General features: G+C 52.7%; 51 protein-coding genes, 1 tRNA gene and 1 pseudogene (1 of these 53 running past the window's edge). 25 read left to right on the plus strand and 28 right to left on the minus strand.

Annotation, left to right across the window (positions count from 1 at the left end):
• The 3 genes and pseudogenes from ACHHZ7_RS02475 to ACHHZ7_RS02485 all read left to right on the plus strand — a co-directional run.
• On the plus strand, positions 1-112 hold a 112-nt coding region (locus ACHHZ7_RS02475; RefSeq protein WP_001691633.1), incomplete at its 5' end, for an IS1 family transposase.
• Positions 113-121: 9 nt separating this feature from the next.
• Positions 122-1309, plus strand: a pseudogene (locus ACHHZ7_RS02480) (MFS transporter); the annotation flags it as partial.
• A gap of 334 nt (positions 1310-1643) precedes the next feature.
• Positions 1644-3629 carry a ligand-gated channel protein gene (locus ACHHZ7_RS02485; RefSeq protein ID WP_060683533.1) on the plus strand — a complete coding sequence of 662 codons (1986 nt, stop codon included), beginning with the start codon at positions 1644-1646 and terminating at the stop codon, positions 3627-3629.
• 65 nt (positions 3630-3694) lie between these two features.
• Here ACHHZ7_RS02485 and lysP read toward each other — a convergent pair whose 3' ends face one another.
• Positions 3695-5164: a lysine-specific permease gene (gene lysP, locus ACHHZ7_RS02490; RefSeq protein WP_003834517.1), complete on the minus strand. Its 1470-nt coding sequence runs from the start codon at positions 5162-5164 to the stop codon at positions 3695-3697.
• A 195-nt stretch (positions 5165-5359) separates the two neighbouring features.
• Positions 5360-6241, minus strand: a complete 882-nt coding sequence (gene yieE, locus ACHHZ7_RS02495; RefSeq protein ID WP_003834519.1) for a DNA-binding transcriptional regulator YeiE — start codon at positions 6239-6241, stop codon at positions 5360-5362.
• A gap of 315 nt (positions 6242-6556) precedes the next feature.
• Here yieE and ACHHZ7_RS02500 point away from each other — a divergent pair, with 315 nt between their 5' ends.
• Positions 6557-7606, plus strand: coding sequence for a YeiH family protein (locus ACHHZ7_RS02500; RefSeq protein WP_008785269.1), 1050 nt, complete (start codon positions 6557-6559; stop codon positions 7604-7606).
• 71 nt (positions 7607-7677) lie between these two features.
• Positions 7678-8535: a deoxyribonuclease IV gene (nfo, locus tag ACHHZ7_RS02505; RefSeq protein WP_032944004.1), complete on the plus strand. Its 858-nt coding sequence runs from the start codon at positions 7678-7680 to the stop codon at positions 8533-8535.
• 32 nt (positions 8536-8567) lie between these two features.
• Here nfo and hypT read toward each other — a convergent pair whose 3' ends face one another.
• Complete coding sequence (gene hypT / locus ACHHZ7_RS02510) at positions 8568-9479, minus strand: hypochlorite stress DNA-binding transcriptional regulator HypT (RefSeq protein WP_020996669.1); 912 nt, start codon at positions 9477-9479, stop codon at positions 8568-8570.
• A 352-nt stretch (positions 9480-9831) separates the two neighbouring features.
• Between hypT and ACHHZ7_RS02515 the strand changes: the two genes are divergently transcribed.
• Both ACHHZ7_RS02515 and ACHHZ7_RS02520 read left to right on the plus strand, forming a co-directional pair.
• Positions 9832-10551, plus strand: a complete 720-nt coding sequence (locus tag ACHHZ7_RS02515) for an aspartate/glutamate racemase family protein (protein WP_060683532.1) — start codon at positions 9832-9834, stop codon at positions 10549-10551.
• Between the two features lie 75 nt (positions 10552-10626).
• On the plus strand, positions 10627-11925 hold the full coding sequence (locus ACHHZ7_RS02520) for an anaerobic C4-dicarboxylate transporter (protein ID WP_008785273.1): 1299 nt from the start codon (positions 10627-10629) through the stop codon (positions 11923-11925).
• A gap of 106 nt (positions 11926-12031) precedes the next feature.
• Here ACHHZ7_RS02520 and fruA read toward each other — a convergent pair whose 3' ends face one another.
• From fruA to fruB, 3 genes are read right to left on the minus strand one after another with little or no spacing between them, the layout of a single operon-like run.
• Positions 12032-13720 carry a PTS fructose transporter subunit IIBC gene (fruA, locus tag ACHHZ7_RS02525; RefSeq protein ID WP_060683531.1) on the minus strand — a complete coding sequence of 563 codons (1689 nt, stop codon included), beginning with the start codon at positions 13718-13720 and terminating at the stop codon, positions 12032-12034.
• A gap of 16 nt (positions 13721-13736) precedes the next feature.
• Positions 13737-14675 carry a 1-phosphofructokinase gene (fruK, locus tag ACHHZ7_RS02530; RefSeq protein ID WP_003834544.1) on the minus strand — a complete coding sequence of 313 codons (939 nt, stop codon included), beginning with the start codon at positions 14673-14675 and terminating at the stop codon, positions 13737-13739.
• On the minus strand, positions 14675-15805 hold the full coding sequence (gene fruB, locus ACHHZ7_RS02535) for a fused PTS fructose transporter subunit IIA/HPr protein (RefSeq protein WP_060683530.1): 1131 nt from the start codon (positions 15803-15805) through the stop codon (positions 14675-14677). Before fruB ends, fruK begins: the two co-directional genes overlap by 1 nt.
• 368 nt (positions 15806-16173) lie before the next feature.
• On the opposite strand from fruB, the gene setB reads away from it, so the two are divergent.
• Positions 16174-17355, plus strand: coding sequence for a sugar efflux transporter SetB (gene setB / locus ACHHZ7_RS02540; protein ID WP_060683529.1), 1182 nt, complete (start codon positions 16174-16176; stop codon positions 17353-17355).
• On the opposite strand, the gene ACHHZ7_RS02545 is transcribed toward setB, so the two are convergent.
• Complete coding sequence (locus ACHHZ7_RS02545; RefSeq protein ID WP_008785278.1) at positions 17352-17606, minus strand: YkgJ family cysteine cluster protein; 255 nt, start codon at positions 17604-17606, stop codon at positions 17352-17354. The genes setB and ACHHZ7_RS02545 overlap by 4 nt on opposite strands.
• Before the next feature lie 157 nt (positions 17607-17763).
• On the opposite strand from ACHHZ7_RS02545, the gene yeiP reads away from it, so the two are divergent.
• On the plus strand, positions 17764-18336 hold the full coding sequence (gene yeiP, locus ACHHZ7_RS02550; RefSeq protein WP_003027452.1) for an elongation factor P-like protein YeiP: 573 nt from the start codon (positions 17764-17766) through the stop codon (positions 18334-18336).
• Positions 18337-19051: 715 nt separating this feature from the next.
• On the opposite strand, the gene torD is transcribed toward yeiP, so the two are convergent.
• The 3 genes from torD to torC are packed head-to-tail and all read right to left on the minus strand — an operon-like array spanning position 19052 to position 23315.
• The gene (gene torD, locus ACHHZ7_RS02555; protein WP_060683528.1) at positions 19052-19684 is read right to left on the minus strand and encodes a molecular chaperone TorD; all 633 of its coding nucleotides are present in this window, start codon (positions 19682-19684) and stop codon (positions 19052-19054) included.
• A complete protein-coding gene (gene torA, locus ACHHZ7_RS02560) occupies positions 19674-22172 on the minus strand; it encodes a trimethylamine-N-oxide reductase TorA (RefSeq protein WP_060683527.1) in 2499 nt (832 codons plus the stop codon). Before torA ends, torD begins: the two co-directional genes overlap by 11 nt.
• A gap of 9 nt (positions 22173-22181) precedes the next feature.
• Positions 22182-23315 (minus strand): pentaheme c-type cytochrome TorC, encoded by a 1134-nt coding sequence (torC, locus tag ACHHZ7_RS02565; RefSeq protein WP_060683526.1) that lies wholly within the window; start codon positions 23313-23315, stop codon positions 22182-22184.
• A gap of 165 nt (positions 23316-23480) precedes the next feature.
• On the opposite strand from torC, the gene ACHHZ7_RS02570 reads away from it, so the two are divergent.
• The gene (locus tag ACHHZ7_RS02570) at positions 23481-24953 is read left to right on the plus strand and encodes a PLP-dependent aminotransferase family protein (RefSeq protein ID WP_060683525.1); all 1473 of its coding nucleotides are present in this window, start codon (positions 23481-23483) and stop codon (positions 24951-24953) included.
• A gap of 45 nt (positions 24954-24998) precedes the next feature.
• Here ACHHZ7_RS02570 and uxuA read toward each other — a convergent pair whose 3' ends face one another.
• A complete protein-coding gene (uxuA, locus tag ACHHZ7_RS02575) occupies positions 24999-26189 on the minus strand; it encodes a mannonate dehydratase (protein ID WP_048215901.1) in 1191 nt (396 codons plus the stop codon).
• A 202-nt stretch (positions 26190-26391) separates the two neighbouring features.
• Here uxuA and ACHHZ7_RS02580 point away from each other — a divergent pair, with 202 nt between their 5' ends.
• The 9 genes from ACHHZ7_RS02580 to yejF all read left to right on the plus strand — a co-directional run bounded on the left by ACHHZ7_RS02580 (position 26392) and on the right by yejF (position 38047).
• A complete protein-coding gene (locus tag ACHHZ7_RS02580) occupies positions 26392-27858 on the plus strand; it encodes a mannitol dehydrogenase family protein (protein WP_008785284.1) in 1467 nt (488 codons plus the stop codon).
• A 119-nt stretch (positions 27859-27977) separates the two neighbouring features.
• Positions 27978-28964, plus strand: coding sequence for a GTP-binding protein (locus tag ACHHZ7_RS02585; protein ID WP_003834563.1), 987 nt, complete (start codon positions 27978-27980; stop codon positions 28962-28964).
• 33 nt (positions 28965-28997) lie between these two features.
• Positions 28998-29711, plus strand: coding sequence for a phosphatase PAP2 family protein (locus ACHHZ7_RS02590; RefSeq protein WP_191215549.1), 714 nt, complete (start codon positions 28998-29000; stop codon positions 29709-29711).
• A gap of 413 nt (positions 29712-30124) precedes the next feature.
• Entirely contained in the window at positions 30125-30694 is a 570-nt protein-coding gene (gene mepS / locus ACHHZ7_RS02595) for a bifunctional murein DD-endopeptidase/murein LD-carboxypeptidase (RefSeq protein WP_003834567.1), read from the plus strand.
• 167 nt (positions 30695-30861) lie between these two features.
• A complete protein-coding gene (locus ACHHZ7_RS02600) occupies positions 30862-32421 on the plus strand; it encodes a cyclic di-GMP phosphodiesterase (RefSeq protein ID WP_060683523.1) in 1560 nt (519 codons plus the stop codon).
• 100 nt (positions 32422-32521) lie between these two features.
• The gene (locus ACHHZ7_RS02605) at positions 32522-34336 is read left to right on the plus strand and encodes an extracellular solute-binding protein (RefSeq protein ID WP_032944024.1); all 1815 of its coding nucleotides are present in this window, start codon (positions 32522-32524) and stop codon (positions 34334-34336) included.
• The gene (locus tag ACHHZ7_RS02610; protein ID WP_003834575.1) at positions 34337-35431 is read left to right on the plus strand and encodes a microcin C ABC transporter permease YejB; all 1095 of its coding nucleotides are present in this window, start codon (positions 34337-34339) and stop codon (positions 35429-35431) included.
• Positions 35431-36456: an ABC transporter permease gene (locus ACHHZ7_RS02615; RefSeq protein ID WP_003834577.1), complete on the plus strand. Its 1026-nt coding sequence runs from the start codon at positions 35431-35433 to the stop codon at positions 36454-36456. The genes ACHHZ7_RS02610 and ACHHZ7_RS02615 overlap by 1 nt, the downstream gene beginning before the upstream one ends.
• A gap of 1 nt (position 36457) precedes the next feature.
• Positions 36458-38047, plus strand: a complete 1590-nt coding sequence (gene yejF, locus ACHHZ7_RS02620) for a microcin C ABC transporter ATP-binding protein YejF (protein WP_060683522.1) — start codon at positions 36458-36460, stop codon at positions 38045-38047.
• 3 nt (positions 38048-38050) lie between these two features.
• Here yejF and ACHHZ7_RS02625 read toward each other — a convergent pair whose 3' ends face one another.
• The 3 genes from ACHHZ7_RS02625 to rsuA all read right to left on the minus strand — a co-directional run bounded on the left by ACHHZ7_RS02625 (position 38051) and on the right by rsuA (position 40642).
• A complete protein-coding gene (locus tag ACHHZ7_RS02625) occupies positions 38051-38395 on the minus strand; it encodes a YejG family protein (RefSeq protein WP_085951589.1) in 345 nt (114 codons plus the stop codon).
• Between the two features lie 333 nt (positions 38396-38728).
• A complete protein-coding gene (locus ACHHZ7_RS02630) occupies positions 38729-39919 on the minus strand; it encodes a Bcr/CflA family multidrug efflux MFS transporter (protein ID WP_060683521.1) in 1191 nt (396 codons plus the stop codon).
• A gap of 15 nt (positions 39920-39934) precedes the next feature.
• The gene (rsuA, locus tag ACHHZ7_RS02635) at positions 39935-40642 is read right to left on the minus strand and encodes a 16S rRNA pseudouridine(516) synthase RsuA (protein ID WP_008785291.1); all 708 of its coding nucleotides are present in this window, start codon (positions 40640-40642) and stop codon (positions 39935-39937) included.
• Between the two features lie 151 nt (positions 40643-40793).
• Here rsuA and ACHHZ7_RS02640 point away from each other — a divergent pair, with 151 nt between their 5' ends.
• Positions 40794-42554, plus strand: a complete 1761-nt coding sequence (locus ACHHZ7_RS02640) for a DEAD/DEAH box helicase (protein ID WP_060683793.1) — start codon at positions 40794-40796, stop codon at positions 42552-42554.
• Positions 42555-42678: 124 nt separating this feature from the next.
• Complete coding sequence (gene rplY / locus ACHHZ7_RS02645; RefSeq protein WP_003027502.1) at positions 42679-42963, plus strand: 50S ribosomal protein L25; 285 nt, start codon at positions 42679-42681, stop codon at positions 42961-42963.
• 120 nt (positions 42964-43083) lie between these two features.
• On the opposite strand, the gene yejK is transcribed toward rplY, so the two are convergent.
• Positions 43084-44091: a nucleoid-associated protein YejK gene (gene yejK, locus ACHHZ7_RS02650; protein ID WP_395148587.1), complete on the minus strand. Its 1008-nt coding sequence runs from the start codon at positions 44089-44091 to the stop codon at positions 43084-43086.
• Positions 44092-44225: 134 nt separating this feature from the next.
• On the opposite strand from yejK, the gene ACHHZ7_RS02655 reads away from it, so the two are divergent.
• The 4 genes from ACHHZ7_RS02655 to narP all read left to right on the plus strand — a co-directional run bounded on the left by ACHHZ7_RS02655 (position 44226) and on the right by narP (position 47252).
• The gene (locus ACHHZ7_RS02655; RefSeq protein ID WP_003027506.1) at positions 44226-44453 is read left to right on the plus strand and encodes a YejL family protein; all 228 of its coding nucleotides are present in this window, start codon (positions 44226-44228) and stop codon (positions 44451-44453) included.
• Between the two features lie 31 nt (positions 44454-44484).
• Positions 44485-46245, plus strand: a complete 1761-nt coding sequence (gene yejM, locus ACHHZ7_RS02660) for an LPS biosynthesis-modulating metalloenzyme YejM (protein ID WP_003834595.1) — start codon at positions 44485-44487, stop codon at positions 46243-46245.
• Between the two features lie 74 nt (positions 46246-46319).
• Positions 46320-46396: transfer RNA gene (locus ACHHZ7_RS02665), tRNA-Pro, on the plus strand.
• Positions 46397-46604: 208 nt separating this feature from the next.
• Positions 46605-47252, plus strand: a complete 648-nt coding sequence (gene narP / locus ACHHZ7_RS02670; protein WP_003834605.1) for a nitrate/nitrite response regulator protein NarP — start codon at positions 46605-46607, stop codon at positions 47250-47252.
• 96 nt (positions 47253-47348) lie between these two features.
• Here narP and ACHHZ7_RS02675 read toward each other — a convergent pair whose 3' ends face one another.
• The 13 genes from ACHHZ7_RS02675 to napA all read right to left on the minus strand — a co-directional run.
• Positions 47349-48398 carry a cytochrome c-type biogenesis protein CcmH gene (locus ACHHZ7_RS02675; RefSeq protein WP_032944027.1) on the minus strand — a complete coding sequence of 350 codons (1050 nt, stop codon included), beginning with the start codon at positions 48396-48398 and terminating at the stop codon, positions 47349-47351.
• Positions 48395-48952, minus strand: a complete 558-nt coding sequence (gene dsbE / locus ACHHZ7_RS02680; RefSeq protein WP_003834613.1) for a thiol:disulfide interchange protein DsbE — start codon at positions 48950-48952, stop codon at positions 48395-48397. The genes ACHHZ7_RS02675 and dsbE overlap by 4 nt, the downstream gene beginning before the upstream one ends.
• A complete protein-coding gene (locus ACHHZ7_RS02685) occupies positions 48949-50904 on the minus strand; it encodes a heme lyase CcmF/NrfE family subunit (protein WP_008785295.1) in 1956 nt (651 codons plus the stop codon). The genes dsbE and ACHHZ7_RS02685 overlap by 4 nt, the downstream gene beginning before the upstream one ends.
• Complete coding sequence (gene ccmE / locus ACHHZ7_RS02690) at positions 50901-51380, minus strand: cytochrome c maturation protein CcmE (RefSeq protein WP_003834619.1); 480 nt, start codon at positions 51378-51380, stop codon at positions 50901-50903. The genes ACHHZ7_RS02685 and ccmE overlap by 4 nt, the downstream gene beginning before the upstream one ends.
• Positions 51377-51589: a heme exporter protein CcmD gene (ccmD, locus tag ACHHZ7_RS02695; RefSeq protein WP_020996676.1), complete on the minus strand. Its 213-nt coding sequence runs from the start codon at positions 51587-51589 to the stop codon at positions 51377-51379. The genes ccmE and ccmD overlap by 4 nt, the downstream gene beginning before the upstream one ends.
• The gene (locus ACHHZ7_RS02700) at positions 51586-52323 is read right to left on the minus strand and encodes a heme ABC transporter permease (protein WP_008785297.1); all 738 of its coding nucleotides are present in this window, start codon (positions 52321-52323) and stop codon (positions 51586-51588) included. The genes ccmD and ACHHZ7_RS02700 overlap by 4 nt, the downstream gene beginning before the upstream one ends.
• A 76-nt stretch (positions 52324-52399) precedes the next feature.
• Positions 52400-53059, minus strand: a complete 660-nt coding sequence (ccmB, locus tag ACHHZ7_RS02705) for a heme exporter protein CcmB (RefSeq protein WP_003027542.1) — start codon at positions 53057-53059, stop codon at positions 52400-52402.
• Positions 53056-53676 (minus strand): cytochrome c biogenesis heme-transporting ATPase CcmA, encoded by a 621-nt coding sequence (gene ccmA / locus ACHHZ7_RS02710; RefSeq protein WP_008785298.1) that lies wholly within the window; start codon positions 53674-53676, stop codon positions 53056-53058. The genes ccmB and ccmA overlap by 4 nt, the downstream gene beginning before the upstream one ends.
• A 20-nt stretch (positions 53677-53696) precedes the next feature.
• A complete protein-coding gene (napC, locus tag ACHHZ7_RS02715; RefSeq protein ID WP_003027548.1) occupies positions 53697-54299 on the minus strand; it encodes a cytochrome c-type protein NapC in 603 nt (200 codons plus the stop codon).
• A 9-nt stretch (positions 54300-54308) separates the two neighbouring features.
• Positions 54309-54758, minus strand: a complete 450-nt coding sequence (gene napB / locus ACHHZ7_RS02720; RefSeq protein ID WP_003834627.1) for a nitrate reductase cytochrome c-type subunit — start codon at positions 54756-54758, stop codon at positions 54309-54311.
• On the minus strand, positions 54755-55618 hold the full coding sequence (gene napH, locus ACHHZ7_RS02725; protein ID WP_003027552.1) for a quinol dehydrogenase ferredoxin subunit NapH: 864 nt from the start codon (positions 55616-55618) through the stop codon (positions 54755-54757). Before napH ends, napB begins: the two co-directional genes overlap by 4 nt.
• Positions 55605-56300 (minus strand): ferredoxin-type protein NapG, encoded by a 696-nt coding sequence (gene napG, locus ACHHZ7_RS02730; protein WP_003834629.1) that lies wholly within the window; start codon positions 56298-56300, stop codon positions 55605-55607. Before napG ends, napH begins: the two co-directional genes overlap by 14 nt.
• Before the next feature lie 6 nt (positions 56301-56306).
• Positions 56307-57671, minus strand: partial view of a nitrate reductase catalytic subunit NapA gene (gene napA / locus ACHHZ7_RS02735; RefSeq protein WP_008785300.1) — the 3' portion only. Its footprint extends 1122 nt past the window's final position; the window shows 1365 of its 2487 coding nt (coding positions 1123-2487); its start codon lies beyond the right edge, outside the window — the gene reads right to left on this strand; it ends in the stop codon at positions 56307-56309.

The following is a 57671-nucleotide window of genomic DNA, read 5'->3' on the forward strand; positions in this document are numbered from 1 at the left end:
TCTGAGGCAGCACCTGGCACGGCTGGGACGGAAGTCGCTGTCGTTCTCAAAATCGGTGGAGCTGCATGACAAAGTCATCGGGCATTATCTGAACATAAAACACTATCAATAAGTTGGAGTCATTACCCGTAAAAACTTCTCAGCCGCCATGCCGGCCATGCTGTCAGATACCGCTCTGACCGCAGAAGATTTTGCCATCATGTCTTCACTGTTTTACATCCTGTATGGCTCAATGAAGTTTGTTGGCGGCATGCTGGTTGATAAAATCAATCCGAAAGCCATGACCGGCCCGGTTCTCATTGGCGTGGGGATCGTTAATATTCTGTTTGGTTTTTCCGACAGCGTTGCCGCGTTTTATGTGTTGTACAGCCTCAATGCTATCCTCCAGGGCACCAGTTTTCCACCAATGGCAAAAATCATGGCATCCTGGTTTTCCAAAAATGAACGCGGGCGTTGGTGGGCGGTCGTTGAGGCGGCACATAATATTGGCGGCAGTCTCGCCCCACTATTGACCAGTTTTGCGATTGTCTGGAGCGGCAGTTGGAAAATGGGTTTTTATGTACCGGGCGCGATCTCCCTGCTGATGGGGATCATTGCGCTCTTTACGATTAAAGACCGTCCCGGGACCTTAGGTTTGCCTAACGTTGGCGAATGGCGCAAGGATCCGACAGAACTTGCCCAGGTTAAGGCCAGTCCGGTCAACCTCTCCTTTTGGCAGATTTTCGTTAAATATATCCTGATTAACCCGCTGGTGTGGATTATCATCATTGGTGATATGTCGGTTTATATTGCCCGCACTATTCTCAACGACTGGCCGCAAATTTACTATTCTCAGGTGCATGGCTGGAGCCTGATTAAAGCCAACTCCATTATCTCGTGGTTTGAAGCCGGTGGACTTGCCGGAGGTTTACTGGCAGGTTACTTATCGGACTTTATGTTTAAAAGTAATCGCTGGATGACAGGTTTAATATTCGCATTAATGTTGTGCGTATGTATTACCTTAATTCCACTGGTTCAGGATACTTCATATACCATTACGGCCATTCTCTTCACCATTATGGGTTTCGCCCTGTACGGCCCACATATGCTTTTTGCCGTAGGTTGTCTGGACGTCACTCACAAAGATGCGGCGGGATCGATAACCGGCTTCCGGGGATTGTTTAGCTATGTTGGTGCGGCGCTAGCGGGCGTACCGGTGATATTAGTGAAGAACAGTTGGGAGTGGTCTGGAGTCTATCTCTATGCCGTGATCGCTATCCTGTTAACCACCTTGTCACTGGCCTTACTCGCCAAATTCCATCGGTTATAAGTAAGCCATAACAGGACAGCGGTGCAATTGCCGCTGTCCTTGAGCCAGGTTCTTCCAGCATCAAAAATGATTCCCACCCTCTTCATTTCTCCATCATTCCTTCACTTTTTCTCCTTTTTTCTTCCCCCACTATCTTATTGATTAAAAAAGCATTTCACTCCAAATCATATCAAACACAAATGATTTCTATTATCATTTGTGTTTACAAATATTCATACTTTTGTACAATCCCCCCGCTTCTTTACTGAAAAGAGTCCTTAAAAGACAAATACATACAATTGTCATGGCCTTTCACATGACGCGCAGTTTGATTCATTTAAATGGAATGATACAAATGACTATACCTCACGTTAAGGCTGTAGCTGCCGCAGTATGCGTCGCCTGCCTCCCATCACTCGGCCATGCCGCTGAACAAGACACCGTGGTCGTTACCGCTACCGGTTTCGAGCAGAAAATTCAGGATGCCCCGGCTTCAATATCTGTTATTACCAAGCAGCAGATTGAGGACAAAGCCTATCGAGATGTCACCGATGCGCTAAAAGATGTCCCTGGCGTCGTCGTCACTGGCGGGGGGAGCAGTAGCGATATCAGTATTCGCGGTATGGCTTCGCAATACACACTCTTCCTGGTCAACGGTAAACGCATCAGCACCCGCGGTACACGTCCTAACAGCGACAACTCAGGTATTGAGCAAGGTTGGCTGCCGCCGCTGGAATCCATCGAGCGTATCGAGGTAATCCGCGGCCCGATGTCGTCCCTCTATGGCTCTGATGCGATGGGCGGCGTCATTAACGTCATCACCAAAAAAGTGTCGAATACTAAAGCCTGGACCGGCTCTTTGCACGGCGATGCCACTTTCCAGGAAGACAGAGACTCCGGCGATATTTACCAGACCAACGCCTATGCGTCTGGACCACTGATTGACGGATTACTTGGCGCGAAGGTGACCGGATTATTCTCCCACCGCGCAGAAGATGAAATCGTAAATGGCTACAATGAACAGCGTATGCGTAGCGGGGGATTAACCCTGAACTTTACGCCAGATGATAAAAACGACATCGATTTCGATTACGCACGTGAATTGCAGGATCGCGACAGTACGCCAGGCAAATCCATGGCAGAGGAAAACTGCCGTAACGGAAGCTGTAAGCCCAACAGTAAAAGCGAAAACAAGTATGTGCACACCACGTACTCAATAACCCACAGCGGTTATTACGACGACTTCAACTCCACCAGCTATGTCCAGCAGGAAGAGACCGATAACCCCGGTCGCCAGATGAAGTCTTACAACACGATTTTCAATAACCAGAACCAGGTCTTCCTTGGGGCACACACCCTGACGCTAGGCGGGCAATACCGTTATGAAAAACTGCGCGATAACGGTAACCAGCTGCAAGCGGCTGATGGGCTTAACAAACTAACTCGCTGGAGCTGGGCGCTGTTTGCTGAAGATGAATGGGCCGTAACCGATACCTTCACGCTGACCGGCGGTCTGCGTATGGATAAGGATGAAAACTACGGTGACAACTGGACGCCACGCGGCTATGGCGTATGGCATCTGAGCGATCAGTGGACCTTAAAAGGTGGCGTTTCCGCGGGCTATCGTGCACCGGATCTGCGCCAGTCTTCTGCCAGTTGGGGACAGGTTACCGGCGGTGGCCGTCTGAACGGAATCATTGTCGGCAACCCGGATCTGAAGCCAGAGAAAAGCCTCAGCGAAGAGATCGGTTTACTGTGGGATAACGGCAACGACCTCAACGCAGGCGTTACGTTGTTCAATACCGACTTTAAAAACAAAATCACCGAAGTTCGCCGTTGTAACAGCAGTTCCGATCCGGCCTGCACCATCGGCGGCACCCATTATGACTTCGTCAGCGATCGCGTTAACGTCGATAAAGCCAATATGCGCGGCGTAGAATCCACCTTCGGCTGGAAAATAACCTCCGAAGTCAACTGGACCGCGAACTACACCTACACGGAATCTGAGCAGAAAAGCGGTCAGTTCTCTGGCCAGCCGTTGAACAAAATGCCTAAGCATATGTTTAACACGACGCTGGACTGGCAGGCTACGCAGGATCTCGGTTTCTGGAGCCGTCTGAATCTGCGCGGGAAAACGTCTGAATACCTGAGCCGAACCTCTATGGCACAGGGCACCCCGTCCTATACTCAGGTCGACGTTGGTTTACGTTACTATGCTACCAAGGATCTGTTGATGACCGCTGGCGTGTATAACGTGCTGGATAAACAAATCGATTACGATACCTACGACACCGTCCTTGATGGACGTCGTTACACGGTTGGCATGACTTACAGCTTCTAAGTCTGACGCAATAAAAAACCCCGGTACTCATCATACCGGGGTTTTTGTTATGCTTTTTTATACTGTTACTTCTTCACGCGACCCGGGAATTTCATTTCGCTGTAGCGAACAAAACGGGTTCCTTTGGTCAGCTTATAGCCAAACCAGATAATCAGGAACAGCGGGATACCGATATAGGTAGCCATCACGCCGCCCCAGTCAATGCTGTCTTTCAGGAACGCTTCGTAGTTCTGACCCAGGGTGATAATCAGGCACAGCACAAAGGCGAAGATCGGCCCCAGCGGGAAGAAGCCAGAACGGTACGGCAGGTCCTTCACATCGTGACCCTGCAGCACATAACCGCGACGGAAGCGATAGTGGCTAATAGCAATCCCCAGCCAGGCGATAAAGCCCGTCATCCCGGAAGTATTCAGCAGCCACAGATACACGGTCTGGTTGCCAAACATTGAAGTCAGGAAGCACAGCCCCGCCACCACGGTGGTCGCATACAGCGCGTTACGCGGTACGCCGCCACGAGACAGTTTGCCGAAAATACGCGGCGCTTTACCGTCACATGCCAGGGTATAAAGCATACGCGTGGAGGCGTACATCCCGGAGTTACCTGCCGACAGCACCGCCGTCAGGATAACTGCGTTCATCACCGCTGCCGCAGACAGCAGACCCGCATGCTGGAATACCAGCGTGAACGGGCTAACGCTGATGTCTTTTACATCGTTACGCAGCAGGCTTGGATCGGTGTACGGAATGATCAGGCTGATAATCAAAATCGCGAACACATAGAACAGCAGGATTCGCCAGAATACCTGACGTACCGCACGTGGAATGTTCTTTTCAGGATCTTCAGATTCGCCAGCCGCGATACCGATAAGCTCTGTCCCCTGGAAGGAGAAGCCGACTATCATCGCCACGCCAATCATCGCAGCAAAACCACCGGCAAACGGTGCATCACCGGTCGTCCAGTTGCTCCAGCCCACCGGCTGAGCGCCTTTGAAGATACCGAAAATCATCATCACGCCAACCACGATGAAGATAATGACGGTGGTAACTTTGATCAGTGAGAACCAATATTCCGCTTCACCAAATCCGCGAACGGAAATGTAGTTCAGCAGGAAGATAACGCCGAGGAACAGCGCACTCCAGATCCAGCCCGGCGTGTCCGGGAACCACCAGCTCATCACCAGCTGTGCGGCCACCAGGTCAACGGCAATCGTTACCGCCCAGTTGTACCAGTAGTTCCAGCCCAGCGCGAAGCCAAAGCCCTCTTCTACGTAGTTCTGACCGTAGGTGGAAAACGAGCCGGAAACCGGCATATAGGCAGCCAGCTCACCGAGGCTGGTCATCAGGAAGTACACCATCAGACCGATCAGAATATAAGAGAACAACGCGCCGCCTGGACCCGCTGCAGAAATAGTTGCACCAGATGCAACGAAAAGACCTGTACCGATGGAGCCTCCAATGGCAATCATCGTCAGGTGACGCGCCTTCAGTTCACGACGTAGCGTGGGCGCTTCTGTGGTTTTAGTTTCGGAAACCATGTGAAAATGCTATCCATCCAAAAAATGAGGCGCGATTGTAGCAGACGAAATGGCATTCTTCCGGCACAAATACGCTGTTATAAGAGACCTTCATGACTGGCCGCGGATTATAAGTAAAGCAGAAAATTTGCGGCGCACAGCGGTTAAGATATAACCGCCGCTCTATAAAGAGATGACCTTACGACTGTAAGCGCCCTATTCGCCCAGCTCGACCTGGTCGCTGTAATGCAAAAATCGCGTAATGGCATTGGAGATGTGTTTTTGCCTGTGATGCACGCGCCAGAGAGTGCGGACTAAACGCGGCAGCGGCACGGGAACTTCGCTCAGCGTTCCCGCCTGCAGCTGCTCCGCAATGACCCGACGCGACAAGCAGCTGATCCCGAGACCATGGCGTACCGCATGCTTAATGGCCTCTGAGTTACCCAACTCCATTGCCATCTGAAATCTCGGCAGATGAGACAACAGCAGGTAATCCACCAGTTCACGCGTACCGGATCCTCGCTCACGCAGGATCCACGGCGAAGCCGCCAGCTGTTCCAGCGTAACAGGCCCCTTTGTGAGCGGTGACGACGGTGCGGCAAACACCACCAGCTCGTCTTCCAGCCACGGTTCAGAGATAATTTCAGTACTGTGACACGGCCCTTCGATCAGCCCAATGTCTACCCGAAAATCAAGCACAGCATTGATCACATCCTGACTGTTACCCACGCTCAGCTCGAGCGGCAAATCAGGAAAATCCTGCCGATAGCGGGCGATCATAGCAGGCAAGATATAGTTACCAATGGTGCTACTGGCATAGACCCGAATGGCACCATTATCTTCGCGAAAAAGCTGCTCGATTTCGGTCGTTTGCTCAAGTAACGCCAACGCTCGTGGGTAGAGCAAACGCCCGTGCTCATTGACCACTAGCCGTTTGCCGACGCGGTCAAACAGTTGCACGCCGAGTTGCCCTTCCAGATCGGTAAGTGCCGCACTCACCGCCGATTGCGACAATGCCAGCATGACAGACGCCTGGGTCGTTGAACCGCTTTTTAGTACCTCAGCAAACACTTCAAGTTGTCGCAAGGTGATATGCATAGTCGTTTTCCACCGGATATCCGTTACTTATACCCTAAAAAATTCGAGTTGCAGGAAGGCGGCAAGAGAGAGACAAATTCGTCAGGAACGAATTTGACCAGCCAAAGGCTGGCCTCTGGTGAGGGACATGGATGTCCCTCATTAATCCCCGGGAGCGTACTTAAGTACGTGACTGGGGTGAACGAGCGCAGCCAACGCACATGCAACTTGAAGTATGATGGGTATACCACTTATATAGATTAATTATAAATATATAATCAATTTTATTTTTAAACCACTTCGCCGTACTCTTTTACCCAGATAAAGGAGAAGGATATGACAGAACTCACCTTGCAGACTCATCGTCGTACAGCGTGGCATTTTATTCCGGGGCTTGCCCTGAGTGCAGTTATCACTGGGGTCGCCTTATGGGGTGGATCTATTCCCGCCGTCGCAGGTGCCGGGTTCAGCGCCCTCACCTTAGCAATCTTGTTGGGGATGGTCCTCGGCAACACCGTCTATCCGCACATCTGGAAAAGCTGTGACGGCGGCGTGCTGTTTGCTAAACAACATTTATTACGTTTGGGGATCATCCTCTACGGCTTCCGCCTCACCTTCGCGCAAATTGCTGACGTCGGCGTCAGCGGTATCGTGATTGATGTGTTAACGCTGAGCAGTACCTTTTTGATTGCCTGCTTCCTGGGGCAGAAAGTGTTTGGTCTGGACCGCCACACCAGTTGGCTGATTGGTGCGGGGAGCAGCATTTGTGGGGCCGCCGCCGTGCTGGCAACCGAGCCGGTAGTGAAAGCGGAAGCCAGTAAGGTAACCGTCGCTGTCGCCACCGTGGTGATCTTCGGTACCATCGCTATCTTCCTGTATCCGGCAATGTATCCGCTGCTGGCACACTGGTTTAGCCCAGAAACCTACGGCATTTACATTGGTTCCACCATGCATGAAGTAGCACAGGTAGTGGCTGCCGGGCACGCCATTAACCCGGATGCAGAAAACGCCGCGGTTATTGCCAAAATGCTGCGTGTCATGATGCTGGCACCGTTCCTCATCCTCCTGGCCGCACGCGTTAAACAGTTGTCTCCGGCTACGGGCGGTGAGAAAAGCAAAATCACTATTCCATGGTTTGCCATCCTGTTCATTGTGGTCGCGATTTTTAACTCGTTCCACCTGCTGCCGCAGTCGGTTGTGAACATGCTGGTAACGCTGGACACCATTTTGCTGGCAATGGCAATGGCTGCACTGGGGTTAACCACTCACGTTAGCGCACTGAAAAAAGCCGGTGCCAAACCGTTACTGATGGCCCTGCTGCTGTTTGTCTGGCTGATTGTCGGTGGTGGTGCGATTAACGTCGCTGTCCACGCCCTGATGGCATAAACGATCACGACTCACCTCCATTAACCCGCTATACTCTCCCTTTTTGTATTTGAGTATGGCGGGTTAAATTTATGAAATACATCGGAGCGCACGTAAGCGCCGCTGGCGGTCTGGCTAACGCCGCTATTCGAGCCGCAGAAATCGAAGCGACCGCATTCGCCCTGTTCACCAAGAATCAACGCCAGTGGCGTGCTGCGCCGCTAACCACCGAAATCATTGATGATTTCAAATCTGCCTGCGAGAAGTACCACTACACCTCCGCACAAATCCTGCCTCACGACAGTTACCTGATTAACCTCGGTCACCCGGTCAGCGATGCGCTGGAAAAATCGCGTGATGCGTTTCTTGATGAAATGCAACGCTGTGAACTGCTTGGCTTATCCCTGCTGAACTTTCACCCGGGCAGCCATTTGATGCAGATCCCGGAAGATGAATGTCTGGCGCGCATTGCCGAATCCATCAACATCGTCCTCGCTCAGACCCAGGGCGTAACGGCAGTTATCGAAAATACCGCCGGACAAGGTAGTAATCTGGGATTCAAGTTTGAGCACCTGGCCGCCATTATCGACGGCGTCGAAGATAAGTCCCGTGTTGGCGTTTGTATTGATACCTGCCACGCTTTCGCGGCGGGGTACGATTTGCGTTCCGCAGAAGAGTGCGAAAAGACGTTTGCGGAATTTGAACGTATTGTCGGTTTCAAGTATCTACGCGGTATGCACCTGAACGACGCCAAGAGCGCGTTTGGCAGTCGCGTTGACCGTCATCACAGCCTGGGTGAAGGCAATATTGGCCATGATGCCTTCCGTTGGATTATGCAGGATAATCGATTTGACGGTATTCCGCTGGTACTGGAAACCATTAATCCGGATATATGGGCCGAAGAGATCGCCTGGCTGAAAGCCCAGCAAACAGAAAAAGCAGTGGCGTAACGATCTCCGCGCGCCAGACAAGCTGGCGCGTATCAAGTGAGCGTAACCAGATCCTCTGGCATATGGTTGTACAAAATCCGCCAGAAATGCTCAGCCGTTTTATTCAAACGGGTATCCATTCGGTAAATATAGGCCTGAATTGGCACCATCAACTCCGGCGTGTCCAGACAAACCAGGCGCTTATCCCGTAGTTCGTTCACGATCGTCCACGCTGGCAGCCAGGCGATACCATGACCATCCAATGCCATATTTTTCAATAGCTCACTCATCGAAGACATAAACAGCGTACGCGCTGAAATACTGCCCACCTCCGCCAGGTGACGGTTAACCAATCTTCCCATGTAGGAAGTGCTGGTATAGTTCAGAATCGGCACCTGCGGCTGATAGATATCAAACAACGCCTTACCCTGTGCATCCGCAGCACAGACGGGATACAGCTCAGACTCAAAAACCTTCAAGCCGCAGAAAGGTGACTGCATTAAGTCTTCATCGCGAAAGGAGATAATAAAATCACTTTTCCCCTCGCGCAGCGTATTCACCGCCTGGACTACGTCAATCGCTTCGACGTGGTAAACAAATTCTTCCCCCCATGCCGACATTGAATGTACTAATCTGGGCAACATCGTCAGCGACAGAGAATGTGCCGCCGCTATTTTGATATTGGGAACGCCAAGCAGGTTGTGACCGCTTAACTCATCTAAATTGCATTCCAGCTGTTGTAGCAGGCTACGGGTCTGCGAATGGAATAACTTACCCTCCTCCGTCAGCTGCAGTGGACTTGTCGTACGGTCAAACAGCAGCACCCCAACAGCGGATTCGAGCGCCTTGATCCGCCGACTAAATGCCGGTTGGGATAGGTTGCGCTCCTCTGCGGCCTGAGAAAAATGACGACACGCTTCCAGCGTTAGAAAATCATATAACCATTTTGTCTCGATATTTTTCATGCCTGTCACGCGGATGTTTAAATATGTCGATTAGTCTTAAGCATCATGCCTGAATATTCCCGGAGATGATATTCAACATCAGCATCTGGTGATTCGTTTTTTGCATAATACCTTCGTTTTTGACATTAACATGTTTCTTTACCCATCGACTACGACCGCTCATTCACCGCTCAATGACGGGCCTCTGGCTGATTACCGGCCTGCTGAGGTGGTAAAAGACATCACGCTCATGCGTTTTTTGCATTGAACCAAACATTATTGCATTTCTCCTCACGACACTCTGCTGTTAAACATAAGCACCAGATAGACACCAGCTCTGAATATTAAAAATCGGTAAATAGAGGTATATATCGTGAAAGGTTTAATTGGCGTACTTGGTGGTATGGGGCCTGCTGCAACCGTCGATCTTTTTAATAAATTCGTCACCTTTACCGCAGCGCAACGCGATCAGGAACATATTCCATTAATTATTTCATCCATCCCTGATATTCCAGACCGAACTGATGCGTTAATGCATCATGGTCATTCCCCACTTCCGGCAATGCGTGATTATATGCACAAACTGGAAGATGCTGGTGCGGAGTGTATTGTGATCCCCTGTAATACCGCCCATTTTTGGTTTAATGAATTAAAAGAGTGCTGTCATACAGAGTTACTCAGTATCGTTGAAACAACCATGAATGAGGTCAAAAACTGCGGAAAATCACGTATCGGTTTACTTGCTACTAACGCCACCCTTTACATGGGACTCTACCAAAAAGGCATAGAATCTCTTGGTTTAACCTGCATCAGTCCTGATTCATCCGGTCAGGAAAAGGTCATGGAAAGTATTTATTGCTTAAAAGCTGGCGACCTTAAGCGGGCACAAACGCTGATGAATGAACAGGCTGAAGTGCTCTTCTCACGCGGCGCACAAATCATTGTACTGGGATGTACTGAAGTCCCCGTCATTCTTGCCGACGCAGTCAAAAAGTCTCCAGATAAATATATTGACTCAACCGGATCATTAGTTCGCGCCGGTATTAAATGGTACGAAAAACGAGTTGGCAAACATCATCTTCTGGCGCAATAACAGCCGTCACCAGATTAATAAAGCATTAAACAACCACTTATTTTAATAACAAATTATTCTCTGGCGGAGGCCATTATGGTTTGGTTAGAAATTATCGTCGTGTTGGGTGCAATATTTTTTGGTATCCGCCTCGGCGGAATAGGTATCGGTTTATGCGGTGGTCTGGGGCTGGCTATTTTAACGTTGGGATTTGATCTGCAAATTGGCTCGCCACCCGTTGACGTTATCCTCATTATTATGACAGTTGTCGTGGCAGCATCGGCGCTACAGGCCGCAGGAGGTATGGATTATCTGGTTCGCGTTGCCGGTAATTTCATGCGGCGTAACCCCAAATATATCAATATTATTGCACCGATTATCACCTGGTCGATGACCATTATGGCCGGAACAGGGTTCATTGTATTTTCTACCCTGCCAGTGATTGCCGAAGTCGCCAAAGAGTCCGGTATCCGCCCTTCTCGTACGCTCGCCGGATCCGTAGTCGCCTCCCAGGTGGCGATATCCGGTTCGCCGATCAGTGCCGCAATGGCGGCTATGCTGACCATTATGGAAGGCAACGGTATCACTTTTATTCAGGTCATGGCGGTATGTCTGCCAGCTTCGTTTGTCGCCGCGATGGTCGCCGCTTTTATCGCCTCACGTCAGGGATGCGAGCTACAGGATGATGAAGTCTATCTGGAACGCCTGCAAAAAGGATTAGTGCGTAAATATGAAGGGCAAAACAGCACTACGCCGGGTGCCAAACTCTCAGTCGCCCTGTTTATGCTGGCAACGGTCGTCATCGTTATTCTTGCCGCCTGCCCGCAGCTACGCCCTGGATTCGATGCAGGCAACCCAATGAATACCCGGGATATCATCATTATCTGTATGTTGGCTGCCGCTTGCCTGATGGTGGTGTTATGCAAAACATCAACCGATGCTATTGTCCTGACATCCACGTTTCGATCAGGGATGAGTTCACTGGCGGTCATTCTCGGGATTGTTACACTGGGAACGACCTTCATTGATGCCCACTTAGCGGAGATTAAGGATATCGCAGGCGATATTCTACGGGCTTATCCCATGCTGTTGGCACTGGTGCTGTTTGGTACCTGCGCGCTTCTCTACTCGCAAGGCGCCACCACGCCGCTGATCATCCCTCTGGCCGTTGCGCTCGGCGTGCCTACATGGGCAATTCTGGCCTCCTATGTGGCGGTAACCGGGGTGTTTGTTCTACCAACATACCCGACTTCTCTGGCGGCAATGGAGTTCGACACCACAGGGACAACGCGCGTGGGCAAGTATGTCTTAAACCATCCGTTTATGCTGCCAGGACTGGGTGGGATCATTGCTGGCGTTGCCTTTGGTTTTATCATCGCGCCAATGATTGCCTGACCCGTTTTATTAAGGCTGGATGGATTATTGTGGCGATGCTGCAACGGTATAGGTAAAAACATAAAAAAGGGGCAGAGAATTCTCTGCCCCTGGTATCGACGTTAAATCAGGCCGCCTTTGCCACAACCTCAGCTTCCGGGCGCTTCAGCACCGCGTAGGAGAGACCGGCTACCAGCGTACCGGCAATAATTGCCAGCAGGTATCCTAACACCGGCGTGATTGCGCCTGGGATTAACAGGACAAACAGCCCGCCGTGTGGCGCCATCAGCTTCGCACCCACCGCCATCGAGATAGCCCCGGTAATCGCACCACCAACGATACAGCAAGGCAGAACGCGCATTGGGTCACGGGCAGCGAACGGGATTGCCCCTTCGGTGATAAAGCACAGGCCCAGTACCAGAGCAGCTTTACCGCCTTCCTGCTGCGCTTTGTCGAACTTACGACGCGCAACCAGCGTCGCCAGACCCAGAGCCAGCGGAGGTACCATACCCGCAGCCATGATGGCTGCCATAGGCGCATAAGTTTGCGTACTCAGCAGACCCACACCGAAAGCATACGCCGCCTTGTTAACCGGACCACCCATGTCGGTACACATCATGCCGCCAAGAATCGCGCCAAGCAGCACCGCATTGGCCGTACCCATGGTTTGCAGCCAGTGAGTCAAACCTTCCAGAATACCCGCCACCGGTTTGCCGATCAGGTAAATCATGGCCAGACCAACCACCAGGCTTGAGAACAGCGGAATGATCAGGATCGGTTTCAGCGCTTCCATACTCTGTGGGAGTTTCAGCTTCGTGCTGATAAGCTTCGCCACATAACCGGCAAGGAAACCAGCAATAATCCCGCCAATAAAGCCGGAACCGGTGCTTACCGCCAGCATACCGCCGATAAGACCCGGCGTCAGACCCGGACGGTCAGCGATGGAAAACGCGATATAACCTGCCAGTACCGGCACCATCAGCGCGAAGGCTGAACCACCGCCAATCTGCATCAGCGCCGCCGCCAGCGTCCCCTGCTCTTTAAACGCTTCGATACCAAAAGCGAACGAGAGTGCAATACACAGACCGCCAGCAACCACCATCGGCAGCATGTAAGAGACGCCCGTCAGCAGGTGACGATACGCCCCCGCGCTCTCTTTCTTACTTTCGGTTGCTGAAGTCTGCGCTTTACCGGTTGGCTGGTACGGTGTTGCTTCTTCCAGCGCTTTGTCCAGCTCCAGCTTGGTTTTCTTCAACGCAAGACCGGTAGAGGTGCGGTACATCGGTTTGCCGGCAAACTTCGCCAGATCAACTTCAATGTCAGCGGCCACAATCACCAGATCAGCCTGAGCCACTTCTTCCGGCGTAATGGCATTACCTGCGCCAACAGAACCTCGGGTTTCAACCTTCACCCACCAGCCTCGTTTTTTCGCTTCTGTTTCAATCGCTTCAGCGGCCATAAACGTATGAGCAACACCGGTCGGACACGCCGTCACCGCCACCACGCGTTTTGGACCACTGCTGGCCACAGGTGCTGTTGCAACCGGGGCGCTGTAGGGCTTTGCATGGCCTTTAGCTTCGCTGAGGAAGAGTTCAGGATGCGCAACCGCACGACCAATGTCGCCCAGCCAGACTTTTTTGCCGTTCAGCGAACTGTCGGCAGGAAGCGTATCGCCCAGAACAATTGCCAGTTCGGCATCATTCGGATTATCAATAATTTCCAGATGTGCTTTCTGTGCCGCCGCTCCAAGCAGGGTTTTCGCCATGTAAGCGCGAGCCTGGCCGAGATTAGCGTCAATAATCAGCAGCGTTTTCATTATGCCTCTCCTGCTGTCAGTTAAACGGTTTTAAGTCGACACGCGCCATCATTGCGGCCAACTGAGGACGATCGGTAATGCCTACATTACTTTGGCTTACCGCCAGGGCGGCAACAGCCGTCGCCAGACGCAGGGTATGTTCGCTGGACTCACGCATCAGCAGACCGTAAATCAGACCGCCAACCATTGAATCACCCGCGCCGACGGTGCTGACCACCTCAACTGACGGCGGTTTAGCAATCCACTCACCTGAGGCGTTAACCCACAGCGCACCTTCTGCGCCGAGTGAAATCACCACATGGGCGATCCCCTGTTCACGGAGCGCATGCGCCGCTTCAATCACATCTTTCATTTCCGGCAGCTTGCGACCGGCCCAGATTTCCAGCTCGCGACGGTTTGGCTTCACCAGCCATGGTGCCGCTTTCAGACCTGCTACCAACGCTTCACGACTACTATCAAAGATAATGCAAGGACACTGACTACGCAGGCGCGTCATCCAGTCGGTAAAGGCTTCCGGGCTCACGCCGGTTGGCAAACTGCCGCTGACGCACACCATGTCGAATTGCCCCAGCCAGCTCAGCGAATCATTTACAAAGCGTTCCCAGTCAGCCGGGGTGACTTCAAAGCCGGAGAAGTTGAAGTCAGATACTTCACCATCTTTTTCGGTCAGCTTGACGTTAATACGGGTACGGCCCTGCACGACCTGAAAACGGTTGGCAATGCCCAGCTCGCTGAACAACTGCTGAAAACCATCCTGGTTGTCTTTACCCAGGAAGCCACCCACAGTGACATCGATACCTAAATCCTTCAAAACCTTAGCGACGTTGATCCCTTTCCCTGCCGCATGCAGACCGGTGGTTTTAACCAGGTTCACTTCACCGCGTTCAATTTCCGGGCAGAAGCCCACCAGGTCGTAGGCCGGGTTAAGGGTGATAGTAGCAACACGTCTGCTCATTACGCGCCCTCCCCAAGACCTGCCGCGATGGCTTCGCCAATCGCCTTCAGCGCCTGTTCAGCATCTTCACCCTGTGCAGTAAAGCGCAGGTGATGTCCTTTCTTCACGCCTAACGCCACAACTTTCATCAGACTGCGTCCATTCGCCGGCTTGCCGGTTCCATCAAGATTTGTCACGGTAATTTCACTGTTAAATTGTTTAATCGTATTCACCAGCATGGTGCCCGGGCGGGCATGTAAACCATGCTCATTGCGCACAATAAATTCGGCGCTCAGTACATCATCAGTTAAGGCGTCATCGCTGGCCAGCAGTGCCAGCACCGTTGCCGCATCAGCTTTCAACAAACGGTCAGCTTTATTATTCAGCAGCAGATCGCCAAGGCGCTTCAGCACCGCAACCGGTTGATCGTCATTCATGGCGACGGTCACCAGCAGGGCTGCCGCTTCACCTTGTACATCGAACGCTGTTGCTGCACGGCTGACCGCAACGGCGCTACGCACGTTACCTTCAGCACAGTCATTCAGCCAGATCCCCTGACCAAGATTCATCGGGTGCTCATTGATTGCTCTGGCCACAAAGGTGGCGTCAACCGCACCGACTTCTTTCAGCCGTGCCGCGTTGAGTGCCTGCAGCGTCACCAGCGAGTTGGCCACGACATCCAGCGACAGCGTTTCGTTATCAAGCTTCAGCTGCTCACTTTGCTTTTCACCCATCAGCAGCGCACGCAGTTCTTCCGCCGTGGTCACAGATTTCAGCTGTTCAGCGACGGAGTCGTCGCTCAGCACGTGTGTCAGCTGACGCAGTAAACCGAGGTGTTCATCAGAGCTTGCGGCGATGCCGATTGCCACATAAGCAACCTGCCCTTCGCCCCAGGTCACGCCTTGCGGAAACTGAAATACCTGCACACCGGTTTTCAGTACCTGATCGCGCGTGTCCGTCGTACCGTGAGGAATCGCAATACCGTTGCCGAGGAACGTGGACGTCTGTTGTTCGCGCGCCAGCATGCCATCGACGTAGCCTTCCGCGACGTTACCCGCCTGCACTAAGGCAGCGGCAACCTGGCGAATAGCCTCTTCTTTATTCCCGGCCTGTTCGCCCGGGTGAATATCCTGAACAGATAACTGGAACATGATTCTCCTCTCCCGCTGAATTGAAACGATTCAGCCAACATGAGAAAAAAGGCGTCACCCGACTCCATCAGTTAAGGCAAGATGACGCTGAAACGTTTCAAGAAGTCTTGCTCTTTTTTCTTCAGCACACAAGTAAAGTTGACAAATTACTTGCTGAATTTAGAGATAACGCACATTTTCTCTGCGGAGGAGAAAAAAATGCTGACGCAAAAACGCCGTCAGCTTGTCAGATTCAGCAACGTCAGCAAACAGCATTCTTTGACTGAAATGCTATTTTGATTTTTGATGCCGATTTTGATTTGGCTCCCTGTTTATTTTCTGACAAGCGGCGTAAACTCCGCGTCTCTTCACATCATTGATATCAAAACATGCATAACACCCCCGTAGCCGCCACACCCAAGGCGTTTGATTTAACGTCTTCGGCGTTCCTGCTTGTCGCATTTCTGACGGGTATCGCCGGTGCGTTGCAGACGCCAACGCTCAGCCTTTTTCTGACGGATGAAGTCCACGCCCGTCCCGGCATGGTCGGGTTCTTTTTTACCGGTAGCGCTGTGATCGGTATTCTGGTAAGTCAGTTTCTGGCCGGACGTTCAGATAGAAAAGGCGATCGCAAGAACCTGATTGTGTTTTGCTGCGTGCTGGGGATGCTGGCCTGCGTGCTGTTCGCCTGGAACCGTAATTATTTTATCTTGCTGTTTGTCGGGGTATTCCTCAGCAGCTTTGGATCGACCGCCAACCCGCAAATGTTTGCTCTCGCCCGTGAACACGCCGACCGCACAGGTCGGGAAGCCGTCATGTTCAGCTCAATATTACGTGCACAGGTTTCGCTGGCCTGGGTAATTGGCCCGCCGCTGGCCTACGCGCTGGCCATGGGATTCAGCTTTACGGTGATGTATCTCAGCGCGGCGGTGGCGTTTGTTGTCTGCGGCGTAATGGTCTGGCTGTTTTTACCCTCAATGAGTAAAAACGTGCCTCTCGCGACAGGCGCAGTTGAGGCCCCGCGCCGCAATCGACGCGACACGTTGCTGCTGTTTGTTATCTGCACATTAATGTGGGGAACCAATAGTCTCTATATCATTAATATGCCGCTGTTTATCATCAACGAACTGCATCTGCCGGAAAAACTGGCGGGCATCATGATGGGTACCGCAGCCGGACTGGAAATCCCAACCATGTTGATTGCTGGCTATTTTGCAAAGCGTCTGGGTAAACGTCTGTTGATGAGAATTGCCGTCGTTGCCGGATTCTTCTTTTATGCCGGTATGCTGCTGGCTCACTCTCCGGCGATATTGCTTGGCTTACAGCTGCTGAACGCGATTTACATCGGTATTCTCGGCGGGATTGGTATGCTCTATTTCCAGGACCTGATGCCGGGACAGGCGGGTTCAGCCACCACCCTCTATACGAATACCATTCGCGTGGGCTGGATTATTGCCGGATCGCTGGCGGGGATTGCCGCTGAAATTTGGAACTATCACGCGGTGTTCTGGTTTGCACTAGTGATGATCGTCGCCACCGTCGCGTGCCTGATGCGCATCAAGGACGTTTAAGGCGCGGTTAGCGCTTCAAGCTCAATGAGATAAACCATGGCCTGGTGCGTCGTCCGCCCACACATTTCCGCACTGGGCTGTAAACCGCCGCACACCTTTGGTCGTAGCGGCGACGCAAAAATTTTGCAACGCAGGGATTCATCCAACTGAACGCAGGGCGTATTAGCGGGCTTGCCATCAGGCATACCGGGGATGGGACTGGAGATTGAAGGCGCGGTGCAGCATGCACCACAATCCGGACGGCATTCCATACAGTACTCTCTTTATCGTAAACCATCGGATTGTGCGGGAAGGGCACAGTACCACCTTTTTTGCACCAGCAAAAGCATGAATTCCGCTTGCCTGAATGCCCCGGCGCGAGTAGTTTTACGCGATATTTTAGACACTCCTCACTACAGGATTTTTTCGATGCCAAGAGCGAACGAAATTAAAAAAGGTATGGTACTGAACTACAACGGCAAACTGCTGATTGTAAAAGATATCGATATTCAATCACCGTCTGCACGTGGTGCTGCCACGCTGTACAAAATGCGTTTTTCTGATGTGCGTACCGGTCTGAAAGTTGAAGAGCGCTTCAAAGGTGACGATATCGTGGATACCGTCACTCTGAGCCGTCGTGGCGTTGATTTCTCCTACGTCGATGGCAACGAATACATCTTTATGGATAAAGAAGACTATACCCCGTATACCTTCACCAAAGACCAGATTGAAGAAGAGCTGCTGTTCATGCCGGAAGGCGGGATGCCGGACATGCAGGTCCTGACCTGGGATGGCCAGCTACTGGCGCTTGAACTGCCGCAGACCGTAGACCTGGAAATCGTTGAAACCTCACCGGGGATTAAAGGTGCTTCAGCGAGTGCGCGCAACAAACCAGCAACCCTGAGCACCGGTCTGGTGATCCAGGTTCCTGAGTATCTGAGTGCGGGTGAAAAAATCCGTATTCATATCGAAGAACGTCGCTATATGGGCCGTGCAGATTAAGCTCCTGTCGTTACAGGTGAACCAAAGATAATGACATGTTGTCTCTGGCAAAATGTTCCGTTCACTTTAGTGATATCACTTATCTGAAACGATACTGCCTGTGAACGTGTTAAGGGTACTATCGCCGTACCCTTAACAATCCCGGCTCCCGGCGGGAAAATTGTTGCTACGCAATACCCTCCGCTTTTTCCTTCAGGCTATCGGGCCGGGCGCGAGGTAGCGTCCCTGCAAAGCGCGCCCTGAACCCGCATCCCTGCGGGTTCTCCCGGCCTTACGGAATCACGTCGGCAATTTTCAGCCGGACCAGCCCACACCTGACCATCTGCGTTTTTTGTTTAAACAGCAAAACGGGTTTCACTGGAAGTCAGAGCGTTGAAGCGATGACCCCGGTCCGGCTGAAAATCGATGAGTCGTTGACGGCTGACCGGGTCTGCCCGCATGGATGCGGGCAGAGGGGACGGCCTGCAGGGACGCAGGCTCGTCCCCGACCCGACAGGCAGACGGCATGAGCCGAATGAATCGCATCGCGACGATTTTCCCGCCGGGAGCCTGGGATGCAAGGGAGGCGGCGGTGAGCCTCCCTTGCACGTTCACGGGTATCTGCGCTTCAGAGAAATGACTCCGCTGAGGTGAACGGAACCCTATGCCGCAATAAAATATGCTCCATAATGCTTAACTGACTGGCATTACAACGCAGGCTGTCCCTTTGTCATATTCAGCGCTGGCTGCTGAGATAAAAATCATCCATCAGCAATGACTCCAGATACTGTTCATCCTCTTGCATAAAACGCACTATCAGATTTACCGCCTGAGGATAAAACGCCTCGTTATCCCGCACCAGACAAGCGTCGCGAAATAACGGTGCCCAGCACAGAATATGATGATGCAAAAAGTAATATTGCGCCGATAGCCTCTCCTCTTTAGCAACCATCCTCGCCATTAATGCCAACTGCACAGCAATATGATCGGAGGGTTCATTCTCTCGCGCTGCCAGACCTTGCTCAATCAGCAGCACATTCATTTGCCGACGTTCTTCTGCCGCTGTCGTGTGTGGATAGTGCCCTGCATAGGGAGAAACACTAGCCGGCGGGGCCAGCAGAAACAGCGAGGCAAAATCTGCTGCCAGCTCCAGCTGTCGGGAGTCGCGCCGCAAAACCCGGCCCAGGCTACGCTCAAAACGTTTAACCTCGGCAGACACTCCAGGAACCGCCGCCAGTGAGGCAATCCAAGCCTGGCTATCGCCGTTTTCCAGACTGGCGAGCTGTTTTTCATCCAGTTCACGAAATAGCAGTTGCGAAAACCACTGGTACACAGCTGCCCGCTGCTGATGAATTTGCTTATGCTGCACTGGTCCCCTCCTCTTTCACAATCTGCGGACCACCGAAAGCCGTCACCTGCGGGGCTTTCTGCTGATAACGCTCGACCTCCACCAGCACGGTATGCGCTGAAGGCCCCTGGGCCAGCTGTGAAGTACCGATATCCGCGCTCAGCACGTTCGGGTCGCCATAGGTGCATAATGTCCCGGCTTTCCCCCCTTCCTGCGGGGAGTACCATGCACCTTCATGAATACGGACCACGCCAGGGGAAAAATCCGGACTGACAACTACGCCAGCCAGTACCTGACCACGAGCGTTAAAAACGCGGGCGATATCACCGGCTTTTAAGCCACGAGCGGTGGCATCCTGTTCACTGATATAAAGCGGTTCTCTTCCGGCAACCGCATAGGTGTTGCGAAACGCCTCGCTAGAGCACAGTTGGGAATGCAGACGTTTGTCCGGATGGCAGGATTGCAGATGCAGCGGGTATTTATCTTTTTTGCCGCTATGGGTACGCTCAAAAGGTTCCATCCACACCGGATGCCCCGGACAATCCTCATAGGCAAAGCCCGCGATGGTTTTGCTGTAGATTTCAATCAGACCTGACGGCGTTCCCAGCGGATTCAGATCTGGCTGGTCGCGAAACTCACCGTGACGTACCCACGGCTGCCCCGGCGGATATTCAATATATCCGTCCCCCTGCCAGAACGTTGTGAAATCCGGTAATGAGACGCCGAGCGATGCCCCCATCTTCACGCCTTCGTCATAAAGCGCCTGTATCCACTGCATTTCATCACGGTTTTCACGGTACACCGCTTCCTTGTCAAAGCGCTTACACAGCCCGGCAAATACATCAAAATCATGCCGCGCTTCATATTGCGGTTTGACGATCTGATGCAACGCCATCAGCCCTTTATTCGAATGCGTACCGAACTGCTCAATATCGTTACGTTCAAAGCGGGTAGTAACGGGCAGGACGATATCGGCAAATCGGCACGACGCGGTCCATTGGTGATCCAACACCACCACGGTTTCCAGCTTCTTCCACGCGTCGATCATGCGATTCCTGTCCTGCTGCGCATGAAATGGATTCGCCGCGCTGTAGATCGCCATTTTGATGTCAGGCCAGGTTAACGTCTCGCCGTTAAAGGCAACCTTTTTGCCCGGCTCAAGCAGGCAGTCAACGATACGCGAAGTGGGGATATGCTCCGATGCGCCGCGAAAATCCGCGTTGTACTTTGCCTGCGGGGGATTCGTGATCCCTCCCAGTCCAGAAAGCACAGGCCCGGCGGATGTTACCGTACCACCGCCGTTGTAGTGCCAGCCAAATCCTACCCCGCCGCCGGGCAAACCAATTTGACCGACCATGCTGGCCAGCATCACCAGCATCCACGGATACTGCTCACCATGGTGCATGCGTTGTACGCACCAACCGCCCATAAACTGTGTCCGGCCTTTCACCAACAGACGGGCGAAGTCTCGGATCTGCTCTGCCGTCAGGCCGCAGATTTCGGCCGCCCATTCGGCATTTTTCGGCTGTTTATCGGTTTCGCCCAGCAAATACGGCAAAAACTGCTCAAAACCGACGGTGTAATCGGTAATAAACGCCGTGTCGTACAGTTTTTCTTCGTACAAGGTATGCGCCAGCGCCAGCATTAACGCGACATCGGTTTGTGGCCGCAACGCCAACTGCTCGCAGCCAAGATAGTTTTGTGACTTGCTACGCACCGGATCAACACTGATAACGCGCATCTTACCCTGCGCTACCGCCTCTTTAATCTGCTGCCAGTAGCCAAACGCATCGTGATCGGGAACCAAAAACTCGATCTGCAGGTTCTTGATCGGATCGCAGCCCCACAGCACGATGGTATTGCTATTTTGAATCACCAGCGGAAGCGACGTCTGCTGCTCATAAACTTCCAGCGAACCAATCACATGCGGTAAAATGACTTGTGCCGCTGCCGCAGAATAGTCGCCGACGGTTGTCACATAGCTACCATGCAGGCCAAGTCCCCGATCCATCGCCCCGCCCGCTTTATGGTATTTGCCCACCATTTGCCAGTCGGCAAGCCCGGTAAATACGCCTGATGAGCCATAGGTTTTTTGCACCCTCTCCAGCTCATCGTAAAACAGATCCAGCGCCTGATCCCAACTGACCCGTACAAAACGGTTATCTCCGCGCTGACTGCGATCTGACTTCTCACGCTTACGCAGCCAGTCCAGACGCACCATCGGGTAGCGCACCCGCGACGGGTTGTAGACCACTTCACGCACCGCGTTCAGCATATCGCAGGGGTATTTGTCATGTTTGAACGGACGGGTTTCGGTCCACTCACCGTTGACCACTTTGGCTTCAAAAGCGCCATAGTGCGAACCAGATTGGATCCACTGTTCGGGATTTTCCCCCGCCGCCCACACTTTTGATATCAGCGGATTAGGCGCCAGTGCGCTGGCAGCCCCCACCGCCAGCATTCCGTTGAGAAAACGGCGGCGGGACGGATTAAAGTCATGAATATCCATACATTATCCTTACTTTTTGTTGGTTTCAGACACATCGCTGGCGTGGGTCTGGAGGTATTTCAACAACGTACGTTCCTCCACCGGATTAAGCCGGTAATAGGTCGACATGGCTTTCAGTCCGGCGATCCAGCCGTTAGCGGTATATCGGGTTGTAGGAGGAGTGCTATGACAGGCGCTACAGGTGGATTGCAGCATTTGATCTGAGTACTCCCAGATTGGCGCAAGCGTGTTGATAAAGTCCTGATCGGTGGTCCAGGCGGTGACGCTCACTTGCTGCCATTCCTGATGTGAGTCAGGATCGACCTGGGTGTGTAGCACTTTTACGTTCGCCATCAGGGGCTCATCGAGAACGGCGGAGAAAACGCGTTTCCCCATATACTGGGTGATCACCCGTCCACGCCCTTTGCTTTCTCGCCAGCCCGTGATTTCGAGCTGCACGTTACTGCCTTCTTTTTTCAGCACCTTGACCTCGGTGGCGGGAAATAACAGCGCCTTCCCGGCCGGACTCCCTGCCGTTGCCACCAGTGATTTTTCGCTTAATGAGAACAGCGTGGTCGCATCCGTTGGCATATCTCCCTGACGCTGTAGCTGCTTATAGCGATCGCGAAAACCGCTGCTCATATCGGGTTTGTGATGGGCTATTCCTTTGTGACAATCGATACAGTTACTGTCTTTTGCTGCCGCTGCGGTCATTTGCGCAGCCGCATTTGCCGATTGCTTGCCATGATCCATTGCCTCATAGCTATGGCAGGATTTACACGCCGCTGAATTATTCGCGCTCATGCGTGCCCACTCCCGCTGGGCTAGCTCCGGGCGTTTGGCAGCAAACTTTTCAGGAGTATCGATAGAAGGAGAAATAAAGGTGTGATAGAGGTCGTTTAAGGCTTCAGTTTTACGAATAAGCGTTGGAACAACGCCCGGGGGGATATGACAATCCTTACACTCAGCCCGCACGCCAGATGCGTTACGAAAATGCACGCTGGTTTTATATTCCTCTCCAGCCGTGCGCATCGAGTGACACGATAAACAAAATTCGGTGGTACTGGTGTAATGAACGCCTTGCCACGTTCCCCAAATAGCCAGGGCCATTGCCACCGCCCCAGCCAATACGCACCACAATGCGTTCTTTCTTATCCACGACATGCTTGCCTCCATTTTTTTAATAGCGACACGCTAAGGGATAATAAAAATCAAAAATAGAGACAGCGATGGCAAGCTATAGGAACAGCCGCTACTCCATGAGGTGTATCAAATAGTAAAAACGAGAAATTCGTAATATAGTGGCTATATGTTAATAAGGAATTCCTCATGCTTACATTAACGCTCAATAGAGAACTCCGCACTCCGCTGCAATTGCAAATTTTTCAATTTTATTTCCAGGCTATTCAGCGGGGAGATTTGCTTTGTGGCGATAAGCTTCCCTCTATTCGCGAGCAGGCTCAGGTATTGAACGTAGCCAAAATAACGGTAGTGATGGCCTATGATAAGCTTATGGCTGCAGGGTTAATCAAGAGCCGACACGGCATCGGCTATGAAGTGATATTCACCACGCCTGTACGTATAACACCAACACATGTGCCCGTTACCCAGGGTTCTCCGCCGACAAAACCTAAAGCTGCCGGAGTCTCAACCGATGTTTACGCCGAGCCTGGACGAGAGTGCTACTGTCGGATGGGCGTCCCCGATCCCAACGCTTTTCCCTGGTCAAGCTGGCGGAAATGGAATAATGCTCCAAGCATACTTAAAGAACAATTATTTACCCGATACCATTCACCAAGTGGATTATTTTCACTGCGTGAGCAATTGGTCAGATACCTTAATTTATCCCGCGGAATTAATACCCGAGCAGAGAACATCATCATTACCAACGGGATTCAGGAAGGATTATCACTGCTCAGCCAAATATTTATTATTCATCATGCTGTCAGTCAGCAAAAAAAGTGCCATATTGTGACCGAATCCCCTTGTTATTCTGGCGCATGGCATCTTTTTAATTATTACGGTGCAGACATTACGTCAATTGCCGTAGATAACCACGGGCTGCAAACAGATAATTTACCCGAGTATGAAACCCAGCTTTGTTATGTTACTCCAGCGCATCAGTATCCGATGGGAAGCGTGCTTTCACTGGAGCGCCGTCAGTCATTATTAACGTGGGCGCAACGCGTCGGCGCTTACATCATTGAAGATGATTACGATGCCGTTTTTACCTATGGGGAAAATCCCCTTCCTGCGCTGAAAGCCATGGATTATCACAACCGGGTTATCTACATGGGGACATTTTCTAAAACGCTTGGGCCAGGCGCACGGCTTGGCTATCTTATTTGCCCTGATGAACTGCTTCCGGCGGTACAGAATATGAAAGCGCTCAATAACAACGGCAGCCAGTGGTTGTTGCAGCAATTTTTGGCCGAACTGATGCAAAATCAGGTGTTTTATACGCATATCAGCAAGCTGGCCTGCAGCTATGCGACGCGCCTCACCCTGTTACGCGATGGCCTTTCCACTCTGTTTCCCGAAGGGAAAATCGCTGGCGCAACGGCAGGTCTGCACCTCTCGTTACGCATTGCCAGACACGCAGAATTCATCACCAGGTTGCAACAATGCTGCCTGTTGGCCGGGATCCGTTTCGACACTCTGCCGGATATAGAAAATGGATCAGAAGCCGCATGGCGCAAAGAGAACAGCGATGCTGTTATGTTTTTTGGGTTTGGTGGATTGCAGATACAGCAGATCAATAAAGTGCTGACAGTGCTGGAGCAGGCGCTCGCGCAACCTTGATGAAAAACAGGGATCGCGCCTGTCGCGCAATCCCTGTTGTTAGACTTACAGCAGATCGCGGAACTGCGTTTGTTTCAGCGCCAGCTCAACGCCACGGACTTCTGCCAGGCCTTTCAGGCGGCCAATCGCAGAGTAGCCCGGGTTGGTTTTCTTGTGCAGATCGTCAAGCATCTGGTGTCCATGATCCGGACGCATCGGGATAGGACGCAGGTCGCCCGCCTTTTTACGCCGCTGCTCTTCGCTCAAAATGGCAGCCACCACCGATACCATATCCACATCGCCCTGCAGGTGCGCACCTTCGTGGAAGGTTTTCGGGTTATCTTCACGACAGGTTGAGCGCAGGTGCGTGAAGTGGATACGATCGCCAAAGGTTTCGATCATTTTCACCAGATCGTTATCAGCGCGCACGCCGTAAGAACCGGTGCACATGGTGAAACCGTTATTTATGCTGTCGACCGTTTCTTTCAGCCACTGCATATCTTCGATAGTCGAAACGATACGCGGCAGGCCGAGGATCGGGCGCGGCGGATCGTCAGGATGCACGGCCAGACGCACGCCGACTTCTTCTGCCACTGGCACAATCGCCCGCAGGAATACCGCCATATTATCGCGCAGATCGTCCTTGCTGATGCCGTCGTATTCAGCGAGACGCGCACGGAACTGATCCAGCGTATAGCCCTCTTCTGCACCAGGCAGGCCAGCAATGATATTGCGGGTCAGTTTTTCAATTTCTGCATCACTCATGGCATTGAAGTAGTCCAGCGCCTGGCGTTGTTCTTCGGCGGTATAATCCGCTTCAGCTCCCGGGCGTTGCAGAATGTGAAGTTCAAAGGCCGCAAAAGCAATCTGGTCAAAACGCAGCGCCTTGGAACCATCCGGCAGCTGATATTCGAGGTCGGTACGCGTCCAGTCGAGGATCGGCATGAAGTTATAGCACACCGTATCGATACCACAGGTCGCCAGATTACGGATACTCTGCTGATAGTTGGCAATCCACGTTTGATACTGACCTGAACGCGTTTTGATATCTTCGTGGACAGGGATACTTTCCACTACCGACCAGGTCAGCCCTTTTTCAGCCAGAATGGCCTGACGCTGCTGAATTTCTTCTACCGGCCACACTTCACCGTTAGGAATATGGTGCAAGGCGGTCACAACACCCGTTGCGCCAGCCTGACGCACATCATCAAGCGATACCGGATCGTTAGGTCCGTACCAACGCCAGGTTTGTTCCATTGTTTCACCTCACAAGTTGTTATACCAAATTAAATCATCTTAATGACGACTACCATACAGGCATCCGTCAACTGATCAACACATTGCCGATGATTGGTTGATCAAGCTCACATTCCCCGGATAAATAAGGCACACCAATTCAATTTGTTGTCATATAACTTTATACTGCCATTGTTAATTTATGGTTAATCAGGTGTATTAAATGAAAACTATTGCCTCAGCGCCACTGGCGGAAAATGTCATGATGCCGCAATACGACCGCCAGCAATTAAAAACGCGGATTGTGCATTTTGGTTTCGGTGCTTTTCACCGCGCCCATCAGGCGTTACTAACCGACAGGGTGCTGAATGCGCAGGGTGGAGACTGGGGTATTTGTGAGATCAGTCTGTTCAGCGGCGATCGACTGATGAGCCAACTGCGCGAACAGGATCATTTATTTACCGTGCTGGAAAAAGGGGCCAACGGCAACCAGCCAATTGTTATCGGCGCCGTCAACGAATGTCTCAACGCCAGGCTGGATTCGCTGGCGGCCATTATCGAAAAATTCTGCGAACCTCAGGTGGCTATTGTCTCGCTAACCATCACAGAAAAAGGCTACTGCATCGATCCGGCGACAGGCTCGTTAGACCTCAGTAATCCACGTATTGCTCACGATCTGCAAACACCGACTGAACCGCACTCTGCCCCCGGAATTATTGTTGAAGCCCTACATCGCCGACGTGAACGCGGGCTACAGCCGTTTACCGTCCTCTCTTGCGATAACATCCCGGACAATGGTCATGTGGTAAAAAACGCCGTCCTTGGAATGGCGGAGAAACGTTCACCAGAACTGGCAACCTGGATTCAGGAGCATGTCAGTTTCCCAGGCACCATGGTCGACCGCATTGTCCCTGCCGCCACTGAAGAGTCACTGGCCGAAATTGCCCGCGAGCTGGGGGTTGCCGATCCTTGCGCAATCAGCTGCGAACCGTTTATCCAATGGGTGATTGAAGATAATTTTGTGTGTGGCCGCCCACAATGGGAAACGGCGGGCGTCCAGATGGTCGAAAATGTGTTGCCGTGGGAACAAATGAAACTGCGGATGCTGAACGGCAGTCATTCGTTTCTCGCTTATCTCGGCTATCTGGCCGGGTTCCAGCACATCAGCGACTGTATGCAGGACAGCGCATTTCGTGAAGCCGCTTACCGCCTGATGCTCAACGAACAGGCACCTACGCTGCAAATTACCGATGTTGATTTAGACCAGTATGCCCTAAGCCTGTTGGAGCGTTTTGCCAACCCAGCGTTGAAACATAAAACCTGGCAAATCGCGATGGACGGTAGCCAGAAATTACCCCAGCGCATGTTGGAAGGGATCCGCGTACATTTAGCCCGCCAAAGCGAGTGGCCACTGCTGGCGCTCGGCGTCGCGGGCTGGATGCGTTATGTGAGCGGCGTGGATGATTCAGGCACCGCTATTGATGTTCGTGACCCGTTGAGTGAAAAAATTGCCGCTCTGGTTAAACAGAGCACAGAGTCAGAACGCGTCAACGCCCTGCTTTCGCTGCGCGAGATTTTCGCCACCGATCTCGTACAGAATCCGCAGTTTGTCGCGGCCATTCAGCAGGCCTGGCAACGCATTGCCCAATACGGTGCGCATCAGGCTGTCATTGAGACGTTAAAAAGTTAACGATTTCTGCCATTAAGCAGGACGAAGCGCCTCTTCGTCCTCTCACCCCTTCTCTTTTTCCCCGTTTTTCGCCAGGATTGTTAAATGCCATTACGGTAATTTATGATTCTGGAGTAAATGTGACTAAAACCAATCTCATCACCGGTTTTCTCGGCAGTGGCAAAACCACCTCTATTCTTCATTTATTGGCAAACAAAGATCCTGCTGAGAAGTGGGCCGTGCTGGTTAATGAGTTTGGTGAAGTTGGCATTGATGGCGCGTTGCTGGCCGACAGCGGTGCGCTGCTAAAAGAGATCCCCGGCGGCTGTATGTGCTGTGTTAACGGTCTGCCAATGCAGGTTGGCCTCAATACGCTGCTGCGTCAGGGAAAACCCGACCGCCTGCTGATTGAACCCACCGGCCTCGGGCATCCCAAACAGATTCTGGATTTACTCACCGCACCGGTTTATGAGCCGTGGATCGATCTGCGCGCAACCCTCTGTATCCTTGATCCTCGCCTGTTACTGGATGAGAAAAGCGTCGCCAATGACAATTTCCGCGATCAGCTGGCCGCCGCTGATATCATTGTTGCCAACAAAACCGACCGTGCCACGACGGAAAGCGAAAACGCCCTACAAAGCTGGTGGCAACACTACGGTGGTAATCGCCAGTTAGTTCATGCCGACCATGGGCAAATTGACGGTCAGCTACTGGATTTGCCCCGACTAAACCTGGCGGAGCTTCCTGCAAGCGCGGAGCACGCCCATAGCCATGCCAACAAAAAGGGGCTGGCAGCGTTGAGCTTACCCGCACAGCAGCGTTGGCGTCGTAGCCTGAACAGCGGTCAGGGCCATCAGGCCTGCGGTTGGATTTTTGACGCCGATACAGTGTTCGATACCATCGGTCTGCTGGAATGGTCGCGTCTTGCTCCTGTTGGACGCGTAAAGGGGGTAATGCGTATTAAAGAAGGACTGGTACGCATTAACCGCCAGGGAGACGACTGGCATATAGAGACGCAAAACGTCGCGCCACCGGATAGCCGTATTGAACTCATCGCCGATACCGAGACTGACTGGAATGCGTTACAGAGCGCGTTGTTGAGACTTCGTTTAGACGCTAGCGCGTAAGGTTGCCTTCGTTTTTAGCAATGGTAAACGACGATGAAAACCCGATACCCTTTAATCCTCCTGCTTAATATTGCGGGTCTGGCACTGTTTCTGTCCTGGTATATTCCAGCCGGGCATGGGTTCTGGTCTTCACTCGATACGGGCGTCTTCCGCTTCTTTAATCATAAACTGGTGGAAAGCCCGCTGTTCTTATGGGTTGTTGCTATTACCAATAATCGGGCATTTGATGGCTGCTCATTGCTGGCTATGGGCGCATTGATGCTGCACTTTTGGCTCAAAGAGACGTCGGAAGGTCGCCGACGCATTGTGGCAATTGGTTTGGTTATGCTGTTCACCGCAGTGGTATTAAATCAGCTGGGCCAGGCGCTTATTCCCGTTAAACGCGCCAGCCCCACGCTTATGCTGGATAATATTTATCGCGTCAGCGAACTGCTGCATATTCCGACCAAAGATGCGTCGAAAGACAGTTTTCCTGGCGATCACGGCATGATGCTGCTTATTTTTTCCGCATTTATGCTGCGTTATTTCGGAAAAGTCGCAGGAATAATCGGCCTTATTATTGCTGTGGTTTTTGCCTTTCCGCGCGTAATGATTGGCGCTCATTGGCTCACTGATATCGTGGTTGGCTCCATGACGGTGGTCTTGATTGGCCTTCCCTGGTGGCTAATGACGCCATTAAGCGACCGATTAGTCACTCTGTTCGTGAATTATCTACCCGGCAAAAACAAACAATTTTTAAACAAATAACGCAGAGTAATTAACATCATCAGGGATACTTCTGATTCCCTGATGATGCCGGGCAATATTTCATCATTCTGATTGTCATTCTCCTGTCATCTTATTCATGTTTAAAATGAGTAGGTTGCGTATTTTTTACCCTGATTGTTCTTAATTTAGACAATGCCGTTTATTCACTTTCTGTATCAATTTTTCTTATAAGAAATCACGTAAAATCACTCGCATTGACCGGAACGATCGGGTAATCTCGAACTCGTTTTGCCTCGCGGGATAATTATTCCCTTTCAGAATAAATTTGTGCGTTCTGCCACAGATTTGACCTTAAGGAATTGTCTCATCGTGCGATGGTAATTAGTCTCGTCACGTTTGGCATTTTTTATAACGATATTTATCGTTAAGGACTTCAAGGGAAAACAAACAAAATGGTCAAATCTCAACCGATTTTGAGATATATCTTGCGGGGCATACCCGCGATAGCAGTTGCGGTTCTGCTTTCTGCATGTAGCACAACGAACACCGCCAAGAATATGCATTCTGAGACGCATGCTGTGGGCAATGGAGATAACTCTTCACTGCAAGCCTCTCAGGATGAATTTGAAAATATGGTACGTAATATCGATGTTAAATCACGTATTATGGACCAGTATGCTGACTGGAAAGGCGTGCGTTACCGCCTTGGCGGCAGCACCAAAAAAGGTATTGATTGCTCAAGCTTCGTGCAGCGTACATTCCGCGAGCAATTTGGTTTAGAGCTTCCGCGCTCAACCTATGAACAACAGGAAACGGGAAAATCCGTTTCGCGCACTAATCTGCGCACAGGCGATCTGGTTCTGTTCCGTGCTGGTTCTACTGGCCGTCACGTCGGTATTTATATCGGTAACAACCAGTTTGTACATGCCTCGACCAGCAGTGGCGTTATCATTTCCAGCATGAACGAGCCTTACTGGAAAAAACGCTACAACGAAGCTCGCCGGGTTCTGAGCCGCAGTTAGTTTCGTTTGGCAGCTATCCCTTGGCTATCCTGATGAGACATTCCAAAAGCACTGCTTCGGCGGTGCTTTTTTGTTTCCCCCTGCGACTAAGAAAAATCTCACAACATGAGTCATTTCAGGTTATATTCATACAGAGTAAGCGGTTAAATCAGGTAAAATAAGGATCTATGTTCAGACGCTCTTCTTCATCCGGTCGGAAAATCCTGCTTTCCTGTATGTTAACGGGGCTTATCGTCGCAATACTCGTGAGTACCCTGCAGTTTTTCGTCACCTGGCATAAACGAGAAGTTAAGTACGACACGCTCCTTACCGATATCCAGAATTACGTCAGCAGCTACTTCACCGACCTCAAAACCACCACCGATGCCCTTCAGCCGCTGGTTGCCAACAGTTGCCAACAAGTTGGTGCAAAACTGACCTCCAGTGCAGCCTTTAGCCTGAACGTTCGCGCTTTCTTACTGGTAAAAGACGGCATCGCTTTCTGCTCTTCCGCAACAGGTTCCATGTTCACTCCGATTTTGGATTTGATACCAAACCTCGATATCAGCAGAAATATTGATGTGGAATTACTTCCCGGCACACCCATGATGCCGGATAAGCCAGCGATCATGATTTGGCACCGAAACGCGTCGTTCAACGATAGCGGCGTATTTACCTCATTGAATATTAATCTGGCGCCTTACCTACTCTATACCGCCCGGCAGGATGATTTTGACGGTATTGCTATTATCGTTGGTAATACTGCAATTTCGACATTCTCATCGCAAATCATCGATGTCTCCGCTCTTCCTCATACCCCCTGGCGGCAGGCAACCCTTGAAGGGATCCCGCTTAAAATTCGCTTATACGCAGAAGAGTGGAACTATACCGACGTCTGGTATTCTATTATGTTGGGATGCATGGCTGGTATTATTGTCGCTCTTCTTCTCTGGTACTACATCTACAGCATCCGTTTACGCCCAGGCAAAGATATCCTCAACGCCATCAAACATAACCAGTTTTATGTGGTATATCAGCCCGTCGTAGAGATGCAAACGCTGGAGGTGAAAGGCGTCGAGGTCCTGTTACGTTGGAATCACCCAACAACAGGCGAGATCCCACCGGATGCCTTTATTCATTACGCTGAATCACAGAAAATGATCGTCCCGCTGACTCAGCATCTCTTTAAGTTGATCGCCCAGGATGCCCCCGCGCTGCAAAAAGTGTTACCCGCTGGCGCAAAATTGGGGATCAATATCGCGCCATCGCATCTGCATGGCGAGACATTTAAAGACGACATCCGGCACCTGCACGCTTCACTTCCCGCAAACTATTTTCAGATAGTGCTGGAAATCACTGAACGAGATATGCTCAATCAGCACGAGGCCACAAAGCTATTTGAATGGCTGCATTCCGCAGGTTTTGAAATTGCGATTGATGATTTTGGCACCGGCCATAGCGCGCTTATTTATCTGGAACGCTTTACCGTTGACTACTTGAAAATCGATCGCGGATTTATTAACGCCATCGGGACGGAAACGCTGACCTCTCCGGTTCTGGACGCCGTGTTGACACTTTCTAAACGTCTTAATATGCTGACGGTTGCGGAAGGGGTAGAAACTCCTGAGCAAGCCCGTTGGCTGCGCGATCGTGGGGTGCATTTTTTCCAGGGATACTGGATTAGCCGACCATTAAAGCTTGCTGATTTTGTGCGTTGGATGGCACAGCCCAATAAGCCGACGTGGTGATCGCAGTATGCGATTCATATACTCTCACTCGCCGCTACATCCCTTATCTTTCAGGCATGATGCCCGTCGGGTTGTGGCAGGAAAAGGAAATCGCTTTTATATGATCCCTCGCGTACTGCTTCTGTTTATTACCCTCATCGGGTTTAGCGCCCAGGCGCAATCCATCAAAGAAAGCTATGCTTTTGCCGTACTGGGTGAACCGAAGTACGCATTTAACTTTAATCACTTCGATTATGTGAATCCCGCAGCCCCTAAAGGGGGTCAAATCACCCTGTCCGCCATTGGCACGTTTGACAACTTTAACCGCTATGCGATGCGCGGTAACCCTGGTGCACGTACCGAAACGCTTTACGATACGTTGTTTACGACCTCTGACGATGAACCTGGTAGCTATTACCCGCTCATTGCCGACAGCGCACGCTATGCTGACGACTATTCCTGGGTAGAAATTGCCATTAATCCACGAGCGCGTTTTCACGATGGCTCACCCATTACCGCCCGCGACGTCGCATTCACCTTCCACAAATTTATGACTGAAGGCGTGCCGCAGTTTCGTCTGGTCTACAAGGGAACAACGGTAAAAGCCATCGCGCCATTAACCGTACGCATTGAATTAGCCAAACCGGGTAAAGAGGACATGCTCAGCCTGTTTTCATTACCCGTAATGCCAGAGAAGTACTGGAAAGATCATAAGCTCAGCGATCCCTTATCATCGCCACCGCTCGCCAGCGGCCCTTATCGCATTACGAAATGGAAGATGGGCCAGTATATTGTCTATTCGCGCGTCAAAGATTATTGGGCCGCTAATCTGCCCGTCAATCGTGGACGCTGGAACTTTGATACCATCCGCTACGACTACTATCTGGATGATAACGTCGCCTTTGAAGCGTTTAAGGCCGGTGCGTTTGATCTGCGTCTTGAAAATGATGCCAAAAACTGGGCGACGCGCTATACCGGGAAAAATTTCGCGAATCACTACATCATCAAAGATGAACAAAAGAACGAATCCGCGCAGGATACCCGCTGGCTGGCATTTAATATTCAGCGTCCGGTATTCAGCGACCGACGGGTGCGGGAAGCCATCACGCTGGCCTTTGATTTTGAATGGATGAATAAAGCGCTGTTCTATAATGCCTGGAGCCGGACCAACAGCTATTTTCAGAATACCGAATATGCCGCGACAAAATACCCCGACGCTGATGAACTGGTGATACTCGCGCCCTTGAAAAAAGATCTCCCCCCTGAGGTCTTTAGCCAAATCTATCAGCCGCCAAAATCAAAAGGCGATGGCTACGATCGCGACAACCTGTTGAAAGCCGATACCTTACTGGAGCAGGCCGGGTGGGTACTAAAGGGTCAGCAGCGCGTAAACAGCGCCAGCGGTAAACCTCTGAGCTTTGAACTGTTGCTCCCGGCGGGCAGCAACAGTCAGTGGGTGCTGCCGTTCCAGCACAACCTGCAGCGCTTAGGTATTACCATGAATATCCGCCAGGTGGATAACTCACAAATCACGAACCGCCTGCGCAGTCGCGACTATGACATGATGCCGAGGTTGTATCGCGCGATGCCGTGGCCGAGTTCGGACCTGCAAATTCTGTGGGCCTCTCAATATATTGATTCCAGCTACAACGCCCCCGGCGTACAAAGCCCGGTGATTGATAAACTGATCGACCAAATCATCGCGGCACAAGGTGATAAAGCCAAATTGATCCCACTGGGCCGGGCACTGGACAGGGTATTAACCTGGAACTACTACATGTTGCCGATGTGGTTTATGGCAGAGGATCGCATCGCCTGGTGGGATAAATTTTCGCATCCTGCTATTCGCCCAATTTACACCATTGGCCTCGACAACTGGTGGTATGACGTCAACAAAGCGGCGAAACTGCCCGCAGCCAGACGACAGGGAGAATAAATGGGCGCGTATCTGATTCGACGTCTACTGCTGGTGATCCCAACGCTTTGGGCCATCATCACCATCAACTTTTTTATCGTGCAAATTGCCCCAGGCGGCCCGGTTGAACAGGCCGTCGCCGCCATTGAGTTCGGGCAAAGCGGGGCATTACCCGGCGCGGGTAGCGAAGGTGTTCGTGCCAGCCACGCGCAAACCGGCGTTGGTAACATCAGCGACAGTAATTATCGAGGCGGACGGGGTCTGGACCCGGAAGTGATCGCCGAAATCACTCGCCGCTATGGGTTCGATAAGCCCATTCATGAGCGTTACTTCAAAATGCTCTGGGATTACATTCGTTTCGATTTCGGTGACAGCCTGTTTCGTAGCGCCTCGGTGCTGACGCTTATCAAAGACAGCCTGCCTGTTTCCGTCACGCTGGGGCTGTGGAGTACGCTCATCATCTATCTGGTGTCGATACCGCTTGGGATCCGCAAAGCGGTGCATAACGGCAGCCGGTTTGATGTCTGGAGCAGCGCATTTATTATTATCGGCTATGCCATACCGGCCTTTCTGTTTGCCATTTTGCTGATCGTCTTTTTTGCCGGGGGAAGCTACTACGACCTGTTCCCGCTTCGCGGGCTGGTATCCGCCAATTTTGACTCCCTGCCCTGGTATCAGAAAGTAACCGACTACCTTTGGCATATTACCCTGCCGGTGCTGGCGACGGTGGTTGGTGGGTTTGCCGCACTGACTATGCTGACCAAGAACTCATTTCTGGATGAGGTGCGCAAACAATATGTCGTCACCGCACGTGCTAAAGGGGTCAGCGAGAAAAATATTCTGTGGAAACATGTGTTTCGCAATGCCATGTTGCTGGTGATCGCCGGCTTCCCGGCAACGTTTATCAGCATGTTTTTTACCGGCTCACTGCTGATTGAAGTGATGTTCTCACTTAACGGCCTGGGATTGCTGGGTTATGAATCCACCGTATCACGCGACTACCCGGTAATGTTTGGCACGCTTTATATCTTCACCCTGATCGGTCTGCTGCTGAATATCCTCAGCGACATCAGCTATACGCTGGTCGATCCTCGTATTGATTTTGAGGGACGCTAATGTCGCGATTAAGCCCCGTCAATCAGGCCCGCTGGGCGCGCTTTCGCCACAATCGTCGCGGCTACTGGTCGCTGTGGATTTTTCTGGTGCTGTTCGGTCTTAGCCTGTGTTCAGAACTGATTGCCAATGATAAGCCGCTACTGGTGCGCTACGACAATAGCTGGTATTTCCCCCTGTTCAAAAACTACAGTGAAAGCGACTTCGGCGGACCGCTGGCGACTCAGGCTGATTATCAGGACCCGTGGCTACAACAGCGCCTGGAAAACCAGGGCTGGATCCTGTGGGCACCAATACGCTTTGGGGCCACCAGCATTAACTTTGCCACCGATAAGCCCTTCCCTTCCCCGCCTTCCGCACAAAACTGGCTGGGAACAGACGCCAACGGCGGTGATGTACTGGCGCGCATCCTCTACGGCACACGTATTTCTGTCTTGTTTGGTCTAATGCTCACCCTCTGTTCGAGCGTGATGGGCATTATGGCTGGCGCAATTCAGGGCTATTATGGCGGCAAGGTGGACCTGTGGGGGCAACGATTCATTGAAGTTTGGTCAGGAATGCCAACGCTGTTTCTCATCATCCTATTGTCGAGCGTGGTCCAGCCTAACTTCTGGTGGCTGCTGGGCATTACCGTACTGTTTGGCTGGATGAGCCTGGTTGGCGTGGTGCGCGCGGAATTTTTACGTACCCGAAACTTTGATTACATTCGAGCCGCTCAAGCGCTAGGCGTAAGCGATCGCAGTATTATTCTGCGTCATATGCTGCCCAACGCGATGGTCGCGGCCCTGACTTTTTTACCGTTTATTTTATGCGCCTCGATAACCACCCTAACCTCACTGGATTTTCTTGGGTTCGGTTTACCGCTTGGCTCGCCATCACTGGGAGAACTCCTGTTACAGGGTAAAAACAACCTGCAGGCACCGTGGCTTGGCATCACCGCGTTCATCTCCGTTGCCCTGCTACTATCGCTACTGATCTTTATTGGTGAAGCGGTACGCGATGCGTTTGATCCCAACAAGGCGATTTAAAATGACACAACCTCTGTTAGCCATTGAGAATTTATCGGTAGGTTTTCGTCAACAAGAGACCGTGCGCACCGTAGTCAATGCCCTCTCACTACGGGTTGATGCCGGACAAACGCTAGCGCTGGTGGGCGAGTCTGGATCGGGGAAAAGCGTGACCGCGCTTTCTATCCTACGGTTGTTACCGTCCCCTCCGGTAGTTTACCCTTCCGGGGACATCCGTTTTCATGGTGAATCATTACTTCACGCCAACGAGCAGACGCTTCGCGGCGTACGGGGGAATAAAATCGCCATGATTTTCCAGGAGCCGATGGTGTCACTGAACCCGCTCCACAATCTGGAAAAACAGCTTTACGAAGTGCTGTCGCTGCATAGGGGAATGCGTCGGGAGGCGGCGCGGGCAGAAATCCTGACCTGCCTGGATCGCGTTGGCATCCGTCAGGCAGCCAAACGTCTCGCAGATTACCCACACCAGCTGTCCGGCGGTGAACGCCAGCGTGTGATGATCGCCATGGCACTGCTGACACGACCTGAGCTGCTTATTGCTGATGAACCGACTACCGCGCTGGACGTTTCCGTTCAGGCACAGATTCTGCAATTGCTGAGGGAACTACAGCGCGAGCTGAACATGGGATTACTGTTCATCACCCACAACCTGAGTATTGTGAAAAAACTGGCCGATACCGTGGCGGTCATGCAAAACGGCCAGTGCGTTGAGCAAAATAGAGCAGCACAGTTGCTCACTGCGCCAACGCATCCCTACACGAAGAAATTGTTAAACAGCGAACCTTCCGGCGACCCGGTACCTTTGCCTGTCGGGCAAGCTCCGTTGCTGGAAGTGGAAAAACTCCGCGTCGCCTTTCCTATCCGCAAAGGTATCCTGAAACGCGTGGTGGACCACAACGTCGTCGTTAACAACGTCAGTTTTTCCCTCCGGCCCGGTGAAACGCTGGGGCTGGTTGGAGAGTCAGGCTCCGGAAAAAGCACTACCGGACTGGCGCTTCTGCGGTTAATCACCTCGCAGGGAAGCATTGTGTTCGATGGTCTGGCACTGCATACCTTAAATCGACGCCAGCTGTTGCCGGTCCGTCACCGTATTCAGGTGGTATTTCAGGATCCCAACTCCTCGCTGAACCCACGCCTGAGCGTGCTACAGATTATCGAGGAGGGGTTGCGCGTTCATCAGCCTACCCTGTCAGCCGAACAACGCGAGGCACAGGTGAAAGCGGTAATGGCGGAAGTGGGATTGGATAGCGAAACGCGACATCGTTATCCTGCGGAGTTTTCTGGTGGGCAACGCCAACGCATTGCTATTGCGAGAGCATTGATTCTCAAACCTTCCCTGATCATTCTGGATGAACCAACATCGTCGCTCGACAGGACCGTACAGGCGCAAATCCTGACGTTGTTAAAATCCTTACAGAAAAAGCATCGGCTGGCTTATATTTTTATCAGCCATGATTTGCACGTAGTACGCGCATTATGCCATCAGGTTATTGTGCTACGTCAGGGAGAGGTCGTGGAGCAAGGGCAATGCGAGCACGTCTTTAACGCACCACAGCAGGCCTATACGCGTCAGCTGCTCGCGCTAAGCTGACGCTCAAAAAGGATTGTTGTTTGAAAATGGTTCTGCGATAGCCACGCCGAAGTTTTTCAGTCTGCAGGTCGCGGCAAATTCGTCCTGGCGATTCACAAACAGGCACGGCTCTCCTTCACATTCCAGTACGGAACAAGGAACCTCGATATCACTGAGGGCCTGGCTGAGCTTATGCATGACTGACCACGCGCTGTCACCATCAGGACTGAGCAATTTGAGTGCCACCAGGCTGTTCTCATTACTCTGACCGTTTTGCGGAATCGGTTCAACTTTCGAACCTGCGAAACCCACCGACCAACGATAGCTCTGCGGCAGACGATGAACGATTGAGAGTTGTAATGTCATCACTTTCTTTCCCTGGAAGCACAATCACTTCACAATTATTTTACATCAATATTAACACATCATTGACAATACGTCTTTAGACAGTTGGTAAACGTTTACATCCAGTACTTATGCTGCTTACAGAACCCAGTAATTAAATTTATTCAACGGTTCTGGCATATTTCCGGGCTATATGTACTCGTTTCTGCGATCTAACTCAACCTTTTTAACTACAATGATGTGACTTTTTACATAAATTGATTTTACATAAAATAAACATAAGCGGGGGAAATGATAGATTTGCGGTTGATGTACATCAACTCTGGAGACCTTATGGCCCCCAGGTTGTGTAATAGATCACCGTTTTTGAGCGCGACTGGCGTAAAGATAGAAGAGAATTGAGCAGGTAGCGCAAAATGCGATCGACCATAACATTGGCCAGGCCGAGTTAAAGGTCGCCAGAGACAACAGGGCCCCGACAATGGCGCCAATACCAAAGCGGAATGTCCCAGCCAGCGATGACGCCGTTCCCGCCATATGCGGAAATTCATCCAGAATAACCGCCATGGCGTTTGATGACACCATCGATACACAGCCAACAAACGCCGCAACGCCAACGACCAGAGCCCAGAACCCCAGCCCAAACAGTGCGCTAAAGACCATCCATCCCGCCATCACGAACTGGATCCACAGACCGGTACGGAACATATTCAATGCCCCAACCCGACGCACAAAGCGACTGTTGATGATAGTCATCACGAACAGGAATACGATGTTCAGTGCGAAGTAATAACCGAAATGCTGCGGTGAAACGTGGTTGATCTCAATGTAAACAAAGGGTCCGGCGCTCAGAAACGAGAACATCCCGGCAAAGCTGAACCCGCTGGCCAGCATATAGCTCAGCACTCGTTTATGACGAAACAGCGAGGCAAAGTTGCCAATAGTGGTACGCAGGCGAAACGGCTGGCGACGCTCTACAGGCAGGGTCTCTTTGATCAGCGTAAAGATCATCACCGACGCCAGAACAGCCGCCATGGCGAGGATCCAAAAGATATAGTGCCAGCTAAGCCATACCAGCACCCAACCACCCACGATAGGTGCCAACAAAGGCGCAATTGTGGTCACCAGCATGACGAATGACATCATGCGCGAGAACTCTTCCTTCGGATAGATATCGCGCATCAGGGCGTTGATAACCACGCTGGCCGCCGCGGCAGCCAGACCGTGGAAGAAACGCATCACGATCAGTTGATCAATAGTTTGCGCCAGGGCGCAGGCCACTGCCGCCGCCGCAAACACCAGCGTTCCGCCCAGAATCACCGGCTTGCGCCCAATGCTGTCAGCCATTGGGCCATAGAGCAACTGCCCCACTGCAAACCCCAGAATATAGGTACTGAGGGTCATCTGCGCGCTACCCGCAGGCACACCAAACTGTTCTGAGATAACAGGTAGCGCCGGAAGATACATATCAATCGACAACGGCATCAGCATGGCTAACAAGCCAAGGATAAAGACTATGGCAATTGACGAGTTCTGCCGGGTGGTCACATTTAGCTCCTGAAATTAACGCGGGGTTAAGTTAACGCTGGCGATTTCTTCTTCGGTCAATGGACGGTATTCACCCGGCTCCAGATCGTCATCAAGCCTGATGTCACCAATTCGTTCACGGTGCAGTTCCACAACGTGGTTACCCACCGCGGCAAACATACGTTTTACCTGATGATAACGCCCTTCGCTGATGGTCAATCGCACCTGAGTTGGCGTAATGACCTCCAGAACAGCCGGTTTGGTCAGGTCTTTTTCATTATGCAACTGTACGCCATGGGCAAACTGCTCGGCGGTATCGTCTGCCACTGGCGACTCCAGCGTCACCAGATAGGTTTTCTCACAATGGTGACGAGGAGAGGTGATACGATGCGACCACTGTCCGTCATCGGTCATCAGTACCAGTCCGGTGGTGTCGATATCCAGACGCCCTGCCGCATGCAGTTTGTAGGCAACCGGTTCATCAAGGAAATAGAGCACCGTCGGATGATCCGGGTCATCCGTTGAGCAAACATAACCCTGAGGCTTATTCAGCATAAAATAGCGCGGGCCATTTTGTTGAACCAGGGAATTACCGTCATATTCGACGTCGTGTTCTGGTAGCAGCTTAAAGGCACTGTTTTTAACGATTTCACCGTCGACGGTAACGCGGTTAGCACGGATCTCACGCCCGGCAATAGCGCGGCTGACGCCGAGTTGCTGAGCGATAAATTTATCAAGTCGCATGAGTGTGATTTTTGCCTGTAAAAATACGAGAAGCGGGTTTACGCCCGAAAAGTGGGACTATTATCCGCCCAGTATAGCGGTGTTACACCATCCCTCAAGGGAAATGATTCATGGCATACTATACATTGTTGCTGTTTACCTTAATGAGCTCATGATTTTTACTCTTCGCCCGTACCAAAAAGAAGCCGTGGACGCCACGCTCAACCATTTTCGCCACCACCGCACCCCGGCGGTTATCGTCCTGCCAACCGGCGCGGGCAAAAGTCTGGTGATTGCTGAACTGGCCCGCGTGGCACGTGGTCGCGTACTGGTACTGGCGCACGTCAAAGAACTGGTCGCACAAAACCATGCCAAATATTGTGCGCTGGGGCTGGAAGCCGATATTTTTGCCGCAGGCCTGAAGCGTAAAGAGAGCCACGGGAAAGTGGTCTTTGGCAGCGTACAGTCGGTAGCGCGTAATCTGGACGCCTTTCAGGGAGAATTCTCACTGCTGATCGTCGATGAATGCCATCGTATTGGCGATGATGAAGAGAGTCAGTATCAGCAAATCCTCACTCACCTGACTAAAGTAAATCCCCACTTACGTCTGCTCGGGCTTACCGCCACGCCTTTTCGTTTGGGCAAGGGCTGGATTTATCATTTTCATTATCATGGTATGGTGCGCGGCGATGAAAAAGCGCTGTTTCGCGACTGCATTTATGAATTACCGCTGCGCTACATGATTAAACACGGCTACCTGACGCCGCCAGAACGCCTCGACATGCCGGTCGTGCAGTATGACTTTAGCCGCCTGCAGGCGCAGAGTAACGGCCTGTTTAGCGAAGCGGATCTGAATCAGGAGCTGAAAAAGCAGCAACGAATAACGCCGCATATCATCAGCCAGATTGTCGAGTTTGCCCAAACCCGCAAAGGGGTGATGATTTTCGCCGCCACCGTTGAGCACGCCAAAGAAATTCTGGGCCTGCTGCCCGCTGACGACGCCGCGCTAATCACTGGGGATACGCCAGGCGCTGAGCGCGACGTGCTGATTGAAGAGTTCAAAGCCCAGCGCTTTCGCTATCTGGTGAATGTGTCGGTCCTGACCACCGGCTTTGATGCCCCGCACGTTGACCTTATCGCCATTCTGCGCCCGACGGAATCAGTTAGCCTTTACCAACAAATTGTCGGTCGTGGGTTGCGCCTTGCACCGGGTAAAACCGACTGTCTGATCCTCGATTATGCCGGCAACCCGCACGATCTGTACGCACCGGAAGTGGGTGCACCGAAAGGGAAAAGCGACAACGTTCCGGTACAGGTGTTCTGTCCTGCCTGCGGATTTGCAAACACCTTCTGGGGCAAAACCACGGCAGACGGCACGCTGATTGAACATTTTGGCCGCCGCTGCCAGGGATGGTTTGAAGATGATGACGGCCATCGCGAACAGTGCGATTTTCGTTTCCGTTTTAAAAACTGTCCACAGTGCAACGCGGAAAATGACATTGCTGCCCGCCGTTGTCGGGAGTGCGACACGGTGCTGGTTGACCCGGATGACATGCTGAAAGCCGCGCTCAGGCTCAAAGATGCACTGGTCCTGCGCTGTAGCGGTATGGTGTTACAAAACGGGCAGGATGAAAAAGGCGAATGGCTGAAAATCACCTATTACGATGAAGATGGCGCTGACGTCAGCGAACGCTTTCGCCTGCACACTCCCGCACAGCGTACGGCCTTCGAACAACTGTTTATTCGCCCGCACACCCGAACACCCGGTATACCCTTACGCTGGATAACCGCCGCCGATATCCTCAATCAGCAGGCGTTGTTACGGCATCCTGATTTCGTGGTGGCGCGCATGAAAGGTCAGTACTGGCAGGTCCGTGAAAAGGTCTTCAATTATGAAGGACGCTTTCGTCGGGCACATGAATTACGCGGTTAATCGTACTTTTGATTGATGTACCAGCCGTTTGAGTATAGAATCTCGCCCGCTTTTGCATACGCAAAGCAGATCACTTACCTGTTGCTGGGTCGCCTGTAGCAGGAATTATTAAAGAGAGATTTAAATGTTTACTATCAACGCTGAAGTACGTAAAGAGCAGGGTAAGGGTGCGAGCCGCCGCCTGCGTGCCGCTAACAAGTTCCCGGCAATCATCTACGGTGGCGCAGAAGCCCCGATTGCTATCGAACTGGATCACGATGCAGTTATGAACATGCAAGCTAAAGCTGAATTCTACAGCGAAGTTCTGACCATCGTTGTTGACGGTAAAGAAGTTAAAGTTAAAGCTCAGGCTGTACAGCGTCACCCGTTCAAGCCGAAGCTGTCCCACATCGACTTCGTTCGCGCGTAATCGCAAACAAGTTGAAGAAAAACCCCGCCAAGGCGGGGTTTTTTTATGGGGTTTTGTCATCGATACTGATGGTTCTCGTCGACCGGATAAGGCGTTAACGCTCTCACCCGGCACACGGTTTTATTTCCCGCCAGACGTGCAGCGCTGCAGCTGGTCGCGCAGGTTCGGCGGCGTACCTTTGATGGTCAAGGTGTCCGTCGCCGGATCCCAGAAAATACGTTCACCCAGTAACATAGCGTCGAAGTTAATGGTTAACCCACCGCCGCTGCCGGCAAATTTGGTTAACTGACGCAGCGTACTGCGATCCGCAGGGAAGCTCTCTTCCAGCTCGTAGCCTTTATCAGCGGTAAATTCGCTGAAGCTGACTTCACTGACGCCGGAAAGCTCTTTAGACAGCGACTCCAGTTCGATCTCTTCACCAGCCTGCAACTGCTCGTTACAGTAGCTGTACACCTGCTGACGCACGTTCTGGCGTTCGGCTTTATCGAGTTGCGCCTCGGCAGTAAAGTCATCGACAGCTTGCAGCAGGCCACGGTTTTGCGCTTTGGCGTTCAGACCTTCGCTGGCACCGAGGAAATCCATAAAGAAATCGGCGACTTTGCGCCCTACCCGCCCTTTCAGGAACGTCAGATAGCGTGTGGACTCCGGATTGGTTTCCCACTCGGTTAAATCAATACGCGCCACGATGTCCGCATGATTGATATCCAGATAGTGCGTCGGGTTGATATCCAGATTTTCATTGACGCGCATGCTGCTTAAATTGTTCAGCACGGCGACCAGCAGATACTCTACCGCCAGATAGCGGTAATGGCAGAACAGGACAATGCCGCCGTCGGCAAAAGGATATTTCGCCAGCTCGTCCCGCAAGCGTCCGGTCGCGGCACGACTAAATGCCAGAAAATCCTCTTCGCCCTGACGCTGTAAACGCAGCGTTTGCGCCAGTTCACTCTCTTCGCTAAACAGGCCATAGGCTTTATTCTTGGCGCTATACACCCGATGCAACTCAGCCATCATATCGACAACCGTCGCTGTCGGTTCCAGTAATGAATCGCGCAAGACCAGCTCAAGGTTCTGCTCGTCACGTTTGATAAGCTGGTGCAGGGCAATCTGGTTGATATCCAGACTCATGATAAACTCTCCTTTTAGACCGGGCGGTATTCAACCACCTGCCGGGCAGTGACGCAATAGAAGATAAAAAAGCAGAAAAAAAACTGTCTGTACGGTAATATGTTGCCCTTTCATGAACAGACTGATTTCGATTTATGCCACAAATTTCCCGCTATAGTGACGAACACGTTGAACAACTGCTGAATGAGATGCTCAACGTACTGGAAAAACATAAGGCGCCGACCGACCTTTCCCTGATGGTTCTGGGAAACATGGTGACTAACCTTATCAATACAAGCATCGCACCGGCCCAGCGCCAGGCGATTGCCAACTCTTTTGCCCGCGCATTGCAGTCTTCGGTAAACGACGACCAAGCGCATTAAGAGCCTGCTCCGGGGAAACGAACAACAGTTTATGGTAACTCATCGTCAGCGCTACCGTGAGAAAGTCTCCCAGATGGTTAGCTGGGGGCACTGGTTTGCCTTGTTCAACATTCTGTTGGCAATGGTTCTCGGTAGCCGTTACCTGTTTGTCGCCGACTGGCCGACAACCCTTGCAGGTCGTGTTTATTCCTACCTGAGCGTTGTCGGGCATTTTAGCTTTCTGGTGTTTGCCACCTATCTGCTAATCCTGTTTCCCCTGACGTTTATCGTCATGTCCCAGAGGCTGATGCGATTCTTATCAGCTATTCTGGCGACAGCTGGCATGACGCTGTTGTTAATCGACAGCGAAGTTTTCACCCGCTTCCACCTGCACCTTAACCCGATCGTCTGGGAACTGGTCATTAATCCTGACCAGAACGAAGCGGCGCGTGACTGGCAACTGTTGTTTATCAGCGTGCCGGTTATCCTGCTAATAGAAATGTTGTTTGCGACCTGGAGCTGGCAAAAGCTGCGCAGCCTGACGCGTCGTCGCCATTTCGCCAAACCGTTAGCGGCATTCTTCTTTGTTTCTTTTATCGCCTCGCATGTGGTGTATATCTGGGCAGATGCCAATTTCTATCGCCCGATTACCATGCAGCGCGCAAACCTGCCACTCTCTTACCCGATGACGGCGCGTAAGTTTCTGGAAAAACATGGCCTGCTGGATGCGCAAGAGTATCAGCGTCGCCTGATCGAACAGGGCAATCCGGAAGCGGTTTCCGTGCAGTACCCGCTCAGCGAACTGCACTATCGCGATATGGGCACCGGCCAGAACGTTCTGCTGATCACCGTAGACGGCCTGAACTACTCACGCTTTGAAAAACAGATGCCTGCGCTGGCTGAGTTCGCCGGGCAGAATATCTCCTTTACGCGTCACATGAGCTCAGGCAACACCACGGATAACGGGATCTTTGGCCTGTTCTATGGTGTATCACCAAGCTACATGGATGGCATTTTGTCGACCCGAACGCCTGCGGCGCTGATCTCTGCACTGAACCAGCAAGGGTATCAGTTAGGACTATTCTCCTCGGATGGCTTTACCAGCCCGCTTTATCGCCAGGCGCTGCTGTCAGACTTCTCCATGCCGAGCGTGCAAACACAATCTGATGAGCAAACCGCAAGCCAATGGATTAACTGGCTGGGACGCTACGCGCAGGAAGATAATCGCTGGTTCTCCTGGGTCTCCTTTAACGGGACAAACCTTGATGACAGTAACCAGAAGAACTTTGCCAAACGCTACGCCAGCGCCGCTCAGGATGTGGATGCCAATATTAACCGTGTTCTTAGCGCCCTGCGCGACTCGGGTAAACTGGACAACACGGTGGTGATTATTACCGCGGGTCGCGGTGTGCCGCTGACTCAGGAAGAGAACAACTTTGCCTGGTCGCGCGGTCATCTGCAGGTTCCTCTGGTGATTCACTGGCCGGGAACACCTGCCCAGCGTATCAATAGCCTGACCGATCATACAGACCTGATGACGACGCTGATGCAGCGCCTGCTGCATGTCAGCACGCCGGCTAACGAATACTCGCAGGGGCAGGATTTGTTCAATGCTACACGTCGCCATTACTGGGTGACCGCCGCCGACGGCAGCACGATGGCAGTGACTACGCCAGAGATGACGCTGGTGCTGAACAACAACGGAAATTATCAGACCTATGATTTACGTGGCGAGAAAATAAAAGATCAGAAACCGCAGCTCAGCCTGCTGCTACAGGTTCTGACGGATGAGAAACGATTTATTGCTAACTGATTAATTATAAATCAGTTAGTGAGGCATCCTCTTGCATTCGTAGCGGAAAGCAGTAGTATTAGCAGCCATAGCGTCGGCACGTAGCGCAGCCTGGTAGCGCACCGTCATGGGGTGTCGGGGGTCGGAGGTTCAAATCCTCTCGTGCCGACCAAAAATCCCCAAAAAAACCAACCCTTGTGGTTGGTTTTTTTATGTCTGCGATTCCGCATTCCTGAGTTTTACAGCAGCCTTCAGTACAGGTTTTACTACTTACCCATGCACAAATTGGGGTAAAATTCATCCTCTCATCAGCGCGATGAATCTGGACGATTGATGCGCTGAAAACAATAATGATACTAATAAAAGCTCAGGAGAATAGTATGCCTGAAGTAACGCCTTTTCGGGTGCTGATTGTCGACGACCACCCACTCATGCGGCGGGGAATTAGTCAATTATTGCAACTGGATCCCGCATTTGACGTAGTCGCTGAAGCAGGCGACGGCGCAAGTGCTATCGATCTGGCAAACCGTCTGGACCTTGATGTGATCCTGCTGGATCTCAATATGAAAGGTATGAGCGGGCTGGACACCCTGAATGCGCTGCGTCGGGACGGCGTCACCGCGCAAATTATTATTCTTACCGTATCGGATGCCGCCAGCGATGTGTACGCCTTAATTGATGCCGGCGCGGATGGTTATTTACTGAAAGATAGCGATCCCGAAGTCTTGCTGGAAGCCATTCGTAACGGCGCAAAAGGTGGTAAAGCGTTTAGCGCTCGTGTTAGCGAATATCTGCGCGAACGTGACCTGTTTGGTGCGCAGGAAGATCCATTCAGCATTCTCACCGAACGCGAGCTGGATGTGTTACACGAGCTGGCTCAGGGGCTGTCGAATAAACAGATTGCGTCGGTACTGAATATTTCCGAACAGACGGTGAAGGTGCATATTCGTAACCTGCTGCGCAAACTCAACGTGCGTTCTCGCGTTGCTGCCACCATCCTGTTTTTGCAAACACGCGGCATGCAGTAATCAATGAGATGCCGGATGGCGACGCAACAGCGTCTTATCCGGCCTACAAAGCTCGCACAGGCCCGAAAGCAGCATGCCTTCGGGCAATCTGGACTCTTACTTCTCCTGCGGCGTTAGCTGCTCCATCGCCTGCTTAATGCTGCGTTCTATCACCGCCCGACGGGTATCATTGGCCGGTAATAATTTCAGCATCATCTCCCACGCCGCAACCGCCTCGCCGAAGCGCTGCTGTTCAAAAGCGTTAAACGCGTACATGCTGAGAACCCGCACGTTGGCATGTTCACCGCGCACCAGCTGGCGTAACAGCTCCCCTCCCCTGCGATTATCGTCAGGATCGGATGAACGGGTCAGTGCTTCCGCATAACCCAGCGCCGCATCGCTGTTTTTAGGATCCAGTCGATAGGCATTGGCATAGGCTTCAGTGGCCGTACTGGCGTTACCGAGTACCATGCCAATACGCCCAAGCATGATCCAACCTTCAACGTTTGTAGGATCGGCTTGTAAACGCGTGCGCAGTCCCAGCGCCAGACGTGTCATATCCTCTTCATTGAGCGGGTCAGCTTTCGGATCCAACGCGCGTTCCAGCAGCGCCGGAGCCTGAGCGGTGGCCTGCTGCCAGACCTGAACCTGCTTATAGCTGCCGGTTTCATAATAGCTCACCGCGCCAACGATCAGCGCCACCACGATGCCGGGCACAAACAACCCAAATCCACCGCGTTTGCCATCCGGGATAACGTCGTCAGGAAACTCTTCCAGCTTCACCCGGACGCGTCGGCGAGTACGGGCAAAAATAATCCAGCCGCCCAAACCAATCGCTACCACTGGCATCACCCACAAAAGCACAGTAAGCGGCGTCAACGGCGGATCGTAGGTGACAAAGTTGCCGTAGCGCGCCACCATATAATCGACAATTTCTTTCTGGCTTTTCCCTTCCTGCATCAGTTCGTACACTTTCTGGCGCAGGTCAGTGGCAATCATCGAGTTAGAATCGGCGATACTGTTGTTCTGACATTTAGGACAGCGCAGCTGTTCGGTAAGCTGACGGAACTGCTGCTCCTGCGCTTCATCCTTAAACTGCATCACATCGATGGTCGCCAGCGCAGATCCCGAGATAACCAGCATCAGCAGGCCCAGTAAAAATCTCATTGCGCAGCCTCCTTACTGTACTTATCCCACAACGGTTTGATCTCGCTCTCCCACACCCTGGCATTCAAATCACCGGCATGGCGATAGCGAATAATACCTTTACCGTCGATCAGGAACGTTTCCGGCGCGCCGTACACGCCAAGATCCAGACCGAGCATACCGTCGCCGTCAAACAGGCTTAATGAGTAAGGATTGCCCAGCTCTTTCAGCCAGACAATGGCTTTCTGACGATCGTCTTTATAGTTCAGACCCACCACCCGCACGCCTTGTGCAGATAGCTGGTTCAGATACTGATGTTCGGCGCGACAGGTCGGGCACCAGGTCGCCCAGACGTTCAGCAGTACCGGTTTGCCCTGGGTCAGCACATCGGCCTGATAATGCTGACCCGGATTCTCCAGCGACTCCAGGCGGAATGTCGGAACGGGTTTGCCGATCAGCGCCGATTCCAGATTCGTGGGATCGTCTCCCTGAGCGTTACGCGCCAGCTGCCACAGCAGCGCCGCCGCAATGATCAGAAAAATAATAAACGGAATTAACAGTGCGTTGCGCTTCATACAGCCTCCGACGCATTTTTTTGCACCGCTGCGCGAGGACGCGCGCGCTGACGGTAGCGTGGATCAAACAGGCAGAACAATCCGCCCAGCGCCATCAGCAATCCTCCGGCCCAAATCCAGCGAATAAACGGTTTGTAGTACAGACGCACAGCCCATGCGCCGTTATCCAGTTCTTCACCCAGCGCGGCGTACAGATCGCGCGTGAATCCGCCGTCAATTGCCGCTTCGGTCATCATCGAACTGGTGCTGTTATAGAAGCGTTTTTCCGCATGCAGCGTGGCTTCCGGTTTACCATCTCGGGTAACGCCAATAATGGCGACACCACCCCGGTAGTTAGGTCCGGTAATATCTTTCACTTCGCGGAACGTGAACTGATAGTTATGGATACTGACGCTATCACCCGCTTTCATACGCACATCGCGTTCAACGCTGTAGTTCTGGCTGAAGGCAATACCGACAATAGTAATCGCCAGCCCAACGTGGCCCGACACCATGCCCCAATAGCTTGGTGTTAACTTCGTTCCGCGGGAAACACGCAGGAACGCTTCGGACATCGCCAGCACGAATATCCAGCATGCCATCGCCAGCCCTACCACCGTCATAGCGGCAATGCGATCCTCAAACAACCACGGCAGCAGCAGCGACAGAACAAGCGTGGTGACAAACGCGATAATCAGTAACGTTTTCAGTTTACGCGGTCGGTCACGGCCCCAACGCACTAATGGCCCAATTCCCAGCAACAGCGCGAACGGCGCCATCAGCCAGGTAAACATGGTGTTGAAGAACGGTTCGCCAATCGAAATGCTGCCCAGACCCAGCTGTTTGTGCACCAGCGGCAGCAGCGTGCCCAAGAGCACCACCAGCATGGCGGCAATCAGCAGAACGTTGTTGCCCAACAGCAGAGATTCACGCGACCACAGCGCGTTGTTCACCCGTGAGCGGACCTTGTGACCGCGCACCGCAAACAGCAGCAGGGAGCCGCCAATCACCAATACCATAAAGGCCAGAATAAACATCCCGCGCGACGGATCGGAGGCGAAGGCATGCACCGATACCAGCACGCCGGAGCGCACCAGGAAAGTACCTAACAGGCAAAGCGAGAATGCGCAGATTGACAGCAGCAGCGTCCAGGCTTTAAAGCTGGCACGCTGTTCGGTTACCGACAGCGAGTGCATCAGCGCCGTTCCCACCAGCCATGGCATAAACGAGGCGTTCTCAACCGGATCCCAGAACCACCAACCGCCCCAGCCCAGCTCGTAATAGGCCCAGGCCGAACCGAGCACAATACCCAGCGTCAGGAACACCCACGCCGCCAGCGTCCACGGACGCGAAAAACGGGCGAAGGTACTGTCCAGTCGTCCGCTCATCAGCGCGGCAATCGCAAACGCAAAGGCCACGGAGAAGCCGACATACCCCATGTACAGTAACGGCGGATGGAAAATCAGTCCCGGATCCTGCAATAGCGGGTTCAGGTCGCGCCCTTCAATAGGGAAGTTGGGCAACGTACGGGCAAACGGATTGGAGGTAAACAGAATAAACAGCAGAAAGCCAACGCTTACCATCCCCATTACCGCCAGCACGCGGGCAACGATGTCCAGCGGCATACGCTGGCTGAATGCCGCAACGGCGAACGTCCAGCCGCTCATCAGCAAAACCCATAGCAGCAGAGAGCCTTCATGGGCACCCCAGGTTGCTGCCACCCGATACCAGACCGGAAGCTGGGTATTGGAGTTGCTGGCAACGTAGGTGACGGTAAAGTCATTAACCACGAAGGCGTTGACCAGAATCAGGAACGCCCCCATCACGCAGATAAACAGAACCCAGGCAAAAGGCCGCGCGGAGGCCATCATTCGCACGTCGCCGCGCGCTACGCCCCACAGCGGATAGACCGACAGTAGTAACGCCACGCCGAGCGCAAGGCACAACAGCGCATTGCCAATTTCAGGCATCATGACGTTTTATCCTTATAAACACTTTCCGGGCGACGATGGTTTTCCTGCATCGCTTTTTCGACTTCCGGCGGGGTGTAATTCTCATCATGTTTGGCAAGAACCTCTTTGGCCTGCACATGATTTCCTTCGTCCAGTTCGCCCTGAACAACGACACCCTGCCCTTCGCGGAACAGATCCGGCAGAATGCCTTCGTAGGTGACATCCACCACACCTTCGGCGTCATAGATACTGAAATTCACCTTCAACGACTGCGGATCGCGCTTTACGCTACCGGGCATCACCATTCCGCCCACGCGCAGGCGCTGACCGACTTCGGGCATCTGCTGCGTTTCGCGCTTACCGTAGAGTATCTCTCCCGGCGTATAGAACAGGTCAATATTAGAACGCAGCGCATAAAGCACCAGCGTAATGGTCAATGCCAGACCCGCCAGTACCGCACAGGCTATCCATAACCGATTTTTACGTCGAATATTCACGCCGCCTCCCGTTGCACTTGCGCCGCACGCATACGCGCTTCTCTCGCCCGCTGCTGCGCCACACCGCGTAAAATTGCGCGATGTTGTAACGCGGAATGCAGTACCAGCACCACCAGCGGGATAACGCTCATCGCTACGGCAAGCCAGACATACAAGGCGTAGCCGCCCATCGCGAAAAAATCACTCCATGATGCAAATGCAGGGGTCATTGGCGGCCTCTTTTTAAGATCAGTTCGCTCACCCACGGGCGGCGTTTTTCCATCATCAAAATCAGGTTACGCATGCGCATCAGCGCCAGCGTGACAAACAGTAACAGGTAGCCGACGATCGCCAGACGCAGCGGCGTACGCATCGCCGGATCGATGCTTTGCTGCATGCGGGTAGAACCCTGATGCAGCGTATTCCACCACTCAACCGAATAGTGGATAATCGGTAAGTTGACCACGCCAATCAGCACCAGAATACCGGCGGCACGACCTGCCAGACGGCGGTCGTCAAAGGCATGCCACAGCGCAATGGCACCCACGTAGAGAAACAGCAGCACCAGTTCAGAGGTGAGTCGGGCATCCCAGACCCACCAGGTTCCCCACATCGGTTTGCCCCATGCGGAGCCCGTCACCAGCGCAATAAAGGTAAACACTGCACCAATCGGCGCCATCGCAGCCAGCGCCAGATTGGCCATTTTCATCTGCCAGACCAGGCCGATAAACGCGGCAACGGCCATCGAGGCATAAATGCCCATCGACCAGATTGCCGCCGGAACGTGCAGATAAATAATGCGATAGCTCTGCCCCTGCTGATAGTCCGCAGGCGCAAAACCAAAGCCCCAGCCCCATCCCGTTATCAGTACCACCGCGCTGGCAATCGCCAGCCACGGGATAAACCAGCCACAGATCTGATAGAGCCGAGGGGGCATCGCCAATTGATGAAGTGTTTTCCACATAGTTCAGTCACCAGACTCCATAAATTAAAATCCGTTGTGCCAGAGCACCTTGCCCGGCCTACACATCTAATTCTCGTTACTGCACGCTTATCCGTAACGCCGCGGCTGTGGCAAACGGGCTTAACGTGGCGCTGCCGACCAGCAACGCGCCCAGAATTGCCATGTACCCTTCAACCGGTAAGTGCATAGAAGCCGCATCCATCGCGGCGGTTGCAAAAATCAGTAAGGGTATGGTGAGCGGGAGCACCAGCACGCTTAACAACACGCCGCCGCGCTTTAAGCCCACCGTCAGCCCCACACCCGGCGCACCGAGGAAGCCCAGCGTCGGCGTTCCGAGTAACAACGTCAGCGCCATAATTTTCCAGCCGTACATATCCATGCCCAGCAGCAGCGCCACTAGCGGCGAGAGAATCAACAGCGGCAGGCCGGTCACGACCCAGTGCGCCATCACTTTCGCCAGCACCACGGCCGGTAGCGGTAACGGCAGCAGCATCAGTTGCTCAAGGCTGCCGTCCTGCAGATCATCACGAAACAGGCGTTCCAGCGCCAGCAATGACGCCAGCAGCGCCGCAACCCAAATGATGCCCGGCGCAATGCGCGCCAGTAGCTGCGGCTCCGGCCCAATGCTTAGGGGGAACAGCGTAATAACAATCAGGAAGAACCATAAAGGATTGGCGATTTCCGCACTATGACGAAACGCAACTCGCAGTTCTAAACGGAAGATTCGCCACATCATTGCGTTGCCCTCTCGCTGGTCAGCGCAATACGTCGCACTTTATCGGTTTCGACATTGAGCGGTTGGTGGGTGGTGAGAATAACAATACCGCCCTGCTCCGTATGCTGCGCCATACGCTGAGTCAGTCGCTCAACGCCGTTCACATCAATGGCGGTAAAGGGTTCATCGAGGATCCACAGCCGGGCGCGGGTCAGCCACAAACGGGCCAGCGCCACGCGCCGCTGTTGTCCGGCGGAGAGCTGGTTCACCGGAATATCTTCATATCCGGCAAGTCCCGCCTGTGCCAGCGCAGCCAGACACTGTGCAATGTCGCCGTCATGATGGAAGAAACGCAGGTTCTCCAACGCCGAAAGCCGGGTTTTTATCCCCGGCTGATGTCCGATCCACAGCAGTTGCTGATGGTAGCTGTCCCGCACGTGATGCAGCGGCTGCTCTTGCCAGCAAACCTCCCCTGCATCGGGACGCGCCAGCCCGGTAAGCAACCGCAGCAGAGTAGTTTTCCCTGCGCCGTTGCTGCCGGTAATTTGTACCCATTCCCCTGCGTTGACGCGAAATGACAGATTGCTGAACAGTATTCTGTCATCTCGCTCGCAAAGTAATTCTCTGGCTTCAAGCATACCTGGTTATCTACATCCTGTTAAAAGCCCGGTTTGACTTCGCGCATATCAGGCAGTTTGTGCGCTATCCCTTTATGACAGTCAATACAGGTTTGCCCGTCTTTCACGGCCTGGTCGTGCATTTTGGCCGCAACGCCTTTCTGGGCGGTTAAATCCATAAACTCGAAGTTGTGACAGTTTCGGCACTCTTGCGAATTATTATCTTTCATACGCCGCCACTCATTTTGCGCCATCGTCAGACGATGGTCTTCAAATTTCTGCGGTGTATCTATCAGCCCCAGTGCTTTCGCGTACAGCTCTTTACTGGCCTTGATCTTACGGATCATTTTCGGGCCCCACTCATGGGGGACGTGGCAATCAGGGCAAGTCGCTCGCACACCACTGCGGTTGTTGTAGTGTACGGTTTCCATGTATTCCTGGTATACCGTATTGCGCATTTCGTGACAGCTAATGCAGAACTCTTCTGTATTGGCCTTTTCCATACCGGTATTAAAGCCGCCCCAGAAAATAATGCCGCCCACAAAGCCGATTAACAACAGCGTGCCGAGCGCCAGACGGCTGGGGCGACGCCACCATTGCCAGACGCGCTTAATCCAGCCTGGTTTACGGTTAGAATTTTCCATAATGACCTCTTATTTCCCGTAACCTTTCGAGGGGGTGAAGGTATTTTCAACAATCGGCGCGGCGTCAGCCTGCGGAACGTGACATTGCAGGCAGAAATAACGACGCGGCGCAACTTCAGCCAATACCTTGCCGTCGCTGTCCATAAAGTGCGTCGGACTGATGCGCGGCGCACCGGTAGTGCGATAGCTTTCCACACCGTGGCATTGCAGGCAGCGGTTAGTGTTAGTCGTCACCTGATACCCTTCAACGCTATGCGGAACCATCGGCGGCTGATTCACATAGTTCAGCGGCATGCGCTCTTGCTCTTTCGGCATGCGAATCGCCCCTTCCTGTGTTCCTGAGACTTCCGGTGACTGGCTCAGATCCACTCCATTTGCAGCCCAAACGGCCCCACTGACGACCAGGGCAAGCAGGGCCGTCCATTGACACAGCGTCTTAATCAGGTCATGGCTTTTCATGATTTCGCTCCCGAACTCCATCGTGTTGTTATTGTAAAAACATCCTCAGAACAGACATCCACGCAGCGACCGCAGGCCATGCAATCGCGGCTGGTTACCTGCACCGGACTTTGCTCATCCAGCACCGGCGCACGTAGCACATGCGGTTCCGGGCAAACATGAAAACAATCCATACAGCGGTTACATCTGTTACGTTCTTTTGCCGAAACGGTTAATGCCCCTTTGCTTCCCACCACGCTATACAGCGCACCCAGTGGGCAAAGATGCCCGCACCAGCCATGCTCAACGACCAGTAAATCAAATAAAAACAGCGCGAGGATCAGCAGCGCTCCGCTACCGAATCCCATTACCAGGCTCCGTCCAAGCAGAGAGACTGGATTTATCCACTCCCACAAAAGCGTACCGGTCAGGGCGGAACCGACCAGGATAACCACCAGCAGGACGTACCGTATATGGCGCGGCAGGGTTGCGGACTGATTCAGGTCAAACCTTCTGCGCAACCAACTGGCTAAATCGGTAACCGGGTTCATGGGACAAACCCAACTGCAAAACAGTCGCTTACCGGCCAGGGCATACAGCACCGTGATGATAGCTGCTCCCGTTAACGCCACCGTCGCCGGCAGATGCCCGCTGGCCAGGCTTTGCAGAGTAATCAGCGGATCGGTGAACGGGATAGCGTCCAGCAACAGGCTGCTACTGTAGTTGCCATGCAGGATCCACACGCCAAGCCACGGGCCGCTGAGGAACATCGCCAGTATCAGAAATTGACTCAAACGACGCAGCAGCAGCCAGCGATGACTCTTCCACCATCCTTTTTTTGCCTGCGCTTCACGCCCGGCATCACGTTTACGATTTGCCATTGTTCCCCTCCAGCCAACCGAAGCGGTAATGGTGTCCTAACTCCCCTTTCGCCAGCGACAGCGGCAGCACTTTTATTGCTGGCTGTTCCAGTACGCAGACTTTTTCGCATTTCCCACAGCCGGTACAGGCATCGCTGTGCACGGTCGGAATAAACCGCGCATGCTTGCCGGTACGCATATTGCGGTCCAGCTCCAGGGTGATCGCCTCATCAATTTTCGGGCACTCGCGATAGCAAACGTCGCAGCGTAGTCCCTGATAGTTGAGGCAGTTTTCGTGATCCAGCAGTACCGCCAGCCCCATACGCGAATCGTCAATGGATTCAATTTCCCTGTCCAACGCGCCGCTCGGGCAGACTTTGGCACACGGAATGTCCTCACACATTTCGCAGGGAATATCACGGGCGACAAAATATGGCGTACCGGCCGCCAGCCCGGAGGCCAGCGTTGCCAGCTTCAGCGTGTCATAGGGACATGCCTGAACGCACTGACCGCAACGTACGCAGGCGCTGGCGAATGCCTCCTCGCTCAGTGCACCTGGCGGGCGCAACCGCACGCCGGTTGCGCGTGCGGTTTGTTGTTGCAACCCCAGCGCCACGCCAACGACGGCCAGCCCGCCCGCTGCGCGAACCATATCGCGCAGAAAGCGGCGGCGGCCATTTTGGGGTTTTGCTGACCGGGACATAACGCGTTACACCTTCGCCAGTTTCACGGCGCACTTCTTGAAATCCGTCTCTTTGGAGAGCGGATCCGTCGCATCCAGCGTCAGGTTATTCACCAGCTGTGCGGCATCGAAGAACGGCATGTACACCAGCCCCTGCGGCGGACGGTTACGACCGCGTGTTTCAACAATCGAAATCACTTCGCCACGACGGGAAATCACTTTGACCTTATCGCCACGGCGCAGATCGCGTGCTTTTGCATCCAGCGGGTGGATAAACAGCACTGCTTCCGGGAAAGCACGGTGCAGTTCAGGCACACGACGCGTCATACTGCCGGTATGCCAGTGTTCCAGCACACGTCCGGTAGACAGCCACAGGTCATATTCTTTATCCGGCGCTTCAGCAGCAGGCTCAAATGGCAGCGCGAAGATAACCGCTTTACCGTCCGGTTTACCGTAGAACTTGTAGCTTTCACCTGCTTTCACGTAAGGGTCGTTGCCTTCGCTGTAGCGCCACTGGGTCTCTTTACCCTCAACGACCGGCCAGCGTAAACCGCGCGCTTTGTGGTAATCGTCAAATGGCGCAAGATCGTGCCCATGACCGCGGCCAAACCAGGCGTACTCTTCGAACAACCCTTTTTGCAGATAGAAGCCCAGCTCGCGGGATTCATCGTTCAGTTGATCTTCAGCCAGTTCAGTCACTGGGAATTTCGTTACTGCTGGCGTAGCAAACAGCACGTCATACAGCGTTTTACCGCGCAGTTCCGGTTTTTGTGCCAGCAGCTCTTCCGGCCATACTTCTTCTGTTTTGAAGCGACGAGAGAATTGCACCAGTTGCCACAGATCCGATTTCGATTCGCCCGGCGCTTTAATTTGCTGACGCCAGAACTGTGTACGGCGTTCCGCATTACCGTAGGCGCCTTCTTTCTCTACCCACATCGCGGTCGGCAGGATCAGGTCAGCCGACAGGGCGCTGATCGTCGGGTACGGATCGGAGACGATGATGAAGTTACGCGGATCGCGCCAGCCCGGCATACGCTCTTCGTTGATGTTCGGACCGGCCTGCATGTTGTTAGTACACATCGCCCAGTAGACATTGAGCTTGCCATCTTTCAGCGCGCGGTCTTGCGCCACGGCGTGCAGACCAACTTTTGCCGGAATGGTCCCTGACGGAATATTCCAGTGCTTCTCACAGATATCGCGGTGTTTTTCGTTCGTTACCACCATGTCCGCAGGCAGACGGTGGGAGAACGTACCGACTTCACGCGCGGTGCCGCACGCTGAAGGCTGGCCGGTCAGAGAGAACGGGCCGCAGCCTGGCTGGGAGATTTTGCCAGTCAGCAAGTGCAGGTTATAGACCAGGTTGTTGGCCCACACGCCGCGGGTGTGCTGGTT

The sequence above is a fragment of the Citrobacter freundii complex sp. 2024EL-00216 genome, assembly GCF_043945515.1.
GTDB lineage: Bacteria > Pseudomonadota > Gammaproteobacteria > Enterobacterales > Enterobacteriaceae > Citrobacter > Citrobacter portucalensis.

What these genes read in the sequence shown, in the direction of transcription:
- ACHHZ7_RS02485 (WP_060683533.1), top strand. Translation starts at nt 1,644, where the DNA reads ATGACTATACCTCACGTTAAGGCTGTAGCTGCCGCAGTATGCGTCGCC.
- lysP (WP_003834517.1), bottom strand. Translation starts at nt 5,164, where the DNA reads ATGGTTTCCGAAACTAAAACCACAGAAGCGCCCACGCTACGTCGTGAA.
- yieE (WP_003834519.1), bottom strand. Translation starts at nt 6,241, where the DNA reads ATGCATATCACCTTGCGACAACTTGAAGTGTTTGCTGAGGTACTAAAA.
- ACHHZ7_RS02500 (WP_008785269.1), top strand. Translation starts at nt 6,557, where the DNA reads ATGACAGAACTCACCTTGCAGACTCATCGTCGTACAGCGTGGCATTTT.
- nfo (WP_032944004.1), top strand. Translation starts at nt 7,678, where the DNA reads ATGAAATACATCGGAGCGCACGTAAGCGCCGCTGGCGGTCTGGCTAAC.
- hypT (WP_020996669.1), bottom strand. Translation starts at nt 9,479, where the DNA reads ATGAAAAATATCGAGACAAAATGGTTATATGATTTTCTAACGCTGGAA.
- ACHHZ7_RS02520 (WP_008785273.1), top strand. Translation starts at nt 10,627, where the DNA reads ATGGTTTGGTTAGAAATTATCGTCGTGTTGGGTGCAATATTTTTTGGT.
- fruA (WP_060683531.1), bottom strand. Translation starts at nt 13,720, where the DNA reads ATGAAAACGCTGCTGATTATTGACGCTAATCTCGGCCAGGCTCGCGCT.
- fruK (WP_003834544.1), bottom strand. Translation starts at nt 14,675, where the DNA reads ATGAGCAGACGTGTTGCTACTATCACCCTTAACCCGGCCTACGACCTG.
- fruB (WP_060683530.1), bottom strand. Translation starts at nt 15,805, where the DNA reads ATGTTCCAGTTATCTGTTCAGGATATTCACCCGGGCGAACAGGCCGGG.
- setB (WP_060683529.1), top strand. Translation starts at nt 16,174, where the DNA reads ATGCATAACACCCCCGTAGCCGCCACACCCAAGGCGTTTGATTTAACG.
- ACHHZ7_RS02545 (WP_008785278.1), bottom strand. Translation starts at nt 17,606, where the DNA reads ATGGAATGCCGTCCGGATTGTGGTGCATGCTGCACCGCGCCTTCAATC.
- yeiP (WP_003027452.1), top strand. Translation starts at nt 17,764, where the DNA reads ATGCCAAGAGCGAACGAAATTAAAAAAGGTATGGTACTGAACTACAAC.
- torA (WP_060683527.1), bottom strand. Translation starts at nt 22,172, where the DNA reads ATGGATATTCATGACTTTAATCCGTCCCGCCGCCGTTTTCTCAACGGA.
- torC (WP_060683526.1), bottom strand. Translation starts at nt 23,315, where the DNA reads ATGTCGTGGATAAGAAAGAACGCATTGTGGTGCGTATTGGCTGGGGCG.
- ACHHZ7_RS02570 (WP_060683525.1), top strand. Translation starts at nt 23,481, where the DNA reads ATGCTTACATTAACGCTCAATAGAGAACTCCGCACTCCGCTGCAATTG.
- uxuA (WP_048215901.1), bottom strand. Translation starts at nt 26,189, where the DNA reads ATGGAACAAACCTGGCGTTGGTACGGACCTAACGATCCGGTATCGCTT.
- ACHHZ7_RS02580 (WP_008785284.1), top strand. Translation starts at nt 26,392, where the DNA reads ATGAAAACTATTGCCTCAGCGCCACTGGCGGAAAATGTCATGATGCCG.
- ACHHZ7_RS02590 (WP_191215549.1), top strand. Translation starts at nt 28,998, where the DNA reads ATGAAAACCCGATACCCTTTAATCCTCCTGCTTAATATTGCGGGTCTG.
- mepS (WP_003834567.1), top strand. Translation starts at nt 30,125, where the DNA reads ATGGTCAAATCTCAACCGATTTTGAGATATATCTTGCGGGGCATACCC.
- ACHHZ7_RS02600 (WP_060683523.1), top strand. Translation starts at nt 30,862, where the DNA reads ATGTTCAGACGCTCTTCTTCATCCGGTCGGAAAATCCTGCTTTCCTGT.
- ACHHZ7_RS02605 (WP_032944024.1), top strand. Translation starts at nt 32,522, where the DNA reads ATGATCCCTCGCGTACTGCTTCTGTTTATTACCCTCATCGGGTTTAGC.
- ACHHZ7_RS02610 (WP_003834575.1), top strand. Translation starts at nt 34,337, where the DNA reads ATGGGCGCGTATCTGATTCGACGTCTACTGCTGGTGATCCCAACGCTT.
- ACHHZ7_RS02615 (WP_003834577.1), top strand. Translation starts at nt 35,431, where the DNA reads ATGTCGCGATTAAGCCCCGTCAATCAGGCCCGCTGGGCGCGCTTTCGC.
- yejF (WP_060683522.1), top strand. Translation starts at nt 36,458, where the DNA reads ATGACACAACCTCTGTTAGCCATTGAGAATTTATCGGTAGGTTTTCGT.
- rsuA (WP_008785291.1), bottom strand. Translation starts at nt 40,642, where the DNA reads ATGCGACTTGATAAATTTATCGCTCAGCAACTCGGCGTCAGCCGCGCT.
- ACHHZ7_RS02640 (WP_060683793.1), top strand. Translation starts at nt 40,794, where the DNA reads ATGATTTTTACTCTTCGCCCGTACCAAAAAGAAGCCGTGGACGCCACG.
- rplY (WP_003027502.1), top strand. Translation starts at nt 42,679, where the DNA reads ATGTTTACTATCAACGCTGAAGTACGTAAAGAGCAGGGTAAGGGTGCG.
- yejK (WP_395148587.1), bottom strand. Translation starts at nt 44,091, where the DNA reads ATGAGTCTGGATATCAACCAGATTGCCCTGCACCAGCTTATCAAACGT.
- ACHHZ7_RS02655 (WP_003027506.1), top strand. Translation starts at nt 44,226, where the DNA reads ATGCCACAAATTTCCCGCTATAGTGACGAACACGTTGAACAACTGCTG.
- yejM (WP_003834595.1), top strand. Translation starts at nt 44,485, where the DNA reads ATGGTAACTCATCGTCAGCGCTACCGTGAGAAAGTCTCCCAGATGGTT.
- narP (WP_003834605.1), top strand. Translation starts at nt 46,605, where the DNA reads ATGCCTGAAGTAACGCCTTTTCGGGTGCTGATTGTCGACGACCACCCA.
- ACHHZ7_RS02675 (WP_032944027.1), bottom strand. Translation starts at nt 48,398, where the DNA reads ATGAGATTTTTACTGGGCCTGCTGATGCTGGTTATCTCGGGATCTGCG.
- dsbE (WP_003834613.1), bottom strand. Translation starts at nt 48,952, where the DNA reads ATGAAGCGCAACGCACTGTTAATTCCGTTTATTATTTTTCTGATCATT.
- ACHHZ7_RS02685 (WP_008785295.1), bottom strand. Translation starts at nt 50,904, where the DNA reads ATGATGCCTGAAATTGGCAATGCGCTGTTGTGCCTTGCGCTCGGCGTG.
- ccmD (WP_020996676.1), bottom strand. Translation starts at nt 51,589, where the DNA reads ATGACCCCTGCATTTGCATCATGGAGTGATTTTTTCGCGATGGGCGGC.
- ACHHZ7_RS02700 (WP_008785297.1), bottom strand. Translation starts at nt 52,323, where the DNA reads ATGTGGAAAACACTTCATCAATTGGCGATGCCCCCTCGGCTCTATCAG.
- ccmB (WP_003027542.1), bottom strand. Translation starts at nt 53,059, where the DNA reads ATGATGTGGCGAATCTTCCGTTTAGAACTGCGAGTTGCGTTTCGTCAT.
- ccmA (WP_008785298.1), bottom strand. Translation starts at nt 53,676, where the DNA reads ATGCTTGAAGCCAGAGAATTACTTTGCGAGCGAGATGACAGAATACTG.
- napC (WP_003027548.1), bottom strand. Translation starts at nt 54,299, where the DNA reads ATGGAAAATTCTAACCGTAAACCAGGCTGGATTAAGCGCGTCTGGCAA.
- napB (WP_003834627.1), bottom strand. Translation starts at nt 54,758, where the DNA reads ATGAAAAGCCATGACCTGATTAAGACGCTGTGTCAATGGACGGCCCTG.
- napH (WP_003027552.1), bottom strand. Translation starts at nt 55,618, where the DNA reads ATGGCAAATCGTAAACGTGATGCCGGGCGTGAAGCGCAGGCAAAAAAA.
- napG (WP_003834629.1), bottom strand. Translation starts at nt 56,300, where the DNA reads ATGTCCCGGTCAGCAAAACCCCAAAATGGCCGCCGCCGCTTTCTGCGC.